Genomic DNA, 55,216 nt, shown 5'->3' on the forward strand with positions numbered 1-55,216 from the left:
CCTCCTCCTCCTCCTCCTCCTCCTCCGCCGCCGCCATATACCTCGAATTGCGCAGTGACGCCCGGCGCGCTGTCCTGCCAGACTACTTCCACTCCTCGTGACGCGAGGATGCTCGTGTATATTGCCGATGGTTCCTCGGCTCCCAATCCTTTTGAGGGCATGATCATCGAGCCCAGAGGGGCGCAACCTCAAGACGATATCTACACCTTCGCTCGATATGGCGCCGGCTATATCGAAAAGCACTATACCGATTTCGTAGCGAGTACTGATGGCCTGGGGCGTATTCGCACGGCCTCAAATGTGATTTTTAACCCTTCTGGTCAATCTCAACTAGGAGATGGCAGCAAACTTACGCTCTTTGATATCGCGAATGTTCTTCAAGGAGGATTGGACTATGTTCAGCTGGGCAAGATTTCACCCAGCACTGCGGGTGGTCTGAGCGTCTTCTTTGCTACCGGGCAACCAATGAACGCGGGAACTATTCCGACAACCGGTTCCGCACGATTTGATGGAGGGACTCGGGGCACCTACATCAACGGCGCAGGGACAGCGTACGAGACATCGAGCGACATCACTATGACGGCCGATTTTGGTGCGGGCCAAGTCTCTGGATCGACATCAAATTTCAAGATGATCGACGCCAATGGCGCGGTGGCTACGCCATCTCACAGCCTTAACTTTGACTTCAGCGGGAATATTGTGAGCACGAGCATCGTTGGCACCGCCACCGGTTCGCACATGACCGGGGAGATCACGGGGATGTTTCATGGCGAAAGGAATGGCCCGCCGGTAGAGGCTAGCGTCATCTACAGGTTGGATGAAACCGGTGGCGGTGGTGTGCTTATCGGGGCAGGTGGGCTCAGGAAGCCGTGAGATTCCCCTGCGCTACGCTTCTGAGAGGCCCCGTTGGCAGCGTCTGAATGTCCAACGCCTGCTGGCTGCCGGTGGCGGCGATCACTACAACCTGAGCTGGCTGCGTAATAGGTGATCAGAAGCGTAGCATGCGGCCTGCTGTGCGGAGCGCTGCTCGGTGGGTCGTTTGCGCCCGTCGCCTCCGCCCAGACGGCTTCTCAACCAGCAGTATTGTCTTCTGATCGCGTGTTCGGCGACGCGCTGTCGGTGGCGTTGAGAAGTGGTGATTACGGTCGCGCCCTGGCGCTTATCGACAGTCGACCGGATGTGGCGATAACGCCTGAAGGTGTGCGCCTGCGCGCCGAACTGATGGCCCGTCTGGGGCGCCCAGAAGAGGCTCTTCTCCTGCTGGAGAGCCATCTGGCTTCGTACGGCTCGGACGCCCTCGCGCGATATCAAGTGGGCGAGATTCATTTCGAAGCCCGTCGCGATTCGTCCGCAACCCTGGCGTATCGACTGGCGCTTTCCGGCCACCTCGATGCCACGCGCCGTGATCTGATTCAGCGCCGCCTCGAAACCATGCAGGCCCGGCGGGGGCTGCGGCTCTCCCTGACGGCCGCGCTTGTTCCCGACAGCAACATCAATAACGCCACCAGCGCAGGGACAATTGATCTGTATGGGCTGCAATTCGTGCTGTCGGACGACGCCCGTCGACGATCAGGGGTTTCCGCCTCGATCTCGGCCAATGCGGAACGTCGATGGGCGGTCACGGACAAACTGTCAGTTTCGGCAGGGGCTGCCGCGTCGCTGCTCGACTCCTCAGGCCGCACCTTCGATCTGGAACAGTTCAGCGGCTTTGCGGGCCCGGAGTGGCGGCCGACCGCCGACGCGCGCCTGTCCATGGCGGCGACCTATCGCGATGTGCGGTTTGGGGGGGAGCCGCTGGAAGTCTCGACCGGCTTGCGAATGACGGGTGACGCCCAGTCCGATCGATTCACACAATGGAATGTATCCGGTCACGTTGACCGCATCGACAGCAAGCGGGCTCGCGAATGGGATGGTTGGACCTATGGCGGGCAGGTCAGCCGAACGCGTTATCTGGGGCCGAGCGCCTTCTGGCGCGCGACAGTAGCGCACGATGTTTATGATCTTGTGGGGGACGAAGCGGATTTTCAGATCGGCCACGTCGCCGCTGGCCGACTGATCTCCGTACCCTTTTCAGCCTTCGCCTACATCGAGCCCTACGCGCGGGTGCGCGATTACCAGCAACGTTCCACGGCGTTCGGCGTGCGGCGGCAGGATTTTGAGCTCGGCGTCAGCGCTAGAATCTCCAAGCGGGATTGGTCGTTCAGAAACGCGTTTCCCTTCGTCCAGGTCACCGCGTCTCGATCCTGGTCCAATGTGGCGTTCGGGGATTATTCGCGCAGCAGGGTCGAGTTCGGGCTGACGCGCGACTTTTGAGTCGTGGAGCGCAACCTTGCCGCCACGCTCCCCGGCGCCTAAGTCGGGCGGGTCGCTGGCCTGGTCGGCGGGCGATTTCAGACGATTCAGACGATTCAGACCCTGTTTTTCCGGGTCTGAAACCGGAGCCCTTCATGTCTCAGTACGACTACGACCTGTTTGTCATCGGCGCCGGGTCCGGCGGGGTGCGGGCGGCGCGGCTGACGGCGTTGGGCGGCAAGAAGGTGGCCGTGGCCGAGGAGTATCGGGTCGGCGGCACCTGTGTGATCCGGGGCTGCGTGCCCAAGAAATTCATGGTCATGGCGTCCGAGGTCAGCCACGCGCTGGAGATCGCCGAGGGTTACGGCTGGTCGTTCGACAACGCCAAATTCGACTGGCCCAAATTCCTGGAAACCAAGGACGTCGAGATCGCCCGCCTGTCGGGCATCTATGCGGCCAACCTGGGCAAGGCGGGGGTCGATCTGATCCACGGCCGAGCGGTGCTGAAGGACGCCCACACGGTCGAGATCATCGGCAAGAACCAGACCTTCACCGCTGGGAAGATCCTGATCGCCACCGGCGGCCGCCCATGGATGCCCGAAAGCGTGCCGGGCATCGAACACGCCATCTCGTCGGAAGAAGCCTTCCACCTGCCGCAAATGCCGAAACGCATCCTGATCGCGGGCGGCGGCTATATCGCGGTCGAGTTCGCGGGCATCTTCGCCGGGCTGGGGGTCGAGACGACGCTGATCTATCGCGGACCGAACATCCTGCGCGGCTTCGACGACGATGTGCGCGCGCATCTGGCGGGCGAGATCGAGAAGCGCGGCATCAAGGTCATCCTGGGCTGCCAGCACAAGTCGATCGAGAAGACGGCGACCGGCCTGGTCAACCACCTCGAAAACGGCATGAGCCTGGAAACCGACGTGGTCATGTTCGCCACCGGCCGCATCCCGCACGTAAAGGGCTTGGGGCTGGAGATCGCGGGGGTCGAACTGAACGACGAGGGGGCGATCATCGTCGACGCCTTCTCCAAGACGACGGCCGACAACATCTGGGCCATCGGCGATGTGACCGATCGCATGAACCTGACCCCCGTCGCCATCCGCGAGGCCGTCGCCTTCCACGAGACGGTGTTCAGGAACAACCCGCAACACTTTGATTATGAAGCGGTCGCCACCGCTGTCTTCAGCCAGCCGCCGGTCGGCGTCGTCGGCCTCAGCGAGGCCGAGGCGCGCCGCGCCTGCCCGGGCGAGGTCGACGTCTATGTGACCCGGTTCCGGCCGATGAAATACGCCTTTACCGGCTCGGACGAACGGGTGCTGATGAAGCTGGTGGTCGACGCCGAAACCCAGCGCGTGGTCGGCGTCCACATCGTCGGCCCCGACAGTCCCGAGATGATCCAGCTGGCCGCCATCGCCGTGAAGGCCGGCTTGACCAAGGCCCAATGGGACGCCACCTGCGCCGTCCACCCGACCATGGCTGAGGAACTGGTGACGCTGAAGGAAAAGCAGAGCCCATCGATGTCGGCGGGCTAGGCCTCAGCGCCCACCAACGCCGCACGTTCCTCCGTCGTGATCAACCGCCATTTGCCCTCGGGCAGGTTGTCCAGGCGGATGGGACCGACACGCACCCGGATCAGGTCGACCACTTCCAGGTCGACCATTTCGCACATGCGCCGGATCTGGCGGTTCCGGCCCTCGCGCAGGATGAATTTCAGGCGGAAGGACTCCATGCGGCTGACATAGGCCGGTCGCAACTGGCGGCCGTCCAGCATCAGGCCGTGGCGCAGGATCTTCAGCTTCTTCTCGGTGACGTCGCCCACCACCCGGACCAGGTATTCCTTGTCCAGATCCGACTGCGGCCCGATCACCGCCTTGGCCACCACGCCGTCCGACGACAGCAGCAGCAAGCCGCGCGAATCCTCGTCCAGCCGTCCGATGGGGGGCAGGGAGGCGTCGGCGGCCGGGGCCGCGCCTTCACCAATACGATTGGCGTCGGTCAGCAGGCGCACGGCCGGAATCTTGTCCGGCTCGGGCTGGCCGGAGACATAGCCCAGCGGTTTGTGCAGCAGGATGGTCACCCCCGCCGCCAACGCCGCCTGGGCGCGGTCGTTCAGGGTCAGGGTCTGGCCCGGCTCGATCTTGCGGCCCGCGTCGGTGACGGTCTGGCCGTCGATGCTGACCAGACCGTCGGCGATCAGCCCGTCGGCCTCGCGTCGGGAACATACCCCGGTCTGGCCCAGCCATTTATTGATGCGGACCGGCTCGGGGCCGTCATAGGTGCGGACAAAGGCCATCAGGTGCGCCGGAACAGAAGCATGAGGTTGTTGGCGGGCATTTCGACCCGCAGTGTCTCGGCCAGGCCGTTCGCCCTGGCCAGGTCGACGACGTCGGCCCGGTCCCGCAGACCCCAGGCCGGATCGCGCGCCTTCAGGCTGTCGTCGAACGCGGCGTTCGACGGGGCCATCGGCACGTCGGCCTCGCGGAACGGCCCATACAGGACCAGCAGACCGCCGGGGCGCGGCAGCACCCGGGCCGCCAACGCCATCAACCCCTCGGCCGCCGCCCACGGGGCGATGTGGATCATGTTGGCGCAGAACACCGCCTTGAACGGCCCATCCGGCGAGGTCGCCGGATCCAGCACGTCCAGCGCCAGCGGCGGGCGCAGATTGGGCAGGGCCGCCCGCGCCGACCAGGCGGCGATGCTGGCCCGCGCCTCGACTGACGGATCGCTGGGTGTCCAGTCGACGGTCAGGGCGGAGGCGAAGGCCACGGCATGCTCGCCCGATCCCGAGGCGATCTCCAGCACCGGCCCGGCGGCCGGCAGATGGGCGCGCAGGACAGCCAGAATCGCATCCGCATTCCGGCGTGCGGCGGGCGAGGACAGGGCGCCGTCCGGCGTCTGGGTCAGGGAGTCGAGGGTTTGCACGACGGGTCCGATACCCCGCCCGTGACCGGATCGCGACCGGAAAGTGTCGCGCGCAGACGCGCCTTGGGTCGCGTCGGGTGGAAAGTTGCAGCGGTTGACGTAAGGGCCGCGCGGGTGTCATTCCCGTGAAACAAAGCGTGATCCTACACGCGAAGGGAGTGGCCACGGCGGCGTCAGATCGCCGGGCCGGAAGGTTCAGGAGAGTTTCACGTGTCCAACGCCACGATCGCCGGCCTGCGCCCGGCGCCGACCCGTCACGCCGGCCTGGTCGCCTGGGTCGAACAGATCGCCGCCCTGACCAGGCCTGATCGCGTCCACTGGTGCGACGGGTCGCAGGCCGAAAAATCCGCCATCATCGCCGACCTGATCGGCAAGGGCACGCTGAAGGAACTGGACCAGGCGAAGCGCCCCGGCTGCTATTACGCCGCCTCGGATCCCAAGGACGTCGCCCGCGTCGAAAGCCGCACCTTCATCTGTTCCGAAGACGAAGCCGACGCCGGTCCCACCAACAACTGGGCCGATCCGATCGAGATGCGCGACCGGCTGGACGGCCTGTTCGACGGCTGCATGAAGGGGCGGACGATGTATGTCGTGCCCTTCTGCATGGGCCCGCTGGGGTCGAAGATCAGCGCCCTGGGCGTCGAGATCACCGACAGCGGCTATGTCGCCGTGTCGATGGGCATCATGACCCGCATGGGTCAGCCGGCGCTGGACATGCTGGGCGACGACGGCGTCTTCGTGCCTGCCATCCACACCCTGGGCGCGCCGCTGGCGGATGGTCAGGCCGACGTGCCGTGGCCCTGCAACGAGGACAAGTGGATCGTCCACTTCCCCGAGACGCGCGAGATCTGGTCTTACGGTTCGGGCTATGGCGGCAACGCCCTGTTGGGCAAGAAATGCTACGCCCTGCGCATCGCCTCGATCATGGCCCGCGACGAGGGTTGGCTGGCCGAGCATATGCTGATCCTCAAGCTCACCAGCCCCGAGGGCGTGTCGAAATACGTCGCGGCCGCCTTCCCGTCGGCTTGCGGCAAGACCAACCTGGCGATGCTGCAACCCAGCCTGCCGGGCTGGAAGGCCGAAACCATCGGCGACGACATCGCCTGGATGCGCTTCGGCGACGACGGCCGTCTGTACGCCGTGAACCCGGAGGCGGGCTTCTTCGGCGTGGCGCCGGGCACCAGCCGCAACACCAACCAGAACGCCCTGGCGACCCTGACGTCGAACACCGTCTTCACCAACACGGCCCTGACGGCCGACGGCGACGTGTGGTGGGAAGGTCTGACGAAAGAGGCTCCCGCCGGCCTGACCAACTGGAAGGGCGCGCCGCACGACCCCGCCTCGGGCGAGCCCGCCGCCCACCCGAACGCCCGCTTCGCCGCCCCTGCCGGCCAGTGCCCGGCCATCGCCCCGGAATGGAAAGACCCCAGGGGCGTGCCGATCGACGCCATCCTGTTCGGCGGCCGCCGCGCCTCGGCCGTGCCGCTGGTGACGGAAGCGTTTGACTGGGAGCATGGCGTCTTCATGGGCTCGACCGTCGCGTCCGAAGGCACGGCGGCGGCCGAGAACAAGGTTGGCGAACTGCGCCGCGACCCCTTCGCCATGCTGCCCTTCTGCGGCTACAACATGGGTGACTATTTCGGCCACTGGCTGAAGATGGGGCAGGGGCGCGACGCCGCGAAACTGCCGCGCCTGTTCTTCGTCAACTGGTTCCGCAAGGACGAGACCGGCAAATTCGTCTGGCCCGGCTTCGGCGACAACGCCCGCGTGCTGAAGTGGATTGTCGAACGGCTGGACGGCAAGGCCGAGGCTGTGGACACGCCGGTGGGGCGCACACCGTCGCGCGCGTCGCTGGACCTGTCGGGTCTGGACCTGACCGAGGCTCAGTTGGCGACCCTGCTGGATGTCGACGCCGAGGTCTGGGCCGAGGAAGCCGCCCTGATCCCCGCCTTCTACGACCAGTTCGGCGACCGCCTGCCCAAGGCCCTGTGGGAGCAGCACGCGGCCCTGACCCGGCGACTGGAAGACGAACGCGCGGCGGTGCTGGCCGCCGAATAGGCCGGTTTCAGGCTTGATATCGGCGACGCGCGGGTCGAATGACGGCGCGTGGCCGATCCCTCTCGCGACATTCTGATCGTCGGCGCTGGCGTTCTGGGGCTGGCGGCGGCTGCCGAACTGGCGGCGCGCGGCCATGCGGTGACGGTGGTCGATCCCGGCGTGGGTAACGCCTCGGCCGTGGCGGCGGGCATGATCGCCCCGGCCATGGAGGCGCTGCTGGACGGCGCAGACGCCGAACGCGCGGCCCTGCTGCGCGACGCCCGTGACCTGTGGCCCGCCTTCGCCCGACGCCACGGCCTGACCCTGTATCGCGAGCCTGCCGAATGGCGCGGCCCCGACGCCGCCGGGCGGGCGGACCGTCTTGAGGCGCTGGGCTTCGCCGTTCAGCGCGGCGAGGGCGTGGTCGCCACCGATGAAGACGGGCGCGTCGATCCGGCCGACAGCCTGCACCGACTGGCCGCCACGCCGGGCGTCACCCTGATCACCGACCGGATCGTGTCGATGACCGCCGAGGACGGGGCGTGGACGGCGACGGGGCGGGGCGGCGCGGTCTATCGCGCCCCAACGGTGATCCTGGCCACGGGCGTTGGCGTCGCGCCGGCGGGCTTGCCGGCCGCGACGGCCGCCGTCATCGACGCCATCCAGCCCATCCGGGGTCAGCTCGCCTTCATACCCCGCGCGTTGACCGACCGCGTGGTGCGCGGGGCGGGGGCCTATGTCGCGCCCGCGCCGGGCGGCGCCGTGATCGGCGCGACGATGGAGGCGGGGGAGCGGGCGCTGGAGATCAACGATCAGGCGGGCGCGCGACAGACGGCGGCGGGGCTGGCGCTGGTGGGCGCGGCTGCTGGAGACGCGCCGCAGTATCGCATCGGCATCCGCGGCGCCTCGGCCGACGGCCTGCCCATGGCGGGGGCGTCAGGCGAAGTCGGCCTGTATCTGGCCCTGGCGCCGCGCCGCAACGGCTGGCTGCTGGCGCCGCTGATTGCGCGGGTCGTGGCCGATGCGATCGAAGGCCGCGACGCAGTTCCCCACGCCGCGACCTTCGACCCGCTGCGGTTCGCCTAGTTCAGGGCGAAGCGGATGGTGAAGTTGACCCGGGCGCCGTCAACGGTCTGACCGTCAATGGTGCGGGGGCTCATCCGGAACTGCCGCGACAGGGTGGTCGCCGCCCGACCAAAGCCCTGGCCCGCCGGCGTCTCGTTCGTGACCGAACAGTCGCTCAATGTCCCATTCGCCCGCACTGAACAGGTCAGCGACGCCGCACCGGTGATGTTCCCCGCCACTGCTTGCGCCGGATAGGCGCGCGCCATCTGCGCCGCCGAGGGGCGGCTGATCCATTGGGGGTTGGTGATGACGGCGGGCGGCGTCGGCGCCGGCGTCGCGGTCTGGCCCGTGCCGGTCGGCGTGGCGTCCGGCACGACATGGGTCAGGTTGATGGCGAGGGAATCGGTCGGCGCCGGGGTGTCGCTGACGGGCGCCGACAGTGTTTCGGTGGGGATAACTGGCGACGGCGTTTTATGCAGCGGCGGGTTCGGCGCCGCCGCCTCACGCGGCTCGACGACCGGCGGCCTGGGCTTTGGTCGATCCATGGTGACGGTGACCGAAGGCGGCGCGTCGAAGGTGATCTCCGGCGGGATTTCGAACCGCTGCTGATACAGCCAGACTCCAACGCCCACATGCACCAGGGCCGAAACCGCCACCGCCGCCCACATCCATTTGGGCAGGGGTTTCTTACGCTCACTGAAGTCGATGGGACTGACCAATCCGGGTCCGCCCGCGGTTCTGATCATCATGGCCTTCATGCCTCCGTAGCAGGCCCTCCCCAGCGCCCACGGTGAAGTTTCGCGCGTCGATAACGGCGGGTTTGAGGCGTCGGGATGTTAGGGTTCCGTTAACCTTGGTTACCGAGCATCAACACATGGCGATCGGATCGATTCCATCATCAGGCGGCGTGGAGGCGGCGATCCGGCGCGCGTCCGGCGCCACCGGCGTGGATTTCGACTTCCTGATGAAGACGGCCCGGCGTGAAAGCGCCATGAACCCGTCGGCGCGGGCCCGCACGTCGTCCGCCGCCGGCCTGTTCCAGTTCATCGAACAGACCTGGCTGTCGACGGTCAAGAAACACGGCGCGCGCCACGGCTATGGCCAGTACGCCGACCTGATCCATCAGGGCTCGGACGGGCGCTGGCGCGTCGACGGCTCGGCCCGCAACGTGGTGCTGGACCTGCGGTTCGATCCGCAGGCCGCATCGGCCATGGCGGCCGAACTGACGGCGTCGAACGCCGCCTATCTGCGCGGACGCACCGGACGCGAGCCGGGGGCCGGGGACCTGTACGCCGCCCACTTCCTGGGCCCGGCCGGCGCGGCGCGGTTGATGGAGGCCATGAGCACGCGCCCCGCCTCCAGCGCCGTCTCGCTGTTTCCCGAGGCCGCGGCCGCCAACCGATCGATCTTCTATCGCGACGGCCGTCACGCCACCGTGGCCGAGGTGCACGCCAATCTGCAAAAGACCGCCGGGCAGGGCGCGCCCGCGTCCAGCGCGGGTCAGGCCGGCGTCGCAGGTCCGGTGCTGGACGAAAAGGACCGGCTGCTGGCGGCGCGCATGGACCGGCTGAAACAGGATCAGAGCCTGCTGGCCCTGCTGCTGGGTCAGGACGGCAAGGGCGGCGGGGGGTTCGGCGGCGCCTTCGGTCCGGACAAGGCCGACAAGGCCTGATCCGCGCCCTTACCGGATGGTAAACCGGACCTTAACCATGTCACGCTCAAGCTCACGGCGGATCAACGCCTGATTCCCCTGACGAGCCTTGCATGACGTCCCATCGCGCCCGACTGACCGAGTTCGATATCCGGCGCCTGATCAAGGCCTCGGACGAGGACGAACGCGCGGCCGCCGCGCACAAGCTGTGCCGTAGTATCGACGCCGCCGATCTGGACCCGGTCGAGCGGGAAGCCGCCGAAAAGATCCTGCGCCTGCTGGCCCAGGACGCAGCCGAACTGGTGCGTCGGGCCCTGGCCGTGACGCTCAAGGCGTCGGACCTGCTGCCGCGCGATGTGGCGCGCAAGCTGGCGGCCGACATCGACACTATCGCCCTGCCGATCATCGGCGCCTCACCCGTCTTCACCGATGAAGACCTGATCGAGATCGTGCGCGCCGGCTCCTCCGCGCGTCAGGTGGCGGTCGCCGCCCGGCCGCGCGTCGGTCGCGACGTGGCCGAGGCGCTGGCCGCCGAGGGCAGCCGTGACGCCGTTCGCACCCTGGCGTCGAACGACAACGCCGACATTTCAGAGGCCGGCTTGACCCGGATCGTCGATCGCTTCGGCGACGCCGCCGACGTCGTGACCGCCGTCGCCTATCGCGAGGTATTGCCGTTGGACCTGACCGAGCGCCTTGTCACCCTGGCCAGCGAACGGGTGCGCGAGCATCTGATCAGCCGTCACGCCGTGGCGCCCGAGACGGCGATTCGTCTGTCCGCCTTTGCGCGCGAGCGGGCGACCGTGGACCTGATCGATCAGGCTGGCGGCGCGGCCGATCTGGCGGCCTTCGCGGCCCAGCTGAACGCGCGCAAGTCGCTGAACGCCTCGCTGCTGCTGCGGGCGCTGGCGCGCGGGCAGATGGCGTTGATGGAGCACGGCCTGGCCGAGCTGGCGAACACGCCGCATCACCGCGCCTGGCTGATGATCCATGACGCCGGCCCGCTGGGTTTGCGCGCCATCTATGACCGGGCCGGCCTGCCGCCGCGCCTCTTCCCCGCCTTCCGCGCCGGGGTCGACACCTGGCGCACGCTCCAGGCCGAAGGGATCGACACCACGGGCGCCGACTTCCGCCAGCGCATGCTGGAACGCTTCCTGACCCAGCGGCCCAACGTCCCGCGCGACGACCTGGCCTATCTGATGGAACGCCTGGACCGCGCGCCGATCAGCGACGACCTGGGCGCCGCCAGCGCGGCCTGAGCCCTGTTCGTCATCCTCCGGCAAGCGGCGCAGCCGCGCAGACCGGGGGACCCAGCGGCGCGCGATAGCGCGACCCTGCCGGGAGCGGATTCGCTAACATCTCGCCCTGCGGGCGCCGCTGGGTCCCCCGGTCTCGCTACGCTCGCCGGAGGATGACGAAAGGGACGGGCGCGACATGCATTCCAAACGCAAAACGCCCGGCGCGATGGCCGGGCGTTTGGATCGGTCATTGATCTTTTACGATCAGCGCATGTGGTCGGCGACACGCGCTTCCAGCGCTTCAGCCAAGGCCTTGCCGGTCGGGTGTTCGTCGGTCTTGATCTCGTCGCGGACGACGGCGCGGATGGCGTCGATGTGGGCGTCCACCAGCACCGGCGGGGCGACCAGGCGGCGCGTCGGCTCATCCAGCAGCTTGCACAGCGACCCGGCCAGCCGGCTGACCAGCGGATACTCATACGTTGCGCCCAGACCCTTCAGGTCGTGCGCGCGGAAATACAGGGCCTCGGTCGTCGCGGCGGTGTAGCCCAGCGCCTGAAGGTCGTTCTGCGCCTTCTCCAGCTTGGTGATCTCGTCCTGCAGCCACTGGCCGAACTGGGCCGACATGGCGGCCAGCGCGGCTTCGGCGCGTTCGATCGCCTGGGCGTCAATGCCGCCGAACCCGCCGCCGACCTTCATGCGCAGGGTGTTGGGCGGACGAATGACCTGGGCCGAATTGCTCACGACGAGGGCTCCCACTTTGAACTCGTGTGTCCAGTATGGGGCAGCCAGCCTTAAGAAGCCGTGACCTCAGCCGGCGAACTGCTCGGCCATGACCCGTTCCCCGAACGAGCGGGTGGCGTCGAACAGCATGGTCAGGGCGATGTCGCGGCGCTCGCGAACCTCGACCTTCTGCACCCGCCGCACCTCGAAACTGTCGGCCGTGGCGCTGACCGGGCGCTTGTCGGGTTCCAGCACCTCGAACGTCACCTTGGCCTGATGCGACAGCAGCGCGCCGCGCCAGCGCCGGGGCCTAAAGGCGCTGATCGGCGTCAGCGCCAGCACATTGGTGTCCAGCGGAATGATCGGTCCGTGTGCTGACAGATTATAGGCCGTCGACCCCGCCGGCGTCGCCACCAGACACCCGTCGCAGCTCAGCTCCTGCAGACGCACGCGTCCATCGACACTGATCCTCAGCTTGGCGCTCTGGCGCGTCTGGCGCAGCAGCGAGACCTCGTTGATCGCCAGTCCGCTGTGGACCTGTCCGGCCTCGGTCCAGGCGTCCATCTGCAGGGGGTGAATGACGGCGCGGTCCGCCTCGGCCAGCCGTTCGGCCAGATCCCGCTCGTCATAGTCGTTCATCAGGAAGCCGACCGAGCCCCGGTTCATGCCGAACACGGGGGTGCGGCGATCCAGGTTCCGGTGCAGCGTCTCCAGCATGAAGCCGTCGCCGCCCAGGGCCACGATGATGTCGGCCTCGCCCTCCGCCACGGACCCATAGCGACGGATCAGCCGGGCGCACGCCTCCTGCGCCTCGGGGCGGTCGCTGGCGACAAAGGCCACGGCGGGAAGGGAAGGCTGGGCGCTCACCCGATCAGGCAAGCCGAGCGGCGGGCCGAAGTCAAACCTTCAGTGCACGGCTTCCGCCATTAGCGCCCGGAAGGCGCGGGCGGCGGCGGGCGGTGACATCGAAGCGCCGGACCAGAACGAGCCCGGCACGCCCGGGCTGCCGTCACCCAGCTTGCGGATCGCGGCCAGCAGGGCCGGGAAGACGGCCCTGTCGATGCCCACGGCGGTGCAGGCGTAGAACAGCGGTTCAGGCGTCGCCGCCTCCAGCGCGCGGCGCACATGCGCCAACGGGAAGTCCCCCAGGGCGGAAAGCCCTTGCTCGAACAGGCCCATCCGTTGTTCGCGCACCGCGCGGATCAGGAAACCGGCCCGCAATTGGCCCGCGCCGTGCAGTTTGGCGATCAGCCGGCGATCCATTTCCTCGCGTTCGCCGTCCGAGGGCAGGGGAACGCCCGTGGCCGACAGGCCGGCGGCGGCCTGATCGGCGGCTTCGCGCACGGCCAGGTCCAGCGCAGGGTTGTCGATGCGGAAGCGTTCGGCGATGGCCTGGCGCAGGGCCTGGCCCACCCATTGATACAGTTGTTCACCCATGGTGTCGGTCAGGCGGGGGTGGCGCGTCAGCGGCGCGCGCAGGGCGGCGATCCGGCGTGAATGATCCACCAGACGGCGCAGGCCGTCCTCGCTGATCTCGGCGGTGCGATTGCTGGCCAGCGCGGTCAGGCCTGCGGGGTCACCCCGCTGGATCACGGCGTCGGCGACGCGGCCGCTCAGGTTCGGGCGGCGCGCCACCTCGATCTGATGCTCGATCGTCGCCTCGACCAGAACGCGGATCAGGTCGGCGTCCTTCAGCAGGGGGCTGGCGGCGATCACCGGGCGGGCGATCTCGATCTCGTCCAGCGCCAGCATGTTGATCAGGGCGGGCGGCGCCCAGTCGGCGCTGGCCAGCGTCTCGGACAGGATGCGGCGGATGTCGCGCTCGGCCTGTCGGGCCAGGGTCATGAAGACCTCGCCCATCAGCGTCGCGGCCTCGGAACTGGGCGGTGCGGCGCGGCACAGGGCGGTCACGCCCAGCAGCAGGCGCTGGCGATCTTCGGTCGTGCGGCTGCGGGCGAGCGCCAGCAGGTCGGCCGGGCGGGGCGCATCGCCCGCGACGGCCCTGACGGCGTCCAGCTGAACCACAGCGTTCAAGATCGGCTCCGAAGTCTCCGCCCGCAAAAGCGAGCGTGACCGTAAGGATCACCCGCCGCTCATGAAAACTTGGTAAACGAAGCCTGAATCCGACGATCCCCCGCCTTGACGCAGGCCCCACCCGGCGTGACCTTGGCGGCAACGAAGAAAACGACGGGAGAAGACATCATGGCCGACGGCGCGACCCTGTCGCTCAGATCGAAGGTCTCGGACGCCGAATGGCAGGCGCGGGTGGATCTGGCGGCGCTTTACCGGCTGGTGGCGCTGCACGGGTGGGACGACATGATCTTCACCCACATCTCGGCCCGCGTGCCGGGGCCGGAACATCATTTCCTGATCAATCCGTATGGCTGGTATTTCGAGGAGATCACCGCCTCGTCGCTGGTGAAGGTCGATCTGGACGGGAACATCGTTCAGGACACGACCAGCTTCATCAACCCGGCCGGCTTCACCATCCATTCGGCCGTCCACGCGGCGAGGGATGAGGCGCACTACGTCATGCATCTGCACACGGTCGCGGGCGTCGGCGTGGCCGCCCAGCAGCATGGTCTGCTGCCGATCAGCCAGAACGCCTGCCTGCTGCAGCACCAGGTCGCCTATCATGGCTATGAAGGTCTGGCCCTGAACCATGACGAACGTGAACGTCTGGTGGCCGATCTGGGCGACAAGTCACTGATGTTGCTTCGAAACCATGGGACGTTGGCGGTCGGTCGAACGGCGGCCGAAGCCTGGGTCGGGATGTTCTTCCTGGAGCGGGCCTGCGCCCAGCAGGTGGCGGCCCTGTCGGGCGGCAAGGACAATGTGCTGACGGCTCCGGACGCCGCACAGGCCGAAACGAAGGAGCAGGGGCGCGGCATCGGCTTCATCTCGTCCCTGGCCTGGCCGGGCGCCCTGCGCCAGCTGGATCGACAATCGCCCGGCTACGACAACTGAATGATCGGCCGGGGGGCTGGGATCATTGCGGCGGCGGCGCTGACGACCGCCGCCCCGTCCGCCCTGGCCGGGGCCTGGACGCAGCCGCGCGGTCAGGCGCAGGTCATCGTCAAGGCCGAGGCGATGAGGGCGGACGACGCCTATGACGCCGATGGCCAGATCGCGGCCATGGACGGTCTGCGTGAAGATCGCGCCCTCAGCCTGTTCGGCGAATACGGCCTGACCGATCGCCTGACCCTGCAGCTCAAGGCCGACTGGCAGTCGGGCGAAGACGCCTATGTCGATTACAACGGACGTGGTCCGGTTGAGCTGGGCCTGACATGGCAGGCGTATCGGGGCGACCGCGCCGCCGCCAGCCTGTACGCCGGCTATGCCCAGGCCGGCGACGGCCGCAACGCCGGATACGCCGAACCCGGTGTGGGGCGGCATGACTGGGAGGTTCGCGCCTCGGGCGGCCTGTCGCTGCCCGGCGGCGGGCGATGGGGTCCGGACCGGTCCTTCATCGAGGTTCAGGCCGCGCGCCGCCTGCGGGACGGCCTGCCGGACGAAACGCGCGCCGACCTGACCGTCGGTGGCCACTATGGCCCGGACTGGCTGGTGCTGGGTCAGGTCTTCGCCGGCGCGGCCGATCGTCAGGAGGGCGTGGACGGCGCCCGCTGGGTCTCGGTAGAGACATCGCTGGTTCGTCACCTCGGTCGGTGGAGCGTGCAGGCCGGCTGGCGCCAGACTGTCGCGGGGCGCGACACGCCGCGCGCCCAGGGCATGGTGCTGGGTTTGTGGCGGCGCTTCTGATTTTCCGGTCTTGCCGCGACGGAACTGCAACGTGGCTCCGTTACAGGACTTTCAGTTGCCTCGCCCGCTGGACCCGTTAAGTCGAGCGACCTTCTGCTCCGGAGACTCGCCCGCGTGATCAAGCGCCATTTCCTTATCGTCATCGCGGCCGGCATTCTGGTCCTGATGATCGTCGCCGCCCTGCTCAAGGTCACGCTCGGGGGAGAACAAAAGGGCGAAGCTCGTGGCCCCGGCGGTCCGGGGGGCGGTCGCGGCCAGACGGTCGCGGCGGCCACGGTCACGGCGCGCGACTTTTCCGACGAGATCCGCGTCCTGGGCGTCGCCCGTGGGCGCCGCTCGGTCAACATCACCTCCAGCACGACCGAACTGATCACACGCGTCCTGTTCACGGACGGTCAGCGCGTCGCCGCCGGCGCGCCCCTGGTCGAGCTGCAGGCGCGCGAGGAAGACGCCGGCATCATCGAGGCCGAGGCCGAACTGCGCCAAGCCCAGCGCGAATATGATCGATACAAGGCGCTGGCCGAACGCGGCGTCGCGCCGCGCGTGACCGCCGAACAGGCTGAAACCACGCTGGAGCGCGCCCGCGCCGCCGTCAGCGCCGCCCAGGCCCGCCGCGGCGATCGCCTGATCCGCGCGCCCTTCGCCGGTGTCCTGGGGCTCAGCACCGTTACGCCCGGCACCCTGATCAACCCGGGCGCGGTGATCGCGACCCTGGACGACACCAGCGTCATCCGCGTCGATTTCCCGGTGCCGGAACGCTATCTGGCGACCCTGCGCGCGGGCACGCCCATTGTCGCCACAGCCGACGCCATCGGCGGCCAGACCTTCACCGGTCGCATCGCCCTGATCGACACCCGGGTCGACGAGCAGACGCGGGCCGTGATCGCCCGGGCCGAGTTCGCCAATCCGGGCGGCCTGATCCGTCCGGGCATGATGGTGCGGGTCGCCATCCAGCAGGGCCTTCGCCAGTCCCCCGCCGCCCCGGAGTCGGCCATCCAGTATGAAGGGCAGGGCGCCTTCGTCTATCGCATCGCGCGCGGCGAGGAAGGCACGAACGCCCAGCGCGTCGAGGTCCAGACCGGCGCGGTCGAGGGCGGCTTTGTCGAAATCCTGTCCGGCGTCACGCCCGGCGAACGCGTGGTCGGCTCCGGCCTGAACCGCATCCAGCCCGGCGCACCGGTCCGGGTCGCCGGAGAAGGCGGGCAAGGGCCGGGCCAAGGCCAGCGGACCGCCCCGAACACCGCCAAGGGCGCCGCCCGATGATGTTGTCCGATCTGTCGGTCCGCCGCCCCGTCTTTGCGGCGGTGGCGGCCATCGTCCTGTGCGTGATCGGGGCCGCGGCCTTCTTCTTCCTGCCGGTTCGCGAACTGCCGGACGTCGACCCCCCCATCGTCTCGGTCAACACCAGCTACGCCGGCGCCTCGGCCGAGGTGATCGAAAGCCGGATCACCGAGCCCATCGAACAGCAGATCGCCGGCATCCAGGGCGTTCAGCGGATCAACTCGACCAGCCGTGACGGCCGCTCGAACGTCAACATCGAGTTCAGCCTGGACCGCAACATCGACGACGCCGCCAATGACGTGCGCGACCGCGTCAGCCGCGTCGTCGGCCGCCTGCCGGATCAGGCCGACCCGCCCGAAGTGGCCAAGGCCGACAGCGACAGCCAGCCGATCATGGTGCTGTTCCTGCGCTCGACCTCCATGAACCGGCTGGAGCTGACGGACTACGCCGACCGCTATCTGATCGACCGCCTGGCCACAGTGCCGGGCGTGGCCCAGGTCCAGATCTATGGTGAGCAACGCTACGCCATGCGCATCTGGCTGGACGCCGCCGCCATGGCCGCGCGGGGCCTGACCGTCACCCAGGTCGAAACCGCCCTGACGACCCAGAACGTCGAACTGCCCGCTGGGTCGCTGGAATCGACGGACAAGGACTACACCGTGCGGGTGGCGCGCACCTATGCGCGGGCCGAGGACTTCGCCCAGCTGCCTATCGGCACGGCGGGCTCGGCCACGGTCTCGACCGGTGTGATCCAGGGCAACGCCGCCTATGTCACCCGCCTGGGCGACATCGCCCGGGTCGAGGAGGCGCCGGCCGAGGCGCGCCGCCTGTTTCGGGGCAACGGCCTGGACCAGATCGGCCTGGCCGTGACGCGTCAGGCCCAGTCGAACGACCTGGCGATTTCCGACGGCGTCACCAAGCTGATGGAGCAAATCCGCCCCAGCCTGCCCGAAGGCGTCACGCTGGAGATGGGGTCCGACAACTCGGTCTTCACCTCGCACGCCATCGACGAGGTGTGGATCACCATCGGCATCTCGATGGCGCTGGTGGCGCTCGTCAATTTCATCTTCCTGGGCAGTCTGCGGGCGGCGTTGATCCCGTCCGTCGTGGCGCCGATCTGCCTGCTGGCGACCTTTATCGTGCTGGCGCCGCTGGGCTTCTCGCTGAACCTGCTGACGCTGCTGGCGCTGGTGCTGGCCATTGGTCTGGTGGTCGATGACGCCATCGTGGTGACCGAGAACATCCAGCGTCGTCTGGACCATGGCGAGCCGCCGCTGGTCGCGGCCGAGCGGGGGACGCGTCAGGTGTTCTTCGCTGTCGTGGCGACGACCGTCGTGCTGCTGTCGGTGTTCGCGCCGCTGCTGTTCCTGCCCGGCTATGTCGGGCGTCTGTTCGTCGAACTGGCGGCGGCCATCGCCGCCGCCGTGGCCTTCTCGGCCTTCCTGGCGCTCAGCCTGTCGCCGATGCTGGCGTCCAAGATCCTGAAGCCCGCCGCCGGGTCCGGCTGGCTGGCGCGTCAGGTCGACCGCACCATGGATGCGGTCAAGGAATCCTACAGCCGCTCGCTGGACGCCCTGCTGGGCCGCCGCATCGCCGTGGTCGGTGTCGCCGCCCTGATCCTGCTGGTCGGGGGTGGGGCGGTCGCCATGTTCCTGCACCTGCCGGACGAACTGGTCCCGCCCGAGGATCGCGGCCGCGTCTCGGTTCGCGTCCAGGGGCCGGAGGGCGCGGGCTTCGACTACACCCGCAAGATCATGCTGGGTCTGGAGCCGATCCTGGCCGAGTACAGGGCGAACGGAGAGGTCGACAGCTATCTGGTCTCCGCCCCCGGCTTCGGCGGCGGCAGCTTCAACTCGGGTAACGCCAGCCTGACGCTCATGGACTGGTCCGAGCGCACCCGCTCGGCCGACGAGATCGCGCAGGAGCTTAACGCCAAGCTGCGCACCCAGACCGACGCCCAGGTCAACGCCTCGACCCCCGGCGCCTTCCAGCGCGGCGGCGGTAACTCCAACTCGGTCGAGATGGTGGTGACCGGGGCCGAATACGGCCCGATCTACAACTGGCTGCAGCCCGTTCTGGCGGCGGCCCAGGACTATCCCGGCTTCTCGCGTCCGCGTCTGAACTACGAGCCGAACTCGCCCCGTCTGCTGGTCGAGGTCGATCCGCAAAAGGCCGCCGCCCTGGGCGTCTCGTCCCAGCAGATCGGCCGCACGCTGGAGACGATGTTCGGCTCCCGCCGCGCCACGACCTATATCAAGGGCGGTCAGGAATATGACGTCATCCTGCAGACAGACCGCGACAACCGGCGCGGTGTCGGGGATCTGGAGGCGCTGTATGTCTCGACCGGTGCGGGTCAACTGGTGCCGCTGTCGTCGGTGGTGACCACGCGCACGTCGGGCGATACGCCGGACCGGCGCCGGCTGGATCGCCAGCGAGCCATCACCCTTCAGGCCGATCTGGCGCCGGGCACGACCATCGCCGACGCCGTGGCCTTCCTGAACGCCGAGGTCGCCAAACAGCCGCAAGGTCTGGCGACCATCCGCTGGGGCGGCGCGGCCCGGGATCAGCAGGAGGCGGGCGGCGCGGTCGCTGCGGCCTTCGGCCTGGCCCTGCTGCTGGTCTTCCTGGTTCTGGCGGCCCAGTTCGAGAGCTGGATCACCCCGGCGGTGATCATGCTGACTGTGCCCCTGGCGGCGGCGGGCGGCCTGTTCGGCCTGTTGATGGCGGGCTCCAGCCTGAACATCTACAGCCAGATCGGCCTGATCATCCTGATCGGGGTGGCGGCCAAGAACGGCATCCTGATCGTCGAGTTCGCCAACCAGCTGCGCGATCAGGGCCGATCGATCCGCGAGGCGATCATCGAATCCTCGACCCTGCGGCTGCGGCCCATCGTCATGACCTCGATCGCCACCGCCTTCGGCGCCCTGCCGTTGATGCTGTGGCAAGGCGCGGGCGCGGGCAGCCGCCAGACCATCGGTGTGGTGATCTTCTCGGGCGCCATGTTCGCGACCCTGCTGACCCTGTTCGTGGTGCCTGTGGTCTATGGCGTGCTGGCGCGCTTCACCCGCTCGCCGGAATACACCGCGCGCAAGATCGAGGAATGGGAAGCGCAGGAGGTCGCGAGCAAGGCGGCTGACTGACCCTTGCCTTCTCCCTCCCCGTCCCGGGGAGGGTGGCTGAGCCCGCAAGGGCGAAGCCGGGTGGGGGCGACCAGGCTGAGCATCCACCGCGCCCAGCATCGCCAGGCCCTCCCCACCCGGTCGCTGCGCGACCACCCTCCCCAGAAGGGGAGGGAGAGGCGTCGCGTTATTGCGCCGCCGGCGCATACCCCGTCTCGACCTTCAGGAAGGCGATGACGTCGCGTCGGTCGGTCGCGTCGGGCAGGCCGGGGAAGGTCATCTTGTTCCCCGGCAGGAAGGTGCGCGGGTTCTGCAGCCAATGGTCCAGCCGCTCGGCGTCCCAGGCGAACCCGGCCGCCTTCAGCGCGGGCGAATAGTTGTATTTGACGTGCGTTCCCGCCTGACGGGCAAAGACGCCGTACAGGTTCGGCCCCGTCATGTTCGGCCCGTTCGGCGTGATCGTGTGGCAGGACCGGCACCGGGCGAAGGCGCGGGCGCCGTTCTCCAGATCACCGGCGTCATAGGGCGCGGGCAGGGCGGCCATCAGCGCCGTCTTCTGTTCCGCGCTCAGGGCGACCGGCGTCGGCGTCGCGGGCGCATCGGCCGGCTCGTCCCCCGAACCACAGGCGGCCAGCGACAGCATCAACAGGGCAGGGGCGAACAGGCGGCGCATGGCGGTCTCCGGTAACGGCGACAGTGATAGCGCAAGGGCGTTTCGTCGCAACGCCTGTGCTTGTCGCATGCTGGACGCCGTCGGGTCGCACCTGATAATCACTGTCAGGAAGGTCGGCGCCTCGCGCGCCGGAATAATGCGAGCGTCATGACCCAGACCATCAAACTCAGCCAGGCCCGTATCGGCGATCGCGGCGTGATCACCCAGGTCGGCGACCACTGTCACCATCAGGAGCATGAGGTCGAGCTGGAGCGTCGCCTGCTGGAACTGGGCTTTGTCGAGGGCGCGCGCGTCGAACTGCTGCACGAGGGCCTGTTCGGCCGCGATCCCATCGCCATCAAGGTGGACGACATGCGCGTCGCCCTGCGCCGTCACGAGGCCGCCAGCCTGACCGTAGAACTGGACGCCGCCTGATGGATGTCGCCGTTCGTCCCGCCCGCATCGCCCTGGTCGGCAACCCCAACAGCGGCAAGACCGCCCTGTTCAACGCCCTGACCGGCGCCCACCAGAAGGTCGCCAACTACGCCGGCGTGACCGTCGAGCGGAAGGAGGGCCGGATCGTCTCCGAGGCGGGCCGCTCCATGACCATTCTGGACCTGCCGGGCACCTATTCCCTGCGCGCCCGCAGCCTGGATGAAGAAGTCACCCGCGACGCCGTTCTGGGCACGCTGGCGGGCGAGGTTCCGCCGGACGTGGTGGTCTGTGTCGCCGACGCCACCAACCTGCGTCTGGTGCTGCGTCTGGCGCTGGAGTTGAAGCAGGTCGGCCGGCCGATGGTGCTGGCGCTGAACATGTTCGACATCGCCCAGCGTCAGGGCCTGCGCATCGATCTGGAGCGGCTGTCCGCTGAACTGGGCGCGCCGGTCGTGACGACCGTGGCCACCCGAAAGCGCGGCATTCCCGAACTGGTCGCCGCGGTCGAGGCGCAGGCCGGCCTGTTCCGGGCCGAGACCCATAATGTCTGGCACGCCCCCTCGGCCGCCGAAATCCGCGCCGCCCACCGTGAGGCCGAGCGCATCATGAAGGCCTGCGTCCGCCCGCCCGAGCGGCCGGACACCTTGACGGGCAAGATCGACAGCGTGCTGCTGAACCCGGTCGCGGGTCTGGTCATTCTGTTGGCCGTGCTGTTCGTCATGTTCCAGGCGGTCTTCGCCTGGGCCACCCCGGCCATGGACCTGATCGAGGCGGGCTTCGGCGCGCTGGGCGGCCTGGTCGCGGCGGTCGTGCCGGACGGCCTTTTGCAGAGCCTGATCGTCGACGGCCTGATCTCGGGCGTCGGCAGCGTGCTGGTCTTCCTGCCGCAGATCCTGATCATCTTCCTGTTCATCATACTGCTGGAAGACTTCGGCTACATGGCGCGGGCCGCCTTCCTGATGGACAAGATCATGGGCGGGGCGGGGCTGCATGGCCGCGCCTTCATCCCCCTGCTGTCCAGCTTCGCCTGCGCCATTCCCGGCATCATGGCGACCCGGGTGATCGAGGCGAAGCGCGACCGCCTGACCACCATCCTGGTCGCGCCGCTGATGACCTGCTCGGCGCGCATCCCGGTCTATACGCTGATCATCGCCGCCTTCATTCCGAACGAGACGGTGTGGGGCTTCGCCAACCTGCAGGGGCTGGTGATGTTCGGGCTCTACGCCTCGGGCATCCTTTCTGCGCTGCTGGTGTCGCTGGTGGTGCGCAAGGTGTTCTGGCGCGGCGCGGTCGAGCCCTTCATGATGGAGCTGCCGGCCTACAAGATCCCGGACGTGAAGAGCGTCCTGTTCAACCTGTGGCTCCGGGCCAAGATCTTCATGCGCCGCGCGGGCAAGATCATCCTGCCGCTGATGATCATCGTCTGGGCGCTGTCGACCTTCCCCTATCCGCCCGAAGGCGCGACCGGTCCGGCCATCGACTATTCCGTCGCCGGCATGATCGGCAAGACGCTGGAACCCATCTTCGCCCCCATCGGATTCAGCTGGCAGATGGTCGTGGCCCTGGTGCCCGGCATGGCTGCGCGCGAGGTGGCGGTGGCAGTCCTCGGCACCGTCTATGCCGTGGCGGGGGCAGAGGAAAACGTCGGCGCACTGGCTTCGGTGCTGGCCGCCGACTGGTCGCTGGCTACCGGCCTGGCCTTCCTGGCCTGGTACGTCTTTGCGCCGCAATGCCTGCCGACCATCGGCGTGGTTCGTCGCGAGACGGGCTCGCTGAAATGGACGCTGATCATGGTCGGCTACATGTTCGGTCTGGCCTATCTGTCGGCCTTCGTCGTCTACCGGATCGCGGTGGCCCTGGGCGGGGGGTGACTTTGCGTCGGCCTATCGCGCTTCGCGCTACTTGAGGCCAGGGGCCGCGTCGGGTCGAGAAGGCGTAGCCTTCTGACCGCGGCCCGCTAAGAAAACGCGTCAGCGTCCCGTCGTCAGCTTCACGACGATGTGCGCCGTCGTATCCACGATGGCCTCGGACGTGTCGGCGCGGCGCATCAGGTCGAAACCGGCGGCCACGGATTCGATCAGGCTGGCCGTCTCATAGGACGCCAGGCGGGGGTTCAGCCCCTCGGGGTGGAAGCCGCTGGATCGGGCCTGGGCGATCCGCCGTTCCAGCGCCAGATGCAGCCGCCGCAGCCGCTTGATCCGGCTCTCGGCGAAGGCCGGCTCGCCCTTGTCGGCCAGCATGTGCTCGACCCGCAGCACCGCCCCGTGCTCGCCCCACAGCGACAGCATCTCCAGCACCAGCGCCCGCGCCGAGGCGAAGCCCCGTTCGCCGCTCCAGTCCGCCTGGACGTGCGCGGCCAGCCGCTGGAAGTCGGTTCCGGCGTCCTCGGCCAGCACCAGCACCACTTCCTCCACCGTCTTGAAATAGGTGTAGAAGGTCGGCGCCGAGACCCCGGCCGCCAGCGCTACGTCCGCGGCCCGAACCTCGCCCAGGTGTTTCTGGGTCAGAAGCGCCCGCGTGGCGTCCAGGATGGCGCGACGCGTTCGGCCGCCTCGTGCGCCGATCCTGTGTCCAAGCTTGTTGGTTGTCTCGGACATGCTCGGGGAGGGGCCGCCGGGAGAGGAATGATGGTGCCGGTTGCAGGAATCGAACCCGCGACATCCAGTTTACAAAACTGGCGCTCTACCAACTGAGCTAAACCGGCGTTGCACGCCTTATGCTGGCGGAATCTCCGGCGTGCAAGCAATGTGCGTCACATGCCCGTCGCCGCACCCTTTTCCGCCTATCTGACGCCCATCCTGATGCTGATGGCGTCCAATGTCTTCATGACCTTCGCCTGGTATGGCCACCTGAAATTCGGGACCAAGCCCCTGTGGATCGTGGTCATGCTGAGCTGGGGCATCGCCTTCTTCGAATACTGGCTGGCCGTGCCCGCCAATCGCATCGGCCACGCCGTCTATTCCGCCGCCGAACTGAAGACGATGCAGGAGGTGATCACCCTGCTGGTCTTCGCCGTCTTTTCGGTCACCTATCTGGGCGAGAAGCTGACGGTGAACCATCTGGTCGGCTTTGGCCTGATCATGGGCGGGGCGTGGTTCATCTTCCGCGGGCCGCTGTAAAATCCTTCTCCCCTCGGGGGAGAAGGTGGGCGGCGAAGCCGCTCGGATGAGGGGGCTGTGTCAGCGAGCAGACGGCTTGATGTCGAGGGTGAGGCCAACCGCCCCCTCATCCGTCTTGCTCCGCAAGCCACCTTCTCCCCCGAGGGGAGAAGGAAATCAGTCCAGCGCCGCGGCGATGCGTGCAGCCAGCGCCTTGAGCTGATCCGTGTCCGCCATCGGCGCATGGCCGTGGCCCTTCATCGGCCGGTCGGTCCAGCGCGGCACGATGTGGAAATGCAGGTGGAAGACGGTCTGCCCGCCCGCCTCGCCGTTGAACTGCATGACGCTCAGCCCCTCGGGCGCCAGCGCCTTCTCAACCGCGCGAGCCGTGCGCTGGACCGCCAGGATCAGGCGCTCCAGCGCCTCGGGCTCGATCTCCAGGATGGTGCGCGCCTGCGAGGTCTTGGACACCACCAACACATGCCCCTCGGACTGGGGAAAGACGTCCATGAAGGCCAGGACCTGATCGTCCTCCCACACCTTCACGCTGGGGATGTCGCCGCGCAGGATCTTGCCGAAGATATTGTCGGGGTCATAGGCGCCGTGAAGGCTCATCGTCGGTCTCCGTGTCGCTGTCGAACCAAATCAGTAGCAGCTGGGGGCGGGGAGCCAAACGCCCACCGGCGCGCTATATGGTCAAGCTGAGGTTTAGCCCGGAGAGGTCGCCATGCTGCGTTTCATCGTTCAGGCCGTGGTCACGGCCATCGGCCTGTGGCTGTCGGCCCAGGTCGTGCCGGGCGTCGATTTCACCAACACCGGCTCGCTGATCGCGGCGGCGGTCATCCTGGGTCTGGTCAACGCCGTCGTGCGGCCGATCATGGTGGTGCTGACCTTCCCGCTGACGCTGGTGACGTTCGGCCTGTTCCTGCTGGTGGTGAACGCGGCGATGATCGGGCTGACGGCGATGGTCCTGGGCGGCTTTGCGGTCGATGGCCTGTGGGCGGGGATCGGCGCGGCCATCGTCACGGGCATCGTCAGCTGGATCGCCGGCTCGATTATTCCCGACGACCGTCGCGCCGAAAGATAATACCCGGATAAATTTGACGCGTTGATTTCATCCGGGTATATCGCGGCTTCAGATCAATGAGGCCGCCATGTCCGACACCGCTCCCACCTGCACTGCCTTCTCCGGCGCCCGACGTCTGGCGACCGGAACCTCGGTCGAGGTCGCGACCGCCGCAAAGGCTGCGCATGACGCTGGTCAGCCGGTGCTGGTTTTCTCCGACGCTGATGCGCGTGCGGTTGAGTTCGACCTGCGCGGCGACCTGTCTGACGTGCTGGCGCGATTGCAGCCTGTCGCGGTCGAGAAGCGCGGGCCGGGCCGCCCCAAACTGGGCGTCGCAGCGCGCGAGGTGACGCTGTTGCCGCGCCACTGGGACTGGCTGGCGTCCCAGCCGGGCGGGGCCTCGGTCACCCTGCGCAAGCTGGTCGAGGGCGCATTGCGCGACGCCCAGGGACCGGACCGCGCGCGTCTGGCCAAGGAGGCGGCCTATCGCTTCATGACCGCCGTCGGCGGCGATCTGCCCGGTTATGAACAGGCGACCCGCGTCCTGTTCGCCGGCGACTGGACCGCCTTTGACGACGCCGTCGCCGACTGGCCCGCCGACGTGCGCGAGCATGCGCAGCGCCTGGCCGGGCCGGGCTGGCGCAATGGCCAGGGGCGGCCCTGATCCTTCTCCCCTCGGGGGAGAAGGTGGGCGCCGGAGGCGCTCGGATGAGGGGGCTCTGTCAGCGGCAGGACGGCAGGCGATGAGCATGGGGCCAACCGCCCCCTCATCCGTCATGCTGCGCAAGCCACCTTCTCCCCCGAGGGGAGAAGGGGATTACTCGGCCTTCTTCTTCGCCGGAGCCTTCTTCGCCGCCGGCTTCTTCGCGGTGGCCTTCTTGGCTGCTGGCTTCTTGGCGGCGGCCGGATTCTTCGCCGCCGCCTTCTTGGCCTTGGGTGCTGCGCCCGCCTTGGCGGCCAGCAGGGGCAGGGCGTCTTCCAGCGTCAGATCCTCGGGCGCCGTGCCCTTGGGCAGGGTGGCGTTGATCTTGCCGGACTTCACATAGGGGCCGAAGCGGCCGGCCATGACGTGGATCGGCTCACCCGTCTCCGGGTGGGCGCCCAGATCCTTCAGCGGGGCGGTGGCTGCGCCACGCCCGGCCCGACCGGCGCGCTTTTCCGCCAGCAGGGCGACGGCGCGGTTCAGGCCGACCTCGAACACCTCGTCGATGTCCGAGACGTTGGCATAGGTCCCGGCGTGCTGGACGAACGGGCCATAGCGGCCCAGGCCCGCCGTAATCGGCTTGCCGTCCTCGGGGTGAACGCCCACCTCGCGGGGCAGGCTCAACAGGCGAACGGCCTGTTCCAGCGTCAGCGTCGCGGGCGACCAACCCTTGGGCAGGGACGAGCGTTTCGGCTTGTCGGCGCCCGGCTCGGCCGCGGTTTCGACATAGGGTCCAAAGCGGCCGATCTTCAGCGCGACCGGCTGGCCGGTCGCCGGATCAACGCCCAGATCACGGTCGGACCCGGCGTCCTCGGCGTTGGCGCCGCCGCCAAAGCCGCGCGTGTAGCGGCATTCGGGATAATTGGAGCAGCCGATGAAGGACGACTTCATCTTGAAGCTGGCCTTCAGATGCAGCCGGCCCGTGCCGCAGACGGGGCAGAGCCGCGGGTCCGACCCGTCAGCCTTGTCCGGGAACAGGAAGGGGCCGATCGCCTCATCCAGTTGATCGATCACGCCCTGGCGCGCCAGCACGGCGTCCGTGGCGGGTTTCAGCTTGGACCAGAAGTCGCGCAGCAGCACCTTCCAGTCCAGCTGCCCCTCGGACACTTCGTCCAGCTGTCCTTCCAGATCGGCCGTGAAGTCATATTCGACCCACTGGGCGAAGAACTCCTCCAGGAAGGCGGTGACCAGCCGGCCGTTGTCCTCGGGATAGAAGCGGTTCTTGTCCATGCGGACGTATTCGCGGTCGCGCAGGGTCGTCAGGATCGAGGCATAGGTCGATGGACGGCCGATCCCCAGCTCTTCCAGCTTCTTGACCAGGGTCGCTTCCGAGAAGCGCGGCGGCGGTTCGGTGAAATGCTGGTCGGTGCGGATGGCCTCGACCCTGGCCTTGGCGCCTTCCTTCAGCGCGGGCAGGCGGCCGCCGTCGTCATCCTCGTCCTCGGACCCTTTCTGCTTTTCGTCGCGGCCTTCTTCATAGGCGGCGATGAAGCCGTCGAAGGCGACGACCTGGCCAGTGGCGCGCAGGCCGGTCTTGCCGTCAGGCGTCTCGATCTCGACCGAGGTGCGGTCCAGACGTGCCGATTCCATCTGCGAGGCGATCATCCGCTTCCAGATCAGTTCATACAGACGCTGCAGGTCGGGATCGATGCGCAGGCTGTCGGGATGGCGCGTCAGATTGGTCGGGCGGATCGCCTCGTGCGCTTCCTGGGCGTTCTTGGCCTTGGTCTTGTAGTAGCGCGGCTCGGCCGGGACATAGGCGGGGCCAAAGCGGTCGGCGATGACCTGACGCGCCTGGGCGATCCCTTCGGGGCTGACGAACAGGCCGTCGGTCCGCATATAGGTGATCAGGCCGCCGGTATCGTCGACGCCTTCATACAGCTTCTGCGCCGCCTGCATGGTGCGCTGGGCGGTGAAGCCCAGCTTGCGCGAGGCTTCCTGTTGAAGGGTCGAGGTGGTGAAGGGCGGGGCGGGGGACCGCCTGGCCGGCTTCTTCTCGACCGACTTGATGGTGAAGTCGCCAGCGTTGATGGCGGCGCGCGCGGCGCCGGCCATGGCTTCCGAGACGATGTCCAGACGCTGGACCCGCTTGCCGTCATGCTTGACCAGCCGCGCGGTGAAAGGGGGGCTGTCGGCGATCAGATCGGCCTCGACCGACCAGTACTCCTGGGCCCTGAACCGTTCGATCTCCAGTTCGCGATCGACGACGATACGCAGGGCGACGGACTGCACCCGTCCGGCCGAGCGAGCGCCCGGCAGCTTGCGCCACAGCACCGGCGACAGGTTGAAACCCACCAGATAGTCCAGCGCGCGCCGCGCCAGATAGGCCTCGACCAGCTCCATATCCAGCTGACGCGGCTGGGCCATGGCCTCCAGCACGGCGGACTTGGTAATGGCGTTGAAGGTGACGCGCTGCACGTCGGTGTCCTTCAGCGCCTTTTTCTTGTTCAGCACCTCTAGCACGTGCCAGCTGATCGCCTCGCCCTCACGGTCGGGGTCGGTGGCCAGGATGACGCGGTCGGCGGCCTTGGCGGCCTCGGCGATCTCGCTCATCCGCTTGGACGCCTTGACGTCGATCTCCCATTGCATGGCGAAATCGTCGTCGGGCAGGACCGATCCGTCCTTTGACGGCAGGTCGCGGATGTGCCCGTACGACGCCAGAACCTTGTAGTCCGGGCCCAGGTATTTGTTGATGGTCTTGGCCTTGGCCGGGCTCTCGACGATGACGAGGTTCATGGGGCGCCGCTTGTTAGGAAGGGGCGCGAACGTGGTTGGCCAGCGGCGCCATGTCAATGAGCCCCGGAACGTCGCGGCTGACCGCAAGCTGTTCACGCCCTGTTGTGCACCTATAGATTGTTATTTATGCTGATGTAACCAGAGCGGGAGCAAGGCATGCCAAACGGCGCGAGTGGACACGAACAGGTTGCGACCCCGACTGACCGGCGGGGCGCCGGAACGCCCCACGCCGACGACTATCCGGTGCGCGAATACATCTGCGCCATGGCGCAGGAACTGGCCCGGATGGCGCGGTGGGATGGCGACGGCGGCCTCGGCGATCTTCTGGACGAGGCCGCGCGCCGGGCCGACAACCCGCCCAAGACCCGCAGCTAGAGCGAGGCCAGGCCGCCCGACAGCAGGGTCGCTCGCCCGGCCAGGCTCAACTCCAGCAGGGCCGCCGCGACCTCGGCCACGGGCCGGTTCAGCGCCCGCGCCAGTTCGTCGCGCGGCGTCGGGGTGGGCGACAGCAGGGCCGCGACCGCCTCGATCAGCGCGTCATCCAGATCGTCGGGCGAGGCGTCGAACACGCTGTCGTCCGCCGGCTCTCGCAGCGTCCTCAGGGTCGAGAAGGCCCGCTCCACATCCTCCAACCCCTCGCACAGGATCGCGCCCTGCCGCAGCAGGTCGTTCGGCCCGCGCGAGCGGGGGTCTAGCGGCGATCCCGGCACGGCGAACACATCGCGCCCCTGTTCCGCCGCCAGCCGGGCGGTGATCAGCGAGCCTGAGCGGATCTCGGCCTCGACCACGATCACGCCGCGCGACAGGCCCGATATGATGCGGTTGCGGCGCGGGAAGTCGCGCGCCTGGGCCCGCGCGCCCATCAGATTTTCAGACACGACGCAGCCGCCCTGGGCGATCTGGCGATACAGGTCGGCGTTGTCGGGCGGGTAGATGTCGTCCACCCCGCCGCCCAGCACGGCGACCGTGCCGGTGGGCAGGGCGCCCAGATGCGCCGCCGCATCGACGCCGCGCGCCAGACCCGACACGACCACATGACCCGCCTCGCCCAGTTGCTGGGCCAATCCGCGCGCAATACGCTGGCCACCGGCCGAGGCCACGCGCGCGCCCACCATGGCGATACAGGGCCGCGCCATCAGACTGACGTCCCCCAGCGCCCACAGCACAGGCGGCGGCGGATCCACGGCGGCCAGCGGCGTCGGATAGGCCGCGTCGCCCAGCAGCACCAGATGCGCGCCCGCTTTGTCTCCGGCCGCCAGCTCGGCCTCGATGCGCCCCGCATCCGCCAGCGAATAGCCGGCCCCGCCGCCGCGCCGCACCAGGTCGGGCAAGGCCTCGACCGCGCGCACGCCCGTGCCGAACCGTTGCAACAGCTGGGAAAAGGCGACCGGGCCGATCCGGTCGGTGCGGGCCAGCCGAAGCCGGGCGAAACGCTCGGCGTCGGACAGGGGGGTCAAGCCTTCCTGGCCCCGATGCGCGGCTCCTGGCCCTTCAGCAGCCGGGCGATGTTCTCATGGTGCCGGATATAGATCAGCACGGCGGTGAACACGCTCAACACGAAGATCGGCGCGGGGGCGGGCAGGGCCAGCGCCGCCAGCGGCAGCAGGGCATAGAAGGGCGTCGCGGCCGATGCGACCAGCGCCCCCAGCGACGAAATCCGGAACAGCAGGGCGGTCAGCAACCAGGTCGCCGCCGCCAGCAGGCCCAGCGGCCAGCACGCGGCCAGGATCAGGCCAAAGAAGGTCGCCACCCCCTTGCCGCCCTTGAACCCCAGCCAGACGGGGAACAGGTGACCCAGAAAGGCCGCGCCGCCGGCGATGGCGCCCGCGACTTCACTATTGAACAAATACCGGGCGATCAGCAGCGCCGCCGCGCCCTTGCCGGCGTCCAGCAGCAGGGTGGCCAGCGCCAGATCCTTGCGGCCGGTGCGCAGGACGTTGGTCGCCCCGATATTGCCAGAGCCGATATTGCGCACGTCCCCGGCGCCCGCTGCGCGGGTCAGGATCACGCCGAAAGGGATCGAGCCGAGCAGATAGCCCCCGACGGCGACCAGTCCCAGCGTGCCGAGCGCTGGCGCGACCAGATCCTGCACGTGATTCGCTCCCCTAGCGTTGATCGTGGACGATGCGTCCGCCGACGACCGTGAGCAAGACCCTGCCTTGCAGACGCCGCCCGTCGAAGGGCGAGTTCTTGGACTTGGACTTCAGCGTCGCCGCATCGATGACCACGGGGGCGTTCGGATCGAACAGGATCAGGTCCGCCGGGGCGTCCATCGCCAGCACCCCCGCATCCAGCCCCAGCAGGCCTGCCGGCCCCTGCGTCAGGGGGCGCAGCACGTCCAGCAGGTCCAGCCCGTGTTCGTGATGCAACGTCGTCAGGGCGGCGGGCAGCAGGGTCTCCAGACCCACGGCGCCGGGCGCCGCCTCGGCGAAGGGGCGGCGCTTGTTCTCGGCCGGTTCGGGGCAGTGGGCCGAGGTGATGACGTCGATCAGCCCCTCGCGCACCGCCTCGATCAGCGCCTGCCGGTCGGCCTCGGACCGCAGCGGTGGGTCCAGCCGGTAGAAGGTGCGATAGTCGCCGATGTCGATCTCGTTGAAGCACAGATGGTTGATCGAGGTTGAGGCCGCGACCTCCAGCCCCTTGCCCCGCGCCCGCGCCAGCGTGTCCAGCGCGCCCTCGGTCGAGATCTGATCGACCAGGAAGCGCGCGCCGGTCTGTTCGACCAGGGCCAGGTCGCGTTCCAGCTGGATACGCTCGGCGATGGCCGGGGCGGCGGGCAAACCCAGTCGCGTGGCCAGTTCGCCGCCGGTCGCCACCGCGCCGTCAGACAGCCACGGATCGGCCGGACGGCAGGCGATCAGGGCGTTGAAGGCGGCAGCATAGCTCATCACCCGCTGCAGGGTGCGGCTGTTGGCGATGACCCGGTCGCCGTCGGTGAAATACAGGGCGCCCGCCTCATGCATCAGGCCGATCTCGGCCATGCGCTGGCCGTCGCGGCCTTGCGTCGCCGCGCCCGCCGCACGGACGTTGACCAGATCCAGCGCCGCGCCGCGCCGCTGGATGTGGTCGATCAGGGCGGGATCATCGATGGCCGGATCGGTGTCCGGCTGGACCACGATGGTGGTGACGCCGCCCGCCGCCGCCGACAGGCTGGCCGACTTCAGCGTCTCCTTGGGTTCGTTCCCCGGCTCGCCGGTCTTGACCCGGATGTCGATCAGGCCCGGCGCCAGGCACAGGCCCTGCGCGTCGATGACCGTCACGCCCTCGGGCCGGGCTGTGGCCTGACCGCGAATGACCTGGGTGATGCGGCCATCCTGCACCAGCACCGCGCCGGGGCCGTCATAGTCGGTCGCCGGGTCCAGCAGGCGGGCGTTGATGATGGCTAGAGCGGCGGTCATGCGGCGCCTCCCGCGCGGCGGTAGGCCAGGGACGCCAGCACGGCCATGCGCGCGGCGACCCCCATCTCGACCTGATCCTGGATCAGCGACACCGACAGGTCGTCGGCCACGTCGGAATCGATCTCGACCCCCCGGTTCATCGGACCGGGGTGCATCACCTTGGCGCCGGGTTTGGCCCAGGCCAGCTTTTCGCGATCCAGACCCCAGAAGCGGAAATATTCGCGCGTCGACGGGACCAGCGCGCCGGTCATCCGCTCCAGCTGAAGGCGCAGCATCATCACCACATCAACGCCTTGCAGGCCTTCCTTCATGTCATGGAAAACCTCGCAGCCCCAGCGGTCGGCGTCGCCCGGCACCAGCGTCGGCGGCCCGATCAGGCGCACCCGCGCGCCCATCATCGACAGCAGCGCCACGTTCGAACGCGCCACCCGGCTGTGAGCCACGTCGCCGCAGATGGCGACCGTCAGGCTGGTCACATCGCCGAACGCGCGGCGCAGCGACAGCATGTCCAGCAGCGCCTGGGTCGGATGCTCATGCCGGCCGTCACCGGCGTTCACTACCGCACAGCCGACCTTTTGCGACAGCAGATCCACCGCGCCCGACGCGCCGTGCCGGACCACCAGGATTTCCGGCTTCATCGCGTTCAGCGTCACCGCCGTGTCGATCAGCGTCTCGCCCTTGGCGACGGACGAGGCGGACACCGGCATGGTCACCACGTCCGCGCCCAGCCGCTTGGCCGCGATCTCGAACGAGGAGCTGGTGCGGGTCGAGTTCTCGAAGAACAGGTTCACGACCGTCTGGCCGCGCATCAGGTCGACGCCCTTGGCCGACTGGCGGTTGAAGTCGACGAAGGCGTCGGCCAAGTCCAGAAGTTGCGGCGTGAACCAGGGGTTCAGATCCCCCGCCGACAGAAAGTGATCCTGCGGGAACGGGACCAGCCGCTCCTCAATGATTTCGGTGACGGGGGCGGCATGTGTCATCGAGACGCCGCTATAGGCGTGATTCAGGCCAGATGGAACACCGCCAGCACCACGGGGATGCCGATGGCCGAAAAGACGGTCGTCAGGGCCACGATTCCGGCCATCAGCGGCGCGTCCCCGCCCATTTGCCGCGCCAGGATATAGCTGGCCGCCGCGCCCGGCGCCGCGCCGCACAGCAGGGCGATGCCCTGGGCCGTCTGGTCGCCGCCGTACAGCAGGCACAGCCCCCACATCAGCGGCGGCGTGATCACCAGCTTGACGAAGGTCACGACGCCGATGGTCACGCGCTTGCGCGCCACCTCGCGGAAGCTCAGCCCGGCGCCCGCCACGATCAGGCCCAGCGGCAGGGCGCTGGCGCCCAGCAACTCCAGCGTTTCCGAAATCCCCGGCAGTCGCGGCACATGCAGCAGGTTCAGCGCCAGCCCGATCAGACAGGCCAGCAGGATCGGGTTCGACAGGATCGCCCGCGCCAGCGCCAGCGGCGAGGTCGACCGCTCGTCCGCTCCCCATTTGGCCAGCACGATGACGCACAGGATGTTGGTCGCCGGGATCATGGCCGCGATCACCACCGCCGCCAGCGCCAGCCCTTCGGGCCCATAGGTCGCCTGGATCACCGGCAGGAAGACAAAGCTGTTCCAGCGGGTCACGCCCTGGAACACGCTGGTGTAGGCCGGCCCGTCGATCGTCATAAGCGGCTTCAGCGCCAGGGTGATCGCCGCGATGATCAGCACCGTCGTCACGGCCGCCGCGCCCGCCGCACCGGCGCCCCCGCCCGAGATGTCGGCGTTCCAGATCGCCGGGATCAGGAAGCCGGGATACAGCACATGGATGGCCAGCTTCTCGACCGGCCGCCACGTCGCATCGGGCAGGAAGCCGGACGCTTTCAACCCGTAACCGATTACGATCAGGGCGAAGACGGGCAGAACGCCCGCGACGATGGCCAGCATTCAGTCCCTCAAACGGTCCAGCGCGCCCTGCAGGATCCAGGCGGCGGCGGTGCGGTCCACCACCCCGGCGCGGCGCTTGCGGCTCAGGTCCAGCTCGTCGATCAGAAACCGCTCGACCGCACTGGTCGACAGCCGCTCGTCCTGGAAGGCGACATTGACCGGTCGGATGCGGTCCAGATTGCGGGCGAAGGCGCGGCACGACTGGGCGCGCGGTCCTTCGGATCCGTCCATGTTCATCGGCAAGCCGATGATCAGCGCCGAGATGTTACGCCCGTTCATGATCCGGAACAGGCTCTCGGCGTCTTGCGTGAACTTTGTTTTGCGGATCAACTCCAGCGGGCTGGCGATCATCCGGCTGGTGTCCGAGACGGCCACGCCGATCGTGTTCTCGCCGATATCCAGCCCCAGCCAGGCGGTGTTCGGCGGGCAGGCGGCGGGAAGGTCGATCAGGTCGAGGACGGGCACCGGCTGCGGTTACGGCCGCCACGTAGCGAAGTCAAAGGGATGGTGGGGTTGATGATGCGTTCGATGCTGTTTCTGGCGATCCTTGTGGGGGCCTCGGCCTGCGATCAACTGGCCGCGCCCGTCCGGAAATCGCCCCTGCCGCCGGTGGCCGCGCCGAACATTCCCCGACCGCTGACGGCGAGCGGCGCGCCCGTCACCCTGTCGCCCGCAGCCGCCAACAGGCAGGAAGCCGCCTCGGTCACCGAGGTGGTGGTGCTGCGTGGTCAGGGCGACACCACCATCAAACTGTTCGGTCTGGCGGGCGGCGACCCCGCCATGAACGGCCTGCACACCTATCTGGCGGTCTTCATCGATCCGGCCCAGGGCTGGCGCGTGTTCCAGATCGGCGACTTCCTGTCGTTCCGGGTCGTGGCCAGCTCGCCGGGTCGCGTCGATCTGGAGGTGCGTGAAAGCACTCACAACCCTGACACGGGCGTGATCGGTCAGGCGACGCGCCGGATGATCGTCGGCTTCGCGCGGGGGCCGCAGGGCGAACCGCCCGCGACGATCACCGTCACCCCCGCGCGATAAGTCGCATCTTCTTGTGAAACCGGGCTCGCGGGGCTAATCCCGGCGCCTGATCCTGTCACGTTTGGAGGGCCGCATGGCCATCGACGCCGCGACGGTGCGCAAGGTCGCGCATCTCGCCCGCATCAAGACCCCCGAAGACCGCCTGGAGCCGCTGGCCCAGGAACTGAACGGCATCCTGAATTGGATCGAGCAGTTGAACGAGGTCGACATCCAGGGCGTCGAGCCGATGACCTCGAACGTCGCCCAGCCGATGCGCCTGCGCGACGACGTCGTCACCGACGGCGCCAAGGTGGACGCGATCCTGTCGAACGCGCCGAAGTCGGCTGACGGCTTCTTCGTCGTGCCCAAGGTGGTCGAGTAAGCCATGACCGATCTGACCAAGCTGACGCTGTCCGACGCCGTTGACGGCCTGAAGGCGAAAACCTTCTCGTCCCAGGAAATCACCCAGGCCTTCCTGACCAACATCGCCGCCGCCAATCCGACCCTGAACGCCTATGTCGAGGTGACAGGGGACAAGGCCCTGCAACAGGCCCGCGCCTCTGACGCCAAACTGGCCAAGGGCGAGGGCGGGGCGCTGGAAGGCGCGCCGCTGGGCATCAAGGACCTGTTCTGCACCGAGGGGGTCCAGACGACCGCCGGCTCCAACATGCTGCGCGGCTTCGTTCCGCCCTATGAATCGACCGTCACCGCCAATCTGTGGCGCGACGGGGCGGTCATGCTGGGCAAGCTGAACATGGACGAGTTCGCCATGGGCTCGTCGAACGAGACCAGCGCCTTCGGCCCCGTGGTGAACCCGTGGAAGTCCAACGCCTCGAACGCCGACCTGACCCCCGGCGGCTCGTCCGGCGGTTCGGCCTCGGCCGTCGCCGCCGACCTGTGCCTGGCCGCGACCGCGTCCGACACCGGCGGCTCGATCCGCCAGCCCGCCGCCTTCACCGGCACCGTGGGGATCAAGCCGACCTATGGCCGCGCCAGCCGCTTCGGCATGGTCGCCTTCGCCAGCTCGCTGGACCAGGCCGGACCGATCACCAGGACGGTCAAGGACGCCGCCCTGCTGCTGAACTCCATGTGCTCCTACGACGCCAAGGATGCGACCAGCCTGGACGTCCCGACGCCCGACTGGACCCGCTCGGTCGGCCAGTCGGTCAAGGGCCTGCGCATCGGCGTGCCCGCCGAATACGTCATCGACGGCATGCCGGCCGAGATTCAGGCCCTGTGGGACCAGGGTGTCCAGTGGCTCAAGGCCGCCGGCTGCGAGATCGTCGAGATCAGCCTGCCGCACACCAAATACGCCCTGCCGACCTATTACATCGTGGCCCCGGCCGAGGCGTCGTCGAACCTGGCCCGCTATGACGGCATGCGTTTCGGCCACCGCGCCGAACAGTTCACCTCGCTGGACGACCTGTACGCCACCTCGCGCGCCGAGGGCTTCGGCAAGGAGGTTCAGCGTCGCCTGACCATCGGCGCCTATGTGCTGTCGGCCGGCTTCTACGACGCCTATTATATGCGGGCGCTCAAGGTCCGCCGCCGCATCGCCGAGGATTTCGACAACGTCTGGGGCCGGGTGGACGCGATCCTGACGCCCTCGACCCCGTCGGCCGCCTTCGCCATCGGCGACAAGCAGATCGACCCGGTGACGATGTATCTGAACGACATCTTCACCGTGACGACCAACCTGGCGGGCCTGCCCGGAATCTCGGTCCCTGCGGGCCTGGACGCCAACGGCCTGCCCCTGGGCCTTCAGGTCATCGGCAAGGCCCTGGACGAAGCGACCGTCTTCCAGGTCGCCGGCGCGCTGGAAGACGCGGCGGGGTTCACGGCCAAGCCTGAGAAGTGGTGGTGATTTCCTGAACCCTCTCCCAGCGGGAGAGGGAGGGACCCGCGCGAAGCGGGGGAGGGTGAGGGGTTACGCCGTTGGCCGATGATACGCGGACAGAACGAGCACGAACCCTTCGCCAGCGCCAAACCTGGGCCGAGGATAGGTTGTGGCAGGCCATTCGCGGCGGACGTCTCGATGGCCTGAAATTCCGGCGACAGTATCCGCTGGGGCGCTATTTCGCGGACTTCGCCTGCGAAAAGGCCCGGCTGGTCATCGAACTGGATGGCGGGATACATGAGGATGACGACCAGGCCAGCCATGACCTGATCCGTCAGAACGAGATCGAGGCGCGCGGCTGGTTTGTGCTGCGATTTTTGAATGAGGAGGTCGAGACCGACCTTCAACGTGTGCTGGATGCTGTACGGGCTCAGGCCCATATGGCCGACGGCGTAACCCCTCACCCTCCCATCGACTTTGTCGATGGGGCCCTCCCTCTCCCGCTGGGAGAGGGCTAAAGATGACGACATGACCGACACTGCAACGAACTCGAAACTCATCCAGGGCCGCACGGGCGCCTGGGAAATCGTCATGGGGCTGGAAATCCACGCCCAGGTGGCGTCGAAGGCCAAGCTGTTCTCCGGCGCCGCCGTCGGCTTCGGCGCGGGGCCGAACGAGCAGGTGTCGCTGGTGGATGCAGGCTTCCCCGGCATGCTGCCCACGCTGAACAAACACTGCGTCGAACAGGCGGTGAAGACCGGCCTGGGCCTGAAGGCGCAGATCAACACGCGCAGCCAGTTCGACCGCAAGAACTACTTCTATCCCGACCTGCCCACCGGCTATCAGATCAGCCAGCTGTATCACCCGATCGTCGGTGAAGGCGTGGTCGAGGTCGAGGCCGAGGACGGCAGCTTCTTCAACGTCGGGATCGAGCGCCTGCACCTGGAACAGGACGCGGGCAAGCTGATCCACGACCTGTCGCCGACCGAAAGCTATGTCGATCTGAACCGCGCGGGCACGGCCCTGATGGAGATCGTCTCGCGTCCCGACATCCGCTCGCCGGAAGAGGCGGTCGCCTACGTCAAGAAGATCCGGACTATCCTGGTCTATCTGGGCACCTGCGACGGCGACATGGAAAAGGGCAATCTGCGCGCCGACGTGAACGTGTCGGTCTGCCGCGCCGGGAACTATGAGAAGTTCAAGGCCACCGGCGACTTCAGCTATCTGGGCACGCGCTGCGAGATCAAGAACGTCAACTCGTTCCGCTTCATCAGCCAGGCGATCCAGTACGAGGCGCGGCGCCAGATCGAGATCCTGGAAGACGGCGGTTCGATCACGCAGGAAACCCGCCTGTACGATCCCACGGCCGGCGAAACCCGCTCCATGCGCTCCAAGGAAGAGGCGCAGGACTATCGCTACTTCCCCGACCCCGACCTGCTGCCGCTGGAGATCGAGCAGGCCTGGATCGACGACATCAAAGCCAACCTGCCCGAACTGCCGGACGAGAAGCGCCGTCGCCTGATGGCCGACTATGGCCTGTCGCAATACGACGCGGTGGTCCTGATCTCGGAACAGGCCAAGGCGGATTATTTCGAGGCCGCCGCGAAAGGTCGCGACGCCAAGCTGGTGTCCAACTGGGTCACGAACGAGTTGTCGGCGCGCCTGGCCACCGACGGTCGGGACTTCAGCGACAACCCGCTGCCCGCCGCCCACGTCGCCCAGCTGGTCGAACTGATCGAGACGAACGTCATCTCGTCCAAGATCGCCAAGGAAGTCTTCGACCACGTCTGGAACGGCGAAGGCAGCCCCGCCGAGGTTGTGGAGAAGCACGGCCTGAAACAGGTCACCGACACCGGCGCCATCGAAAAGGCCGTGGACGAGATCATCGCCGCCAACCCTGACAAGGCCGCCGCCGTCGCCGAAAAGCCCCAGGCCATCGGCTGGTTCGTCGGCCAGGTCATGAAGGCCACCGGCGGCAAGGCCAACCCGGCCGCCGTCAACGACATCCTGAAAGCTAAGCTGGGGCTATAACCGAACCCTTCTCCCCTCGGGGGAGAAGGTGGCTTGCGGAGCAAGACGGATGAGGGGGCTGTTCGCCGCGCCCTCGACATCAAACCGTTTGCCCGCTGACAGCGCCCCCTCATCCGAGCGCCGCTGGCTCTCACCTTCTCCCCGAGGGGAGAAGGCAGAAGAAAAAAGGCCCTGGCGATCCGGGGCCTTTTCAGTGTTCGACGCCTACCAGCGCCAGGCGTCGTGGATCACGTCTATGATCTGTCCGTCGAACCGGTCGACCAGATAGATGTTGTTGTCGACCATGACCCACATCGTCCCCGCCGGCGGCCACGGCAGGCCCCAGGCGGCGTAGTCGCGGATCTCGTAGCGCCAGAACAGCGAGGGCAGGTAGCTGCCTTCATGGAAGCGCTGGCCCCAATAGCTGCGCGGGACGTTGTAGTAGCCGTAGCCCGGCGCGAAATAGAAGCCGATCCGCACGCCCGACCAGCCGCGGAACCGGTTGTCGTGCCGCCACCAGTCGCCACGGTTGTGACGACGGCCCCAGTCATTGCGCCACTGGTCGCGGTTCCAGCGATTGCGCCATTCCTGACGGTCGCGGTCGCTGTTGTTCCAGCCGCCACCGGGACGATTGGGCCGATCCGGACGGTCCGGCCGATCGGGTCTGTCGGGGCGATCCGGCCGGTTCGGGCGGCCTTGATCGGGACGCCCCGGCCGATCCGGGCGGTCCGCATCCGGGCGACCTTGTCCCGGCCGATCCGGGCGATTGGGACGACCCTGATCGGGACGACCCGGCCGGTCTGGACGACCGGCGTCGGGTCGACCTTGCCCGGGACGGTCAGAGTTCGGACGCTCGGAACCGGGGCGATCCGGCCGATTCGGCCGCTCCTGACCCGCCGGGCGATCCGGCCGTTGCGGACGGTCGGGCCGATTGGCGCTGTCGGGGCGCGAGGGCGCGGAGGGCCGACCCTCGGGCCGGCCGGGGCGTCCTTCGCGCGGCTGGTCGCCGCGATCGCCGCGTGTTGGGCGACCCTCCTGACGGCCAGGGGCGGCGCCGCCTTCGGACAGCACGGGGCCGGGGCCCCGTCGGGCGTCACGCTCGGCGCGCTGGGCGGCGCGTTGGCCACCGTCCTGCGCCAGAACCGCCAGCGGCGCCGCGGCCGGAACCGCGAAACTGGCCAGGGCGGTGAACACCATCAAGGTGCGTTTCATCGTCGTTATCCTGTACCGCCGGGAAAGGCGGCGTTGTCGGAATAATCAGCCTGGCGCCATGAACGGCGGCTGAACGCGGGTCGGTGGCCGGATGGCGCTTTGGTCATGAAAAAAGCCCCGCAAGACAAGGCTTGCGGGGCTTCTTCTCATAACGGCGCCGGGCTCTAGAACACGCCGTACAGCACGCTGGCGATCAGGCCGGTGGCCACCGCCATCAGCACGATGTCATTGCCCGCATGCACATATCGATAGCCGCGCGGCGCAGGCTGCAGGCCATAGAAATACGGGTCGTTCACATAGTAGCCGCGATAGGCGGCGGGCAGATAACCGCCCCGGCTCCAGCGATAGCCCTGATAGCGCGGCTCGACCCGGTAATAGCCGTGGCCCGGCGCATACCAGTAGCCGCTGCGGGCGCCGCGATAGTCGCGGAACTCAGCACGGCCCCGCCACCAGTCGCGGTTGTTGCGGTCCCAGCGGTCGCTGCGGCGGTCGTTGCGATAGTCGCGACGATCATCCCGGCGTTCGTTGCGCCAGTCGCGGCGATCCTCGCGCCGGTCCTGCCGGTAATCGCGGCGGTCATCGCGGCGATCCTGGCGATGGTCGCGATTGTCATGGCGTCGATCCTGGCGCCATTCGCGGTCGTTGCGGTTCTGGGCCGAGGCGGCCAGAGGCGCCGCCGTCGTGCTCAGCGCCAGGGCGACGATCGCGGCCTTGGTCAGGCGGTTCATCTGTCTGCTCCGTTCAAAGGGGGGTCAGCCAACCCGTCGATGGCGTGACAGTCGGCTTCGGCGCATGAACTGTGGCTGAACGGCGGCGTCAGCCGCTTGCGGGGGTCCTGTCGATGACCCAGATGAGACGACGCCTTCAACAGGGAACCGCCGATGACCCGCCCGATCGAACTCTGGTACTGGCCCACGCCCAATGGCTGGAAGGTCTCGATTGCGCTGGAGGAGATGGGCCTGCCGTATGAGATGAAGCCCGTGAACATCGGCGCGGGCCAGCAGTTCACGCCGGAATTCCAGGCCATCAGTCCCAACGGCCGCATGCCCGCCATCGTCGATCCCGACGGCCCGGACGGCCAGCCCCTGTCGATCTTCGAGAGCGGCGCCATCCTGCAATATCTCGGGAACAAGTCCGGCCGTTTCTATCCCGCCGACATCCGCGCCCGGACCGAGGTGGACCAGTGGCTGTTCTGGCAGGTCGGCGGCCTGGGCCCCATGGCCGGCCAGACCCACCATTTCCGCCAGTATGCCCCCGCCATGATCAAGGATCAGCGCCAGCTGGCCTATGGCGTGGCCCGCTATACCAACGAGGTGAACCGTCTGTACGGCGTGCTGGACCGGCGCCTGGCTGACCGCGACTATGTGGCGGGCGACTATTCCATCGCCGACATGGCCATCTGGCCGTGGATCCTGCCCGCGCTTCAGGGCCAGACCCTGGACGACTTCCCGCATCTGAAGGCCTGGCTGGACCGCGTCGGCGCGCGTCCGGCGGTCGTCAAGGGTCGCGCCCTTGGCGACGACCTGCGCTCGAACCTGGCCGCCAGTGGCAAGGCGGCCGAGGACGCGCGCAGGATGCTGTTCGGTCAACGCGCCCGCTGAACCCCGTTCGTAAACGCGACCTTTCCAGGACGTTCACAGCCCGTGAATTCGGGCTTTGAGCGTTCATTGCATCTTAGCAAAAAAGTCCAGGAACGCCGTTCGCCATTAACTTTAACTTCAAGCGCGGCGCCGTTTCCTGCGTGTCAGAGGGCGGGTCCAGAACGGACCGGCTGGAGGACATGGCTATGATCGCGCAAGAACTGGCGCACGAAGCGACCGAGGACGCGGGAATCCCGCTGCCCACCCCGGACATGGACGGCGACGACCTGTTCCGCCTGGGGCTGATGTATTCGACGGGGCAGGGCGGTTGCCCGGTGGACCGCGTCTCGGCCCACATGATCTTCAACCTGGCGGCTCTGAAAGGTTCGGTCGAGGCGCGCATCTATCGCCGCGAAATGTCGGGCGAGATGGAGCGCGAGGAAATCGCCGAGGCCCAGCGCGCCGCTCGCCAATGGATCGACGCCGGCGTGGTCACCCTGGCGGCTTAAGTCGAGGCGTAGCCGCCGTTGATGGCGTAACTGAACCCGATCGGCAGGGCGTTGCGGAACTGGGTGAAGAAGTTGGCCAGCTCGCCCAGCGTCGTGCGCGGCACGAACAGGATATCGCCCCGTCGCACCGCGATCACCTCGCCTCGGCGCGGCCTCAGGTCCAGCACCCGCAGCATGCGCCGACCGCCCGGCCCGCGCCGGATCAGCGCCACCTGGCCGACCTTGGCCGTGGGCAGATAGCCGCCGGCCATGATGATCGCCTGATAGGCGTCGATATCCCCCTGCATCTCGTACATGCCCGGCGTGCGCACCTCGCCGTCGACCCAGACACGGATCGGCGCGGCCTGGCGCAGCGTCACCTCGACCACCGGCCGGATCAGCTGGCTGGCGTAGGCCTGGCTGCACGCGGCCTCCAGCTCGGCGATGGTGCGGTCCGCCGCCATGATCTGCCCGACCAGCGGCAGGGCGACCCGGCCGTCCGGCCCGATCTTCATCTGCTTCGTCAGCTCGGTTGCGGTGGGCGTGGCGATCTCGATCTCGTCGCCGGGGTACAGGACATATTCCGGCTCTGCGTCGGTCCAGTCGGCGAAGGGGATGTCGGGAAAACCATCGACGGACGCCGCCTCGACACGGCCGGCGCCGCCTGCGCCCGGGCGCGGCATCCGCGCGCCATTGCCCGCACATGCCGACAGGCCCGATCCGAGCGCGGTCAGGGCGAGGGCGGACAGAAACAGGCGGCGGTCGGGAATCATTCGCGGGCGTATCCGGATCACGATGACAGGAAGCTCGCTGCTTATGGGTAATCGTTGGTTAACGCCGCTGGCCCAAGGGTGACGCTGTTCTTCAGCGGACGGATTCGCCCGACCTTCATGCGCTCTGCGGCCTATGTCTCAGCCCGACCGAAATACGGCGTCCTGGACGTCGTCGGCCTGCTGTTCCGCGAGCTGGGGGTGATGGTGCTGATCTTCCTGCTGATCTTCGCGATCGGCGCGGCCGCCGTCCTGACGCTGAAAAAGACCTACACCGCCGGGGCCAGCATCTTCGCCGGCGTGGGCCAGGAATATGTCTATCAGCCCCGCATCGGCACGGCCGAGCGCGGCGCCGTCCCCCAGCAGGGCGAGGTGGTCCAGTCCGAGGCCGCGATCCTGAACAGCCGCGAGGTCAAGCGCCGCACGCTGGAGGCGCTGGGCCCCGCCGCTATCCTGGGCCAGGCGCCGAAATCAGGCGACGGCCAGCAGGCCGCGATGAAGGCCCTGACCGGTGGGATGGAGGTTTCCATCGCCCCGACCAGCCCGGTCATCGGCGTCAGTTACGAAACCGACGACGCCGACCGCGCCGCGCGCGTGCTGAACACCGTCGTGCAACAGTATCTGCTGTACCGGCGCGAGGTCTTCCAGGATCGCACCACCCCCGCCATCCGCGCCCAGAGAGAGGCCTTCCAGGGCGATCTGGACGAGGCGGACAGCGCCTATGAAGCTTTCCTGACCACCAACGACATCGGCGATTTCGCCGCCGCCAAGGCGACCCTGGCCGCCGTCTATCAAACCACCTACGCCGAGCGCCTGTCGGTGCAGGCCCAACTGAACCAGGCCGATCGCCGGCTCCAGACCCTTGTCGCGCAACAGGTCGGCACACCGGCCGAGATCGCCCTGCAGCAGGACCTGAACATCGCCGCCCAGGACCAGATCCTGCAACTGCGGACCGAGCGCGAGCAGCTGCTGTCCCGCTATCAGCCCGACGCCCAGCCGGTGAAGGATATCGAGGCGCGCATCGCCCAGCTGACCACCTATGTCGGCACCGGCTCGGCCGTCGGCGCCAAGGAGGTCCGCACCGGCCCCAACCCCGTCTGGGTCGAGCTGGAGACCACCCGCATCACCACCCAGGCCGAGCGCGATTCCCTGATGGCCCGCCTGGCCGTGCTGGACCGTCAGGTCGTCGATATCCGCGCCCGCCAGGCCCGCCTGACCCAGCTGGAATCCGAGAACGCCAACCTGGCCGGTAATCGCGAGGTGCTGACCGCCTCGATCCGCGAGTTCCAGCAGCGCGAATCGCAAAGCCGCGCCGATAACGCCCTGGTCGCCGCCGGCGCCGACAAGGTGACGGTGATCGAACGCGCCACCCCGCCCATCAGGGGCAAGAGCCTGAAGGCGCCGCTGCTGATCGCGGTCTTCCTGTTCGCCGGCTTCACCGCTCTGTGCGTCGGCCTGATCCGCATCTTCTCCCGTCGCGGTTTCCCGACGCCGCAGGTCGTGAGCCGCACGCTGGATATGCCGGTGCTGGCTGTCGCCCCGATGAAGGCGCACTGATCCCGCCCGTGCTAGCCTGAATGATAACGGGAGCGCGCGACGCGATTCGATGGTCGATCTGACGTCCGAAATGGCCGGACTGTGGGCCGCGCTGGGACCGGCGCCGGCCCATCGCGGTCGTGTGGTCGCCTTCGTCGCCGCCAACACGGGCGAGGGGGTCTCGACCGTCGCGCGTGAATACGCCCGTCTGGCCGCCGTGCGGGCGCGCAAGCCGGTCTGGCTGATCGACGGCGACCTGGCCCAGCAAGGCCAGCTCGAGGCTGTGGCTGCCGAGGCCGACCGCTTCGGCGCGCTCAGCAAGCCTGCCCGCGCCTCTCCCGATGGGTCCGCCTTCTTCGCCGTTACGCCCCCGGTTGTGATCGCCGACGGCCGCCGCGTGCCCGACGCCCGTCTGCTGACGGCCCGCTCGTGCCTGGGCGGGCGTCTGTGGGTCAGTCGCTTCGCGGTCGAACGTCTTCGCTCGGGCCAGCGGGCCGAGGCCCTGCCGGACCCCCGCTACTGGGACGCCCTGCGCAAACACGCCGACACCGTGGTCATCGACGTGCCCGCCGCCGACCGCAACGATATGGCGCTGACGCTGGCGCCCTATGTCGATTTCCTGCTGCTGGTCGTCGCCGCCGACACGACCGAGGCCAATCAGCCCCTGATCCTGCGCGACGAGATCGAGGCCGTGGGCGGCCGCATCGCCGGTGTCGTGGTCAACCGCCAGCGCTGGTCTCCACCCGGCTTCCTGCAACGCCTGACCGGCTGATCGAGCCCGGCTGATGTGATGGCCGACGCCGGAAAGGCGCAGGTTTTCAATAACTGTAGGGTTTCTCGACGCGTTCGGCCCGCCCTGGTCCGCATTTAACGGATGCTGACGGGTCCAGGCGGTTCAGCGCAGGGGAGGGCGAAAAATGTGCACTATGTGCACTATGTACACTGTCTTTTTTCCGGCGACGGGTGTCGCCCCTCAGCGGCCGTCCAGCCTCGCCAGCTCCCGCGCGCCATAGAAGCGGGGCTCCAGCCCCTTAATCCACAGCACCTTGCCGATACCGCGCGCGGCCTGGTCCATCATCTGCGCCCGCGATGGCCGGTTCAACAGCGTCAGGATCAGCGCCGCCGCTCCCCATATGATCGCCTGTCCCGCGCCGATGACCATCCACCGCGCCACGCCCGGCCAGTTCCGGTTCGCGGCCGCCGTCTGGCTGGGCCCCTGGCCATAGGCGAAGGCGCGGGCCAGGGCGTAACGCAGCGTCGCCCGATGTGGCGGCGCGAACTCCTCGACCCAAGCCTCGGCGGCCCAGGCGAACCGTCCGCCGCGCGCCGCCAGCGCCGCGAACAGCGCGTCATCCTCGCCCCCCGCCTGATCGGCGCGGGTGTCGAACGGCGCCGGGCCGGGCAGGGCGGTCGCCCGCACCATCAGGCTGGCCCCGCAGCCATAGGCCCGATCGATGAGCCGGCTGTACGCCGGTCCCTCGCGGCCGAAGAACCGTTCCAGATAGTCGCGCGTCCACCCGACCGTGTCGGGCACGCGCCCGCGAATGGGGCTGAACACCACGTCGGCCCCCGTCGCCGCCTGAACGTCCAGCAGCGCCGCCAGCCAGCCGGGCGACGCCGCCTCGTCGTCGTCCAGAAAGGCGATCAGCGGCGCGTCCGTGGCCGCCAGCCCAGCGTTGCGCGCCGTCGCCACGCCCGGTGTCGGCGCGTGGACCAGCACCAGCGGGCAGGGCGCCTCGGCCCGCAACGCCTCGACCACCGGCCCGGCCGTCCCTTGCGGATCATTGTCCACGACCACGATCTCGCGCATCGCCGCCGTGTGCCCGAACAGCGACCGCAGCGCCCGCGTCAGGCTCTCGGGCCGCCGCAGGGTGGGGATCAGAACGGCGACGTCGCTCATCACACCACGTCCGCATACAGGGCGACCCGGTACAGCCGCAGGGACAGCGCCCGCGCCCTGACCGGCGCCCACACCGTCGCCGCCGCCCGCTTCAGCATCGGCCGCACCAACGACAGGCCGGGCGCCCGCTTCAGCACCCGCGCCAGCCGATAGCTGGGATAGGCCGCCACGATGTCTGGATGCCGCGCCACGACCCGCGCAAAGTTCGGCGCCGACTGCTCGTATTTGGCGGTCAGGGCCGCCACCTCGTCCAGCCCCATATGGGTCGCCGGATTGTCGATATGGCCGACAGGGAAGCGGCGCGACACCCGCATCGCCCACTCCACATCCTCCCAGCCCCAGCCGGTGAAGCCGGGATCGAACGCCTCGGTCTCGAACACGTCCCGCCGGACCAGCAGGTTGGAGGTATACACATACTTCTCGGGCTGCCTGGCCCGCTCGGCCGCCGCCACGCACTCGGCATGGCCCGACAGCGCCCTGTGGACCGCGAACCGCGCCTCGTCCGGCGCCTGGTCCAGCGAGAACCCGCCAAAGACGACCGGCGTCGCCCCATGGGTCTGCGCCAGCCAGGCGTGCAGGAAATCCGCCCCGTCCGGCCGCATGTCGCTGTCCAGGAACAGCAGCCAGTCCCCGCGCGCCGCCGACGCCAGCCGGTTCCGCCCTATCGAGCGCCCCTCGTTGCCGTCCAGGGTGATCAACCGGACGGGCAGGGCGCTGTGGCTCAGCCGACCCTCCAGCCGCGCGGTCAGGCCCGCATCGCCGGTGCCGTCGTCCAGCAGCACAACCTCGACCGCGCCCTTCAGCCCCGCCGCCTCGGTCTCCAGCCGCGCCAGCAGATCCGCCGGGTCGTCCCGCAGAAAGGGGATCAGCACCGACAGGCGCGGAGCCGCCGTGGCCCAGGCCGGGCTCTCCATGATCCACGCCGCGCTCATGCCGCCGCCCTTCGCGCCCGCGCCGCGCCGATCAGCCGCCGGGCCAGGTCGCGCACGCCCGCCGCGTTCAGCGTCAGCGAGACCGCCGCATAAACCGCTGCCCCGACCCCGGCGTCCAGCATCAGCTCCGCGAACCCGCCGATGGGCGGTAACCGCCATACCACGGCCGCCATGACCCCCGCCGCCACACCACAGCGGACGAGCGTCTCCCACGGGATCGGCAGGACCATCACCCGCCGCCCCAGCACGATGAACGCCACGATGCCCAAAGCGAAGCTGGCCGCCGTGGCCCAGGCCGCCCCCATCACCCCATAGGGCGGGATCAGCAGCAGGTTCAGCACGACGTTAGCGCTGGCCGGAACCAGCATCGCGCCCAACAGCCTCCCGGTCCGCTGGCCCAGCGTGAAGGCCTGACCGAAATAATAGACCTGCAGCCCCGACAGCAGGGCCGACAGGGCGATCCACGGCGTGATGGCGGCGGCGGCCGTGCGCAGCTCCTCGCCGATCATGATCTCGGCCATGGGCCGCGCCACCAGCGCGACCCCCACGGCGGCCGGCAGGCCGATCAGGATGAAGGTCGAGGCCTGCTCCCGCGCCGCCTCGCGCAGGCGCTCGGGCCCGCCGCGCTCCAGCGCCATGACCAGCGCCGGCATCCCCGCCGCGCCCAGCCAGATGAACAGGACGTCCAGCGTCCGGTTGGCGATGCTGTAACCCGCATGATAGGCGCCCACCGCCGCCTCGTTCAGGAAGGCCGCCAGCAGGAAGCGGTCCGTCGATGCCAGCGCCACCGCCAGCGCCAGCGACGCGGCGATCGGATAGCCATAGCGGGCGTAACCCAGCAGCCGCTCCCGCTCCCATTTCGCGCCCCGCGCCTCGCGCAGTTCGCCGGGCAGCACCAGCGGCAGGGCCAGCAGCGGCGCGATCAGCAAGCCCAGCAGCGGCGACGCCGCCCCCGCGCCCGACAGCGCGAATCCCACGCCGATCAGCAGGCCGGCGATGGCGGTGAAGATGTCCAGCCCGGCTGCCTTGGCCACCTGGCCCTCGGCGCGGAACCTCTCCTGCGCCAGCTTGACCAGGCAGCGGATCGGCGCGCCCGCCAGCGCCGCCGTCAGCGCCCAGCGGAAGGTCGCCTCCATCGGCCAGATCCACAGCAGCGCCGTAGCCGCCAACGCGAACCCGGCGCTCAGCACAAAGGCGGCGGCGTACAGGGTGGCGAAATGCGCCTTCAGGCCACGCCCGGGCGTCTCGGCTGCCCAGAAGCGCGCCATCGCCGCTTCCAGCCAGCTGAACACCGCCACATGGCTCAGCGTCATGACCGAGAAGGCCAGGGCGTAACGGCCGAACTCTTCCGGGCTCAGCAGCCGGGTGAACAGCACGATGGTCAGGAAACCGACCACCCCCTGCACGATATTGGCCGGCAGATAGCCCCACACCCCCCGCCAGAACATCAGCGAACCGCCAGCCGGTCGCCCAGCAGAACCGGCACGGTCACGGCCATGATCCACATATCCAGCCAGAAGGACTGGCGCTCGATATAGTCCACGTCCAGCTGAACCCGGCGGCGCACGTCGGCGGCCGTGTGCAGCGGTCCGCGCGATCCCTTGATGGCGGCCCAACCGGTCATGCCCGGCTTGATGCGATGGCGGGCGGCGTATTCGGCCACCAGCCGGGCGGACTCGATCTCACCGGTCTTCATACCGATGGCGTGGGGCCGCGGCCCCACCAGCGACATCTCGCCCCGGACGACGTTCAGCAGCTGCGGCAGTTCATCCAGGCTGGTCGAGCGCAGGAAGCGGCCCAGCCGCGTGATCCGATCGTCGTCATGGGTCACCTGCCGGGATGCGGTCGCGTCGGCGGCCTCGTGCCGCATCGAGCGGAACTTCCACACCACGATCTCCTCGTGGTTGAAGCCGTGCCGCCGTTGTCGGAATAGGGCCGGCCCGGGGCTGTCCAGCTTCACCGCCACGGCGATGAGCGCCATGACCGGCGCCAGCAGCACCATCGCGATCACGCCCAGGATCAGATCCTGCAGCCGCTTGTTGAACGCCCGCCGATCCGCATCCGCCCCGCCGTCCAGCGACGCCAGCGGCGCGGCCGCCAGCTTGTCCAGCGCCGCGCTGCGTTCGTCCGCGCCGTGCGGATCGACCAGCAGGGTGACCTCATTGGGCAGGGTCTGCAGCCGCCGCGTCAACTCGCGCACCCGCGCCTGGGCTCTGGGATCGATGGCCAGCACGATCCTGTCGACATAGGGCGTCATCCGATGACTCAGCAGCGCCTCGGCCGTACCCAACACCGGCACGCCGTGAACACTGGCCGGCGACCGCGCCAGCCGGTCGTCGAACACGCCCAGAATATTGATCTGCCGCCGCTCCAGCGCATCCTGGATCAGCCGCTCGGCATGACGGGTCGCGCCGACGATGACGACATTGGGCGTCAGCGCCCCCGACGCGCGCCAGCGACCGATCAGGTCGCTCCAGCCGATATGCAGGGCGTACAGCGACACCAGTGTCAGACCGGTCCACACCAGATAGGCGGCTACCGGAGCCTGCCCGCCATGCAGGATCCAGCCCAGCAGCCCTGCCAGCGCGCCGCCCGTGACGACCACGCCCGCGACCGCCGCCAGCCTCAGCGCCGTCGCCTCGCCGCGCGGGAATCTGTACAGGCCCAGCGACTGCATCAGCGCCAGGATCGCCCACCCGCCGACCGCGAATGGCGCCAGGGTCGACAGCGGCGCGTGAACCAGACCCCCGCGCGTGGACGCCCAGGCGCAGGCCAGCGTCATCAGCGTGACCGCCAGCACATCCGCGCCCCGGAAATAGTGCGCCGCCAGCCGGACACTGCCCCTCTGGCGCGCGTTCAGCCAAACCTCGGGCCGGAAGGGGCCACGCCGGGCCGCGCCATCCGATTCGTGCAGAGCCTTCGCCGCCAGCGCACGCAGCGCGACCGCATCCAGCTCGATCTCGCTGGCGCGGTTCAGGCGTTCGGAACGCAGGCGGGCAGGGGCGTTCGGCATGAAAATCCGGGCGAAAGACGTCTGTCTTCATGCCATGTCCCCCGTGCATGTCGCGTTAACGTCAGGACCCGGTTGCGCCCCGCCCCGCGCTCGGCTATCGACGCGTCCTGCCGGAGACGTGGCCGAGTGGCTGAAGGCAACGGTTTGCTAAATCGTCGTACCCTGTAAGGGGTACCGAGGGTTCGAATCCCTCCGTCTCCGCCAGATTTCCCCGCCCAGGATTAAAGCGAACCCCCGCGCGCCCGCGTGCGTCTTTGTGCCTTGATCGAAGAAGCGACCGGCGTGAGCGTGCGCAGGTAAGGGTATATTTTGCGACAGGTGCAAGAATCTTGCTCCGATCTGCGCTTTTCCTCTTGTCAGTTTCGCGAATGCGTAAAACAGTTCGCAACTGCGAAATCGATGAGGGGGTACACGAATGTCGCAGTTGATGAACCGCGTACCGGGGCTGCTGGCCCTGTGTTGTCTGATCGGGGGCCTATTCTACGTTGGCACGGCGCTCGCCGCGCCGGAGCTCGCAGGGGCCGCTGAAATCGTAAGTGCTGCAGTGACAGCGCCGGAGACCGCTCCGGCGCTGTTTTCACATCAGGTTCCGCTGGAGCTGGACGCCGCCGGCACCGCCTGGCTGGGGACGTCCACGGCCCTGGTGCTTCTGATGACCTTGCCGGGTCTGGCGCTGTTCTACGGCGGCATGGTGCGGCGCAAGAACGTCATCGCCACCATCACCCAGTCGGTCGCCGCCTTTGCAGTGGTCTCGCTGGTCTGGTTCGTGGCTGGCTACACCATCGCCTTCGGGACCAATGGCGACGCGGGGGTGAACCAGTATGTCGGCAGTCTGGACGCCCTGTTTCTGAATGGGGTGACGGTCGATACGGCCCACAGCTTGCTGCCGGGCATTCCGGAGTTCCTCTGGATCTCGTTCCAGCTGACCTTTGCGATCATCACGCCGGCGCTGATCACAGGGGCGTTCGCCGAGCGGCTGAAATACTCGGGCATGCTGCTGTTCACGGCCCTGTGGTCGCTGGTGGTCTATGCGCCGATCGCCCACTGGGTGTGGGGCGGCGGCTTCCTGGGCGGCATGGGGGTGCTGGACTTTGCCGGCGGCGCCGTGGTGCACGTCAACTCGGGCGTCGCGGGTCTGGTCTGTGCGCTCTTCCTTGGGACGCGCAAGGGGTATGGGGTCGAGCCGATCACGGCGCACAACCCTGTCCTGACGATGATCGGCGCCTCTCTGCTGCTGGTCGGCTGGATCGGCTTCAACGCCGGTTCGGCGGGGGCGACCAACGGCCTGATGGGCGTCGCCCTGATTAACACCCTGCTGGCCGCCGCGGCCGCGTCGCTGACCTGGAAGTTCGTCGAGGTCATCGAGAAGCGGAAATGGTCGCTGATCGGCGTCCTGTCAGGGGTCGTGGCGGGGCTTGTCGCCATCACGCCGGCGGCGGGCTTCGTTGATCCCAAGGGCGCGGTCATCATCGGCCTGATCGCGGGACCGGTCTGTTACGTCTCGTCAGTCTGGATCAAGAAGCTGCTGCGTTATGACGACAGTCTGGACGCCTTTGGCATCCATGGCGCGGGTGGTCTGGTTGGCGCGCTGCTGACGGGGGTCTTCGCCACGGCGACGATCAACGAGCTGTCGGACGGCGCCAATCTGGCGACCCAGGCCATGGGTCTGGTCTGGACCATCGTGTGGAGCGCTGTGGGCACCTTCGCCATCCTGATGGTCTGCAAGTTCACGACGGGACTGCGCGTCACCGACGCCCAGGAAACCGAGGGGCTGGACAGCCATCTGCATGGAGAAGTGCTGGATCCGGCCTGACGGCAGGGGGCGCGGCGCTCTCCCGTCGCGCCCCCGTTCTTCGACCCGGCTCCGCTCCATCCCGGAGCCGGATGAGTAAGGCGTCATCGAGAAACCATCTGACTTGAGGGGATACAGTCATGAGATCGGGTATCGTGTGCGTTTCAATGCTGGCCCTGGCGCTCGCCGCCGGGTCGGCGCAGGCTCAGACCCAGCCTGAGGTGTCGTTCAACATCGGGGTCACCAGCGACTACGTCTTTCGGGGCTTCAGCCAGACGAACGAGGAGCCGGCGATCCAGGGGGGCGTCGACGCCAGCATCGGCTCCTTCTACGCGGGGGCGTGGGCGTCCACCGTCGATTTCGGCGATGATACGGACGCCGAACTGGACATCTACGGGGGGTATCTGTTCGACGTCGCAGGCTTTGACTTCGATGTCGGCGTGATCGGCTATCACTATATCGGAGCGCCGAATTTCACCGATTACGACCTGGTGGAATTCAAGGCGACGGTGTCGCGGAGTATCGACCGGGTGTCGTTCGGCGCGGGTGTCTATTACTCGCCTGACTTCTTCGGCGCGGGCGAGGTGGCGACCTATGTCGAGGGTAATGTGGGCTTTGCCTTCACCGACCGGTTCAGCGTGTCAGGCGCCTATGGCAAGCAGTATCTGGACGTCAGCGACGACTATTCCACCTGGAATGTCGGCGGCGAACTGGCCCTGACGGACAGCCTGTCGCTGGATGTGCGGTATCACGACACGGATATCGATGGCCCCCTCAGCGAGGGGCGGGTGACTGCGACGCTGGGCTTCGGCTTCTGAAGACTACGGACCGACGTCGTTGGCGTCGGTCCGACCGTCATCGACAGGGCGGGGCAGGCTGACGGCGATGCCGAGCGCCTGGGCCAGCTTTTCATCGCGACGATAGACATCCTCGCGGAAGGCGACGCGGCCCTGGCCGTCCACGAAGGCGGTCCAGTAGAGCAGACGCACCCCGATCTCGCGGCCAGTCGTCACACGGGTGGTGCGGCGGTTGTCCTGGGCCGTGTCGAACTGACCCAGCTTTTCCGGGTTGGGCGACAGCAGCAGGCGCGCGAAATCGACCGCACCCTGAACCCGTACGCAGCCGTGGCTGCGGTGGCGGTAAGCGTTGTTGAAGGCGGCCTTTGACGGGGTGTCGTGCAGGAAGATGGCGTAGCTGTCGCGCAGCTCGAACTTCACATAGCCGAGCGCGGCGGTAGGGCCCGCGCGCTGAACCACGCCGCCCTCGGGCGTGACGTACATGTTCTGGCTTTGCAGATAGGCCTCGCCCCTGGGCAGGATTTCACGACGGGCGATGCCGGCGGGTACGTACCAGGGCGGATTGGCCACGACCGAGGCGAAGGGCTTTTCCAGGCTGGGGGTGGCGTTCTCGGGCGAGCCGACGACGACGCGGTTGGAGTGAACCGGCTTGCCGTCCTTCCAGTAGACCATGATGGCGGCGGCGGTGTTGACCTCGATCCGCTCGGGCTGGAGGTCGCGCTTGAGCCAGCGACGGCGCTCCAGGTTCAGGGCGATCTGGCGGGCGCGATCCTCGGCCGAGGCAGACAGCGAGCGCTGGGTGGCCTGGCCGATACGGCCATCGACGCCCAGGCCGTGGCGGGTCTGGAAGCTGCGCACGGCCTGCTGCAGTTCGGCTCCATAGACATTACCCATCAGGCCCAGACGCGCGCCCTCGGCGGCGGTGAGGTCGCCTTCGGCCACCAGACGCATGACCAGCGACGGGATGCGGGGGTCCGAACCGCCCGGCTCGATGGCGGCGCCGACGCGGAAGGCGGGCCAGCCGCCGTTCTGGATCAGGCGACGATAACGGACATAGCCCGCGGACAGGTTGGAATAGCCGATGTCGGTCGGGGCCAGCCCCTCGAACCAGTTCAGCAGTTCGTTGCGGGTCAGGGCGTCGGTCAAGCCGCGCGGCAGGTCGGCGCGATTCTTCTGCATCTCCCACAACTCCTCGACCGTCTCTGGCCGGACGCGGCCCTCGGACAGGACGCGGCCATAGGCGAGGGCGGCGGCGGTGGTGCGGATCTCGCTGCTGGCGGGATCGGACGCCAGGCCGACGAAGTCGAAGAAGTCGGAGGACGACAGGCCGTGACGCTCGGCCCGGCCGGCGACGGTGTTCAGGGCGCGGACACGCTCGGGTGTCCAGACGGGCCGCGAGCCGTTCAACTCATAGAAGGCGCGGACGTCGTCCTGGACCGTAGCAGGCAGGCGGGCCAGCTGGTCGTTGAAGGCGCCGGCGAAGGCCGTGGCGTCGGGAAGGCGAGTCTGGGCCCCGGCCGCACCCGCCGCAGCGGTGGCCAAGGCCGCGGAGGCGGCGCCAAAACCCAGTTCCCGTCGATTCATGTCCGATCCGCTCAAAAAACTCGGCCCCCACTGACGCCCCCGGGACCGAACGTGGCCATGTTATCGGCGTTCCGGCCAAACAAAAAGCGCCGGTCGCGAGACCGGCGCTTTGCGTGTCCTTTTCGCCTCGCGGCGAGGGCCTACTTCTTGATGAAGCCGCCGAACTTGTTGTTGAAGCGCGAGACGCGGCCGCCGCGGTCCATCAGCTGCTGGTTGCCGCCGGTCCAGGCCGGGTGGGTCGAGGGGTCGATATCCAGGTTCAGGACAGCGCCTTCTTTCCCGTAGGTCGAACGGGTCTGGTAGGTCGAGCCATCCACCATCGTGACGGTGATGAAGTGGTAGTCGGGGTGCGTGTCCGCTTTCATGGTCCTGGTCCGGATCTCTGCGCGACGACGATGCCGACCGTCACTGCGCGTAAATAGAGAAAACCCGCCGAACAGCGCGGCGGGAACGAGGGGCGGCGTTTACACCGGGGGCCGTTCCGGGGCAAGAGGCGCGGCCATGAGCCAGTCTTCAACGCCTATCCCCGCCGCCACAGAGCCGCACGGCCGCCCCGGCGCGGGCGCCGTGCTGGTCGAGCAGATGGATGAGGCGAGCGGAAAGCGCGCCAAGAGCCGCAATGTCCGGCCGCTGGCGCGGTTGTTGC

Annotated in this window: 54 protein-coding genes and 2 tRNA genes (1 of these 56 cut by a window edge); 30 read left to right on the forward strand and 26 right to left on the reverse strand. The window is 68.2% G+C overall.

What is annotated here, in order from left to right; translation table 11 throughout:
- Positions 1 to 108: 108 nt before the first annotated feature.
- From EON91_RS00880 to gor, 3 genes are all read left to right on the forward strand, one after another.
- On the forward strand, positions 109 to 873 hold the full coding sequence (locus EON91_RS00880) for a hypothetical protein (protein WP_292090956.1): 765 nt from the start codon (positions 109 to 111) through the stop codon (positions 871 to 873).
- Positions 874 to 1,098: 225 nt separating this feature from the next.
- The gene (locus EON91_RS00885) at positions 1,099 to 2,313 is read left to right on the forward strand and encodes a surface lipoprotein assembly modifier (protein ID WP_292090957.1); all 1,215 of its coding nucleotides are present in this window, start codon (positions 1,099 to 1,101) and stop codon (positions 2,311 to 2,313) included.
- Between the two features lie 134 nt (positions 2,314 to 2,447).
- Positions 2,448 to 3,830 (forward strand): glutathione-disulfide reductase, encoded by a 1,383-nt coding sequence (gor, locus tag EON91_RS00890; RefSeq protein WP_292090958.1) that lies wholly within the window; start codon positions 2,448 to 2,450, stop codon positions 3,828 to 3,830.
- Here the strand turns inward: gor and EON91_RS00895 are convergent.
- Both EON91_RS00895 and EON91_RS00900 read right to left on the reverse strand, forming a co-directional pair.
- On the reverse strand, positions 3,827 to 4,591 hold the full coding sequence (locus tag EON91_RS00895; protein WP_292090959.1) for a pseudouridine synthase: 765 nt from the start codon (positions 4,589 to 4,591) through the stop codon (positions 3,827 to 3,829). The genes gor and EON91_RS00895 overlap by 4 nt on opposite strands.
- The gene (locus EON91_RS00900; RefSeq protein ID WP_292090960.1) at positions 4,591 to 5,223 is read right to left on the reverse strand and encodes a DUF938 domain-containing protein; all 633 of its coding nucleotides are present in this window, start codon (positions 5,221 to 5,223) and stop codon (positions 4,591 to 4,593) included. Before EON91_RS00900 ends, EON91_RS00895 begins: the two co-directional genes overlap by 1 nt.
- 210 nt (positions 5,224 to 5,433) lie before the next feature.
- Between EON91_RS00900 and EON91_RS00905 the strand changes: the two genes are divergently transcribed.
- Both EON91_RS00905 and EON91_RS00910 read left to right on the forward strand, forming a co-directional pair.
- Positions 5,434 to 7,281 (forward strand): phosphoenolpyruvate carboxykinase (GTP), encoded by a 1,848-nt coding sequence (locus EON91_RS00905; RefSeq protein ID WP_292090961.1) that lies wholly within the window; start codon positions 5,434 to 5,436, stop codon positions 7,279 to 7,281.
- Between the two features lie 48 nt (positions 7,282 to 7,329).
- Positions 7,330 to 8,346 carry an FAD-dependent oxidoreductase gene (locus EON91_RS00910; RefSeq protein WP_292090962.1) on the forward strand — a complete coding sequence of 339 codons (1,017 nt, stop codon included), beginning with the start codon at positions 7,330 to 7,332 and terminating at the stop codon, positions 8,344 to 8,346.
- On the opposite strand, the gene EON91_RS00915 is transcribed toward EON91_RS00910, so the two are convergent.
- Complete coding sequence (locus EON91_RS00915) at positions 8,343 to 9,074, reverse strand: TonB family protein (RefSeq protein WP_292090963.1); 732 nt, start codon at positions 9,072 to 9,074, stop codon at positions 8,343 to 8,345. The two genes, EON91_RS00910 and EON91_RS00915, sit on opposite strands and share 4 nt — an antisense overlap.
- Positions 9,075 to 9,199: 125 nt before the next feature.
- Between EON91_RS00915 and EON91_RS00920 the strand changes: the two genes are divergently transcribed.
- Both EON91_RS00920 and EON91_RS00925 read left to right on the forward strand, forming a co-directional pair.
- Positions 9,200 to 9,997 (forward strand): transglycosylase SLT domain-containing protein, encoded by a 798-nt coding sequence (locus EON91_RS00920; RefSeq protein WP_292090965.1) that lies wholly within the window; start codon positions 9,200 to 9,202, stop codon positions 9,995 to 9,997.
- A 92-nt stretch (positions 9,998 to 10,089) separates the two neighbouring features.
- Entirely contained in the window at positions 10,090 to 11,232 is a 1,143-nt protein-coding gene (locus EON91_RS00925) for a DUF2336 domain-containing protein (protein WP_292090967.1), read from the forward strand.
- Positions 11,233 to 11,475: 243 nt separating this feature from the next.
- Here the strand turns inward: EON91_RS00925 and EON91_RS00930 are convergent, their stop codons facing one another.
- The 3 genes from EON91_RS00930 to EON91_RS00940 all read right to left on the reverse strand — a co-directional run bounded on the left by EON91_RS00930 (position 11,476) and on the right by EON91_RS00940 (position 13,956).
- Positions 11,476 to 11,952: an Hpt domain-containing protein gene (locus tag EON91_RS00930; RefSeq protein WP_292090968.1), complete on the reverse strand. Its 477-nt coding sequence runs from the start codon at positions 11,950 to 11,952 to the stop codon at positions 11,476 to 11,478.
- Between the two features lie 66 nt (positions 11,953 to 12,018).
- Entirely contained in the window at positions 12,019 to 12,798 is a 780-nt protein-coding gene (locus EON91_RS00935; RefSeq protein ID WP_292090970.1) for an NAD kinase, read from the reverse strand.
- 39 nt (positions 12,799 to 12,837) lie between these two features.
- The gene (locus EON91_RS00940; protein WP_292091050.1) at positions 12,838 to 13,956 is read right to left on the reverse strand and encodes a DUF2336 domain-containing protein; all 1,119 of its coding nucleotides are present in this window, start codon (positions 13,954 to 13,956) and stop codon (positions 12,838 to 12,840) included.
- Positions 13,957 to 14,133: 177 nt separating this feature from the next.
- Here EON91_RS00940 and EON91_RS00945 point away from each other — a divergent pair, with 177 nt between their 5' ends.
- From EON91_RS00945 to EON91_RS00960, 4 genes are all read left to right on the forward strand, one after another.
- Positions 14,134 to 14,898, forward strand: a complete 765-nt coding sequence (locus EON91_RS00945) for a class II aldolase/adducin family protein (protein ID WP_292090971.1) — start codon at positions 14,134 to 14,136, stop codon at positions 14,896 to 14,898.
- The gene (locus EON91_RS00950; RefSeq protein WP_292090972.1) at positions 14,899 to 15,690 is read left to right on the forward strand and encodes a hypothetical protein; all 792 of its coding nucleotides are present in this window, start codon (positions 14,899 to 14,901) and stop codon (positions 15,688 to 15,690) included. It abuts the gene before it with no gap.
- Between the two features lie 114 nt (positions 15,691 to 15,804).
- Positions 15,805 to 16,953 carry an efflux RND transporter periplasmic adaptor subunit gene (locus EON91_RS00955; protein ID WP_292090973.1) on the forward strand — a complete coding sequence of 383 codons (1,149 nt, stop codon included), beginning with the start codon at positions 15,805 to 15,807 and terminating at the stop codon, positions 16,951 to 16,953.
- Positions 16,953 to 20,111, forward strand: a complete 3,159-nt coding sequence (locus EON91_RS00960) for an efflux RND transporter permease subunit (protein WP_292091051.1) — start codon at positions 16,953 to 16,955, stop codon at positions 20,109 to 20,111. The genes EON91_RS00955 and EON91_RS00960 overlap by 1 nt, the downstream gene beginning before the upstream one ends.
- Positions 20,112 to 20,277: 166 nt before the next feature.
- Here EON91_RS00960 and EON91_RS00965 read toward each other — a convergent pair whose 3' ends face one another.
- Positions 20,278 to 20,763: a cytochrome c family protein gene (locus EON91_RS00965; RefSeq protein ID WP_292090975.1), complete on the reverse strand. Its 486-nt coding sequence runs from the start codon at positions 20,761 to 20,763 to the stop codon at positions 20,278 to 20,280.
- Positions 20,764 to 20,910: 147 nt separating this feature from the next.
- On the opposite strand from EON91_RS00965, the gene EON91_RS00970 reads away from it, so the two are divergent.
- Both EON91_RS00970 and EON91_RS00975 read left to right on the forward strand, forming a co-directional pair.
- A complete protein-coding gene (locus tag EON91_RS00970) occupies positions 20,911 to 21,177 on the forward strand; it encodes a FeoA family protein (protein ID WP_292090976.1) in 267 nt (88 codons plus the stop codon).
- Positions 21,177 to 23,048, forward strand: coding sequence for a ferrous iron transporter B (locus tag EON91_RS00975; protein WP_292090977.1), 1,872 nt, complete (start codon positions 21,177 to 21,179; stop codon positions 23,046 to 23,048). The genes EON91_RS00970 and EON91_RS00975 overlap by 1 nt, the downstream gene beginning before the upstream one ends.
- Positions 23,049 to 23,147: 99 nt before the next feature.
- On the opposite strand, the gene EON91_RS00980 is transcribed toward EON91_RS00975, so the two are convergent.
- Both EON91_RS00980 and EON91_RS00985 read right to left on the reverse strand, forming a co-directional pair.
- Positions 23,148 to 23,774 (reverse strand): TetR/AcrR family transcriptional regulator, encoded by a 627-nt coding sequence (locus tag EON91_RS00980; protein ID WP_292090978.1) that lies wholly within the window; start codon positions 23,772 to 23,774, stop codon positions 23,148 to 23,150.
- A 31-nt stretch (positions 23,775 to 23,805) separates the two neighbouring features.
- Positions 23,806 to 23,881, reverse strand: a tRNA-Thr gene (locus EON91_RS00985).
- A 52-nt stretch (positions 23,882 to 23,933) separates the two neighbouring features.
- Here EON91_RS00985 and EON91_RS00990 point away from each other — a divergent pair.
- Entirely contained in the window at positions 23,934 to 24,296 is a 363-nt protein-coding gene (locus tag EON91_RS00990; protein ID WP_292090979.1) for a DMT family protein, read from the forward strand.
- A 156-nt stretch (positions 24,297 to 24,452) separates the two neighbouring features.
- Here EON91_RS00990 and EON91_RS00995 read toward each other — a convergent pair whose 3' ends face one another.
- Positions 24,453 to 24,890, reverse strand: a complete 438-nt coding sequence (locus EON91_RS00995; protein WP_292090980.1) for an HIT family protein — start codon at positions 24,888 to 24,890, stop codon at positions 24,453 to 24,455.
- Between the two features lie 112 nt (positions 24,891 to 25,002).
- On the opposite strand from EON91_RS00995, the gene EON91_RS01000 reads away from it, so the two are divergent.
- On the forward strand, positions 25,003 to 25,362 hold the full coding sequence (locus EON91_RS01000; protein ID WP_292090981.1) for a phage holin family protein: 360 nt from the start codon (positions 25,003 to 25,005) through the stop codon (positions 25,360 to 25,362).
- A 67-nt stretch (positions 25,363 to 25,429) separates the two neighbouring features.
- Positions 25,430 to 26,005: a DUF2239 family protein gene (locus tag EON91_RS01005; RefSeq protein ID WP_292090983.1), complete on the forward strand. Its 576-nt coding sequence runs from the start codon at positions 25,430 to 25,432 to the stop codon at positions 26,003 to 26,005.
- Between the two features lie 153 nt (positions 26,006 to 26,158).
- Here the strand turns inward: EON91_RS01005 and topA are convergent, their stop codons facing one another.
- Positions 26,159 to 28,780 (reverse strand): type I DNA topoisomerase, encoded by a 2,622-nt coding sequence (gene topA, locus EON91_RS01010; RefSeq protein WP_292090985.1) that lies wholly within the window; start codon positions 28,778 to 28,780, stop codon positions 26,159 to 26,161.
- Positions 28,781 to 28,936: 156 nt separating this feature from the next.
- Between topA and EON91_RS01015 the strand changes: the two genes are divergently transcribed.
- The gene (locus EON91_RS01015; RefSeq protein ID WP_292090987.1) at positions 28,937 to 29,155 is read left to right on the forward strand and encodes a hypothetical protein; all 219 of its coding nucleotides are present in this window, start codon (positions 28,937 to 28,939) and stop codon (positions 29,153 to 29,155) included.
- Here the strand turns inward: EON91_RS01015 and dprA are convergent.
- Genes dprA through ruvX form a run of 6 tightly spaced genes read right to left on the reverse strand, consistent with a single transcriptional unit; the run spans position 29,152 to position 34,570 of the window.
- On the reverse strand, positions 29,152 to 30,237 hold the full coding sequence (gene dprA, locus EON91_RS01020) for a DNA-processing protein DprA (protein WP_292090988.1): 1,086 nt from the start codon (positions 30,235 to 30,237) through the stop codon (positions 29,152 to 29,154). The two genes, EON91_RS01015 and dprA, sit on opposite strands and share 4 nt — an antisense overlap.
- Positions 30,234 to 30,872 carry a glycerol-3-phosphate 1-O-acyltransferase PlsY gene (gene plsY / locus EON91_RS01025; protein ID WP_292090990.1) on the reverse strand — a complete coding sequence of 213 codons (639 nt, stop codon included), beginning with the start codon at positions 30,870 to 30,872 and terminating at the stop codon, positions 30,234 to 30,236. The genes dprA and plsY overlap by 4 nt, the downstream gene beginning before the upstream one ends.
- A 13-nt stretch (positions 30,873 to 30,885) precedes the next feature.
- The gene (gene pyrC / locus EON91_RS01030) at positions 30,886 to 32,178 is read right to left on the reverse strand and encodes a dihydroorotase (RefSeq protein WP_292090991.1); all 1,293 of its coding nucleotides are present in this window, start codon (positions 32,176 to 32,178) and stop codon (positions 30,886 to 30,888) included.
- On the reverse strand, positions 32,175 to 33,158 hold the full coding sequence (locus EON91_RS01035) for an aspartate carbamoyltransferase catalytic subunit (protein WP_292090992.1): 984 nt from the start codon (positions 33,156 to 33,158) through the stop codon (positions 32,175 to 32,177). The genes pyrC and EON91_RS01035 overlap by 4 nt, the downstream gene beginning before the upstream one ends.
- Positions 33,159 to 33,181: 23 nt before the next feature.
- A complete protein-coding gene (locus EON91_RS01040; protein WP_292090993.1) occupies positions 33,182 to 34,105 on the reverse strand; it encodes an AEC family transporter in 924 nt (307 codons plus the stop codon).
- A complete protein-coding gene (gene ruvX, locus EON91_RS01045) occupies positions 34,106 to 34,570 on the reverse strand; it encodes a Holliday junction resolvase RuvX (protein WP_292090994.1) in 465 nt (154 codons plus the stop codon).
- Between the two features lie 51 nt (positions 34,571 to 34,621).
- On the opposite strand from ruvX, the gene EON91_RS01050 reads away from it, so the two are divergent.
- The 5 genes from EON91_RS01050 (at position 34,622) to gatB (ending at position 38,987) form a co-directional block, all read left to right on the forward strand.
- Positions 34,622 to 35,140, forward strand: coding sequence for a hypothetical protein (locus EON91_RS01050; RefSeq protein ID WP_292090996.1), 519 nt, complete (start codon positions 34,622 to 34,624; stop codon positions 35,138 to 35,140).
- Between the two features lie 73 nt (positions 35,141 to 35,213).
- On the forward strand, positions 35,214 to 35,501 hold the full coding sequence (gatC, locus tag EON91_RS01055; protein WP_292090998.1) for an Asp-tRNA(Asn)/Glu-tRNA(Gln) amidotransferase subunit GatC: 288 nt from the start codon (positions 35,214 to 35,216) through the stop codon (positions 35,499 to 35,501).
- A 3-nt stretch (positions 35,502 to 35,504) separates the two neighbouring features.
- Complete coding sequence (gene gatA, locus EON91_RS01060; RefSeq protein ID WP_292091000.1) at positions 35,505 to 36,983, forward strand: Asp-tRNA(Asn)/Glu-tRNA(Gln) amidotransferase subunit GatA; 1,479 nt, start codon at positions 35,505 to 35,507, stop codon at positions 36,981 to 36,983.
- A 71-nt stretch (positions 36,984 to 37,054) separates the two neighbouring features.
- Positions 37,055 to 37,474 (forward strand): DUF559 domain-containing protein, encoded by a 420-nt coding sequence (locus EON91_RS01065; RefSeq protein WP_292091001.1) that lies wholly within the window; start codon positions 37,055 to 37,057, stop codon positions 37,472 to 37,474.
- 10 nt (positions 37,475 to 37,484) lie between these two features.
- Positions 37,485 to 38,987, forward strand: coding sequence for an Asp-tRNA(Asn)/Glu-tRNA(Gln) amidotransferase subunit GatB (gene gatB, locus EON91_RS01070; RefSeq protein ID WP_292091002.1), 1,503 nt, complete (start codon positions 37,485 to 37,487; stop codon positions 38,985 to 38,987).
- A gap of 204 nt (positions 38,988 to 39,191) precedes the next feature.
- On the opposite strand, the gene EON91_RS01075 is transcribed toward gatB, so the two are convergent.
- Positions 39,192 to 40,178, reverse strand: a complete 987-nt coding sequence (locus EON91_RS01075) for an RcnB family protein (protein WP_292091003.1) — start codon at positions 40,176 to 40,178, stop codon at positions 39,192 to 39,194.
- Between the two features lie 164 nt (positions 40,179 to 40,342).
- Positions 40,343 to 40,906 carry an RcnB family protein gene (locus EON91_RS01080; RefSeq protein WP_292091004.1) on the reverse strand — a complete coding sequence of 188 codons (564 nt, stop codon included), beginning with the start codon at positions 40,904 to 40,906 and terminating at the stop codon, positions 40,343 to 40,345.
- Between the two features lie 153 nt (positions 40,907 to 41,059).
- Here EON91_RS01080 and EON91_RS01085 point away from each other — a divergent pair, with 153 nt between their 5' ends.
- On the forward strand, positions 41,060 to 41,779 hold the full coding sequence (locus EON91_RS01085; protein ID WP_292091005.1) for a glutathione S-transferase N-terminal domain-containing protein: 720 nt from the start codon (positions 41,060 to 41,062) through the stop codon (positions 41,777 to 41,779).
- A gap of 185 nt (positions 41,780 to 41,964) precedes the next feature.
- Positions 41,965 to 42,267 (forward strand): sel1 repeat family protein, encoded by a 303-nt coding sequence (locus EON91_RS01090; RefSeq protein WP_292091006.1) that lies wholly within the window; start codon positions 41,965 to 41,967, stop codon positions 42,265 to 42,267.
- On the opposite strand, the gene EON91_RS01095 is transcribed toward EON91_RS01090, so the two are convergent.
- Positions 42,264 to 43,019: a polysaccharide biosynthesis/export family protein gene (locus tag EON91_RS01095; protein WP_292091007.1), complete on the reverse strand. Its 756-nt coding sequence runs from the start codon at positions 43,017 to 43,019 to the stop codon at positions 42,264 to 42,266. The genes EON91_RS01090 and EON91_RS01095 overlap by 4 nt on opposite strands.
- Positions 43,020 to 43,136: 117 nt before the next feature.
- Here EON91_RS01095 and EON91_RS01100 point away from each other — a divergent pair, with 117 nt between their 5' ends.
- Both EON91_RS01100 and EON91_RS01105 read left to right on the forward strand, forming a co-directional pair.
- The gene (locus EON91_RS01100) at positions 43,137 to 44,573 is read left to right on the forward strand and encodes a chain-length determining protein (protein WP_292091008.1); all 1,437 of its coding nucleotides are present in this window, start codon (positions 43,137 to 43,139) and stop codon (positions 44,571 to 44,573) included.
- Between the two features lie 49 nt (positions 44,574 to 44,622).
- The gene (locus EON91_RS01105; protein WP_292091009.1) at positions 44,623 to 45,324 is read left to right on the forward strand and encodes a hfsB; all 702 of its coding nucleotides are present in this window, start codon (positions 44,623 to 44,625) and stop codon (positions 45,322 to 45,324) included.
- Positions 45,325 to 45,525: 201 nt separating this feature from the next.
- Here EON91_RS01105 and EON91_RS01110 read toward each other — a convergent pair whose 3' ends face one another.
- From EON91_RS01110 to EON91_RS01125, 4 genes are read right to left on the reverse strand one after another with little or no spacing between them, the layout of a single operon-like run.
- Positions 45,526 to 46,452: a glycosyltransferase family 2 protein gene (locus EON91_RS01110; protein ID WP_292091010.1), complete on the reverse strand. Its 927-nt coding sequence runs from the start codon at positions 46,450 to 46,452 to the stop codon at positions 45,526 to 45,528.
- Positions 46,452 to 47,384 (reverse strand): glycosyltransferase family A protein, encoded by a 933-nt coding sequence (locus EON91_RS01115; protein ID WP_292091011.1) that lies wholly within the window; start codon positions 47,382 to 47,384, stop codon positions 46,452 to 46,454. The genes EON91_RS01110 and EON91_RS01115 overlap by 1 nt, the downstream gene beginning before the upstream one ends.
- The gene (locus EON91_RS01120) at positions 47,381 to 48,832 is read right to left on the reverse strand and encodes a lipopolysaccharide biosynthesis protein (protein WP_292091012.1); all 1,452 of its coding nucleotides are present in this window, start codon (positions 48,830 to 48,832) and stop codon (positions 47,381 to 47,383) included. Before EON91_RS01120 ends, EON91_RS01115 begins: the two co-directional genes overlap by 4 nt.
- Positions 48,832 to 50,397: an exopolysaccharide biosynthesis polyprenyl glycosylphosphotransferase gene (locus tag EON91_RS01125; protein WP_292091013.1), complete on the reverse strand. Its 1,566-nt coding sequence runs from the start codon at positions 50,395 to 50,397 to the stop codon at positions 48,832 to 48,834. Before EON91_RS01125 ends, EON91_RS01120 begins: the two co-directional genes overlap by 1 nt.
- A 112-nt stretch (positions 50,398 to 50,509) precedes the next feature.
- Here EON91_RS01125 and EON91_RS01130 point away from each other — a divergent pair.
- From EON91_RS01130 to EON91_RS01140, 3 genes are all read left to right on the forward strand, one after another.
- Positions 50,510 to 50,601, forward strand: a tRNA-Ser gene (locus tag EON91_RS01130).
- Between the two features lie 211 nt (positions 50,602 to 50,812).
- Positions 50,813 to 52,210: an ammonium transporter gene (locus EON91_RS01135; RefSeq protein WP_292091014.1), complete on the forward strand. Its 1,398-nt coding sequence runs from the start codon at positions 50,813 to 50,815 to the stop codon at positions 52,208 to 52,210.
- Positions 52,211 to 52,329: 119 nt separating this feature from the next.
- Entirely contained in the window at positions 52,330 to 53,007 is a 678-nt protein-coding gene (locus EON91_RS01140) for a TorF family putative porin (RefSeq protein WP_292091015.1), read from the forward strand.
- 3 nt (positions 53,008 to 53,010) lie between these two features.
- Here EON91_RS01140 and EON91_RS01145 read toward each other — a convergent pair whose 3' ends face one another.
- Entirely contained in the window at positions 53,011 to 54,570 is a 1,560-nt protein-coding gene (locus tag EON91_RS01145; protein WP_292091016.1) for a L,D-transpeptidase family protein, read from the reverse strand.
- 140 nt (positions 54,571 to 54,710) lie between these two features.
- Positions 54,711 to 54,935, reverse strand: coding sequence for a 50S ribosomal protein L31 (gene rpmE, locus EON91_RS01150; protein WP_292091017.1), 225 nt, complete (start codon positions 54,933 to 54,935; stop codon positions 54,711 to 54,713).
- A 136-nt stretch (positions 54,936 to 55,071) separates the two neighbouring features.
- Here rpmE and EON91_RS01155 point away from each other — a divergent pair, with 136 nt between their 5' ends.
- Positions 55,072 to 55,216 carry the 5' end (the start) of an ABC transporter transmembrane domain-containing protein gene (locus EON91_RS01155; protein WP_292091019.1) on the forward strand. It continues 1,706 nt past the right edge of the window, so only the first 145 of its 1,851 coding nucleotides appear in the window; the start codon lies at positions 55,072 to 55,074; its stop codon lies off the right edge, out of view.

The sequence above is a fragment of the Brevundimonas sp. genome, assembly GCF_004210735.1.
GTDB lineage: Bacteria > Pseudomonadota > Alphaproteobacteria > Caulobacterales > Caulobacteraceae > Brevundimonas.

Excerpts from the sequence above, each read along its gene's own strand:
- EON91_RS00880 (WP_292090956.1), top strand. The coding sequence starts at position 109 with ATGCTCGTGTATATTGCCGATGGTTCCTCGGCTCCCAATCCTTTTGAG.
- gor (WP_292090958.1), top strand. The coding sequence starts at position 2,448 with ATGTCTCAGTACGACTACGACCTGTTTGTCATCGGCGCCGGGTCCGGC.
- EON91_RS00895 (WP_292090959.1), bottom strand. The coding sequence starts at position 4,591 with ATGGCCTTTGTCCGCACCTATGACGGCCCCGAGCCGGTCCGCATCAAT.
- EON91_RS00915 (WP_292090963.1), bottom strand. The coding sequence starts at position 9,074 with ATGATGATCAGAACCGCGGGCGGACCCGGATTGGTCAGTCCCATCGAC.
- EON91_RS00920 (WP_292090965.1), top strand. The coding sequence starts at position 9,200 with ATGGCGATCGGATCGATTCCATCATCAGGCGGCGTGGAGGCGGCGATC.
- EON91_RS00925 (WP_292090967.1), top strand. The coding sequence starts at position 10,090 with ATGACGTCCCATCGCGCCCGACTGACCGAGTTCGATATCCGGCGCCTG.
- EON91_RS00945 (WP_292090971.1), top strand. The coding sequence starts at position 14,134 with ATGGCCGACGGCGCGACCCTGTCGCTCAGATCGAAGGTCTCGGACGCC.
- EON91_RS00950 (WP_292090972.1), top strand. The coding sequence starts at position 14,899 with ATGATCGGCCGGGGGGCTGGGATCATTGCGGCGGCGGCGCTGACGACC.
- EON91_RS00960 (WP_292091051.1), top strand. The coding sequence starts at position 16,953 with ATGTTGTCCGATCTGTCGGTCCGCCGCCCCGTCTTTGCGGCGGTGGCG.
- EON91_RS00965 (WP_292090975.1), bottom strand. The coding sequence starts at position 20,763 with ATGCGCCGCCTGTTCGCCCCTGCCCTGTTGATGCTGTCGCTGGCCGCC.
- EON91_RS00970 (WP_292090976.1), top strand. The coding sequence starts at position 20,911 with ATGACCCAGACCATCAAACTCAGCCAGGCCCGTATCGGCGATCGCGGC.
- EON91_RS00975 (WP_292090977.1), top strand. The coding sequence starts at position 21,177 with ATGGATGTCGCCGTTCGTCCCGCCCGCATCGCCCTGGTCGGCAACCCC.
- EON91_RS00980 (WP_292090978.1), bottom strand. The coding sequence starts at position 23,774 with ATGTCCGAGACAACCAACAAGCTTGGACACAGGATCGGCGCACGAGGC.
- EON91_RS00990 (WP_292090979.1), top strand. The coding sequence starts at position 23,934 with ATGCCCGTCGCCGCACCCTTTTCCGCCTATCTGACGCCCATCCTGATG.
- EON91_RS00995 (WP_292090980.1), bottom strand. The coding sequence starts at position 24,890 with ATGAGCCTTCACGGCGCCTATGACCCCGACAATATCTTCGGCAAGATC.
- EON91_RS01000 (WP_292090981.1), top strand. The coding sequence starts at position 25,003 with ATGCTGCGTTTCATCGTTCAGGCCGTGGTCACGGCCATCGGCCTGTGG.
- EON91_RS01005 (WP_292090983.1), top strand. The coding sequence starts at position 25,430 with ATGTCCGACACCGCTCCCACCTGCACTGCCTTCTCCGGCGCCCGACGT.
- topA (WP_292090985.1), bottom strand. The coding sequence starts at position 28,780 with ATGAACCTCGTCATCGTCGAGAGCCCGGCCAAGGCCAAGACCATCAAC.
- EON91_RS01015 (WP_292090987.1), top strand. The coding sequence starts at position 28,937 with ATGCCAAACGGCGCGAGTGGACACGAACAGGTTGCGACCCCGACTGAC.
- pyrC (WP_292090991.1), bottom strand. The coding sequence starts at position 32,178 with ATGACCGCCGCTCTAGCCATCATCAACGCCCGCCTGCTGGACCCGGCG.
- EON91_RS01035 (WP_292090992.1), bottom strand. The coding sequence starts at position 33,158 with ATGACACATGCCGCCCCCGTCACCGAAATCATTGAGGAGCGGCTGGTC.
- EON91_RS01040 (WP_292090993.1), bottom strand. The coding sequence starts at position 34,105 with ATGCTGGCCATCGTCGCGGGCGTTCTGCCCGTCTTCGCCCTGATCGTA.
- EON91_RS01050 (WP_292090996.1), top strand. The coding sequence starts at position 34,622 with ATGATGCGTTCGATGCTGTTTCTGGCGATCCTTGTGGGGGCCTCGGCC.
- gatC (WP_292090998.1), top strand. The coding sequence starts at position 35,214 with ATGGCCATCGACGCCGCGACGGTGCGCAAGGTCGCGCATCTCGCCCGC.
- gatA (WP_292091000.1), top strand. The coding sequence starts at position 35,505 with ATGACCGATCTGACCAAGCTGACGCTGTCCGACGCCGTTGACGGCCTG.
- gatB (WP_292091002.1), top strand. The coding sequence starts at position 37,485 with ATGACCGACACTGCAACGAACTCGAAACTCATCCAGGGCCGCACGGGC.
- EON91_RS01075 (WP_292091003.1), bottom strand. The coding sequence starts at position 40,178 with ATGAAACGCACCTTGATGGTGTTCACCGCCCTGGCCAGTTTCGCGGTT.
- EON91_RS01080 (WP_292091004.1), bottom strand. The coding sequence starts at position 40,906 with ATGAACCGCCTGACCAAGGCCGCGATCGTCGCCCTGGCGCTGAGCACG.
- EON91_RS01085 (WP_292091005.1), top strand. The coding sequence starts at position 41,060 with ATGACCCGCCCGATCGAACTCTGGTACTGGCCCACGCCCAATGGCTGG.
- EON91_RS01090 (WP_292091006.1), top strand. The coding sequence starts at position 41,965 with ATGATCGCGCAAGAACTGGCGCACGAAGCGACCGAGGACGCGGGAATC.
- EON91_RS01095 (WP_292091007.1), bottom strand. The coding sequence starts at position 43,019 with ATGATTCCCGACCGCCGCCTGTTTCTGTCCGCCCTCGCCCTGACCGCG.
- EON91_RS01100 (WP_292091008.1), top strand. The coding sequence starts at position 43,137 with ATGCGCTCTGCGGCCTATGTCTCAGCCCGACCGAAATACGGCGTCCTG.
- EON91_RS01105 (WP_292091009.1), top strand. The coding sequence starts at position 44,623 with ATGGTCGATCTGACGTCCGAAATGGCCGGACTGTGGGCCGCGCTGGGA.
- EON91_RS01110 (WP_292091010.1), bottom strand. The coding sequence starts at position 46,452 with ATGAGCGACGTCGCCGTTCTGATCCCCACCCTGCGGCGGCCCGAGAGC.
- EON91_RS01115 (WP_292091011.1), bottom strand. The coding sequence starts at position 47,384 with ATGAGCGCGGCGTGGATCATGGAGAGCCCGGCCTGGGCCACGGCGGCT.
- EON91_RS01120 (WP_292091012.1), bottom strand. The coding sequence starts at position 48,832 with ATGTTCTGGCGGGGGGTGTGGGGCTATCTGCCGGCCAATATCGTGCAG.
- EON91_RS01125 (WP_292091013.1), bottom strand. The coding sequence starts at position 50,397 with ATGCCGAACGCCCCTGCCCGCCTGCGTTCCGAACGCCTGAACCGCGCC.
- EON91_RS01135 (WP_292091014.1), top strand. The coding sequence starts at position 50,813 with ATGTCGCAGTTGATGAACCGCGTACCGGGGCTGCTGGCCCTGTGTTGT.
- EON91_RS01140 (WP_292091015.1), top strand. The coding sequence starts at position 52,330 with ATGAGATCGGGTATCGTGTGCGTTTCAATGCTGGCCCTGGCGCTCGCC.
- EON91_RS01145 (WP_292091016.1), bottom strand. The coding sequence starts at position 54,570 with ATGAATCGACGGGAACTGGGTTTTGGCGCCGCCTCCGCGGCCTTGGCC.
- rpmE (WP_292091017.1), bottom strand. The coding sequence starts at position 54,935 with ATGAAAGCGGACACGCACCCCGACTACCACTTCATCACCGTCACGATG.